Source organism: Novosphingobium sp. AP12, assembly GCF_000281975.1.
Lineage (GTDB): Bacteria > Pseudomonadota > Alphaproteobacteria > Sphingomonadales > Sphingomonadaceae > Novosphingobium.
Genome location: NZ_AKKE01000024.1, coordinates 1 through 57,671, shown reverse-complemented (window position 1 = coordinate 57,671; position 57,671 = coordinate 1). Strand labels below are relative to the sequence as shown.

42 protein-coding genes and 1 pseudogene (1 of these 43 running past the window's edge) are annotated in these 57,671 nt (G+C 67.2%); 22 read left to right on the top strand and 21 right to left on the bottom strand.

What is annotated here, in order from left to right; translation table 11 throughout:
• Window positions 1–983, bottom strand: the 5' portion of a protein-coding gene (locus PMI02_RS05125) for an amidase (protein ID WP_007679700.1). Its footprint begins 493 nt before the window's first position; only the first 983 of its 1,476 coding nucleotides appear in the window; the start codon lies at window positions 981–983; its stop codon lies beyond the left edge, outside the window.
• 500 nt (window positions 984–1,483) lie between these two features.
• Between PMI02_RS05125 and PMI02_RS05120 the strand changes: the two genes are divergently transcribed.
• Together PMI02_RS05120 and treF are read left to right on the top strand one after the other, a co-directional pair.
• Window positions 1,484–3,796, top strand: coding sequence for a TonB-dependent receptor (locus PMI02_RS05120; protein ID WP_007679698.1), 2,313 nt, complete (start codon window positions 1,484–1,486; stop codon window positions 3,794–3,796).
• Window positions 3,797–3,931: 135 nt separating this feature from the next.
• Window positions 3,932–5,506, top strand: a complete 1,575-nt coding sequence (gene treF, locus PMI02_RS05115; RefSeq protein WP_052025436.1) for an alpha,alpha-trehalase TreF — start codon at window positions 3,932–3,934, stop codon at window positions 5,504–5,506.
• 15 nt (window positions 5,507–5,521) lie between these two features.
• On the opposite strand, the gene PMI02_RS05110 is transcribed toward treF, so the two are convergent.
• The 3 genes from PMI02_RS05110 to PMI02_RS05100 all read right to left on the bottom strand — a co-directional run bounded on the left by PMI02_RS05110 (window position 5,522) and on the right by PMI02_RS05100 (window position 8,715).
• Window positions 5,522–6,175 (bottom strand): winged helix DNA-binding protein, encoded by a 654-nt coding sequence (locus PMI02_RS05110; RefSeq protein ID WP_007679693.1) that lies wholly within the window; start codon window positions 6,173–6,175, stop codon window positions 5,522–5,524.
• A gap of 348 nt (window positions 6,176–6,523) precedes the next feature.
• On the bottom strand, window positions 6,524–7,579 hold the full coding sequence (locus PMI02_RS05105; RefSeq protein WP_007679691.1) for a sugar phosphate isomerase/epimerase: 1,056 nt from the start codon (window positions 7,577–7,579) through the stop codon (window positions 6,524–6,526).
• 17 nt (window positions 7,580–7,596) lie between these two features.
• Window positions 7,597–8,715 (bottom strand): Gfo/Idh/MocA family protein, encoded by a 1,119-nt coding sequence (locus tag PMI02_RS05100; RefSeq protein WP_007679688.1) that lies wholly within the window; start codon window positions 8,713–8,715, stop codon window positions 7,597–7,599.
• A gap of 195 nt (window positions 8,716–8,910) precedes the next feature.
• Here PMI02_RS05100 and PMI02_RS05095 point away from each other — a divergent pair, with 195 nt between their 5' ends.
• The 4 genes from PMI02_RS05095 (at window position 8,911) to PMI02_RS05080 (ending at window position 13,904) form a co-directional block, all read left to right on the top strand.
• A complete protein-coding gene (locus PMI02_RS05095; RefSeq protein WP_007679685.1) occupies window positions 8,911–9,855 on the top strand; it encodes a sugar phosphate isomerase/epimerase in 945 nt (314 codons plus the stop codon).
• On the top strand, window positions 9,852–11,180 hold the full coding sequence (locus PMI02_RS05090; protein WP_007679683.1) for an MFS transporter: 1,329 nt from the start codon (window positions 9,852–9,854) through the stop codon (window positions 11,178–11,180). Before PMI02_RS05095 ends, PMI02_RS05090 begins: the two co-directional genes overlap by 4 nt.
• 1 nt (window position 11,181) lies before the next feature.
• Window positions 11,182–12,795: a GMC family oxidoreductase gene (locus PMI02_RS05085; RefSeq protein WP_007679681.1), complete on the top strand. Its 1,614-nt coding sequence runs from the start codon at window positions 11,182–11,184 to the stop codon at window positions 12,793–12,795.
• 83 nt (window positions 12,796–12,878) lie between these two features.
• Entirely contained in the window at window positions 12,879–13,904 is a 1,026-nt protein-coding gene (locus PMI02_RS05080; RefSeq protein ID WP_007679678.1) for a LacI family DNA-binding transcriptional regulator, read from the top strand.
• A gap of 6 nt (window positions 13,905–13,910) precedes the next feature.
• On the opposite strand, the gene PMI02_RS05075 is transcribed toward PMI02_RS05080, so the two are convergent.
• Window positions 13,911–15,146, bottom strand: coding sequence for an amidase (locus PMI02_RS05075; RefSeq protein WP_007679675.1), 1,236 nt, complete (start codon window positions 15,144–15,146; stop codon window positions 13,911–13,913).
• Between the two features lie 102 nt (window positions 15,147–15,248).
• Between PMI02_RS05075 and PMI02_RS05070 the strand changes: the two genes are divergently transcribed.
• Entirely contained in the window at window positions 15,249–16,460 is a 1,212-nt protein-coding gene (locus tag PMI02_RS05070; protein WP_007679672.1) for an MFS transporter, read from the top strand.
• A gap of 137 nt (window positions 16,461–16,597) precedes the next feature.
• On the opposite strand, the gene rutA is transcribed toward PMI02_RS05070, so the two are convergent.
• The 3 genes from rutA to PMI02_RS05055 form a co-directional block, all read right to left on the bottom strand.
• Complete coding sequence (gene rutA / locus PMI02_RS05065) at window positions 16,598–17,677, bottom strand: pyrimidine utilization protein A (RefSeq protein ID WP_007679669.1); 1,080 nt, start codon at window positions 17,675–17,677, stop codon at window positions 16,598–16,600.
• 23 nt (window positions 17,678–17,700) lie between these two features.
• The gene (locus PMI02_RS05060; protein ID WP_007679666.1) at window positions 17,701–19,074 is read right to left on the bottom strand and encodes an amidase; all 1,374 of its coding nucleotides are present in this window, start codon (window positions 19,072–19,074) and stop codon (window positions 17,701–17,703) included.
• A gap of 128 nt (window positions 19,075–19,202) precedes the next feature.
• The gene (locus tag PMI02_RS05055; RefSeq protein WP_007679663.1) at window positions 19,203–21,326 is read right to left on the bottom strand and encodes a TonB-dependent receptor; all 2,124 of its coding nucleotides are present in this window, start codon (window positions 21,324–21,326) and stop codon (window positions 19,203–19,205) included.
• A gap of 26 nt (window positions 21,327–21,352) precedes the next feature.
• Between PMI02_RS05055 and PMI02_RS28150 the strand changes: the two genes are divergently transcribed.
• The 3 genes from PMI02_RS28150 to PMI02_RS05045 all read left to right on the top strand — a co-directional run bounded on the left by PMI02_RS28150 (window position 21,353) and on the right by PMI02_RS05045 (window position 25,153).
• Window positions 21,353–21,475, top strand: a complete 123-nt coding sequence (locus PMI02_RS28150; protein WP_255348705.1) for a hypothetical protein — start codon at window positions 21,353–21,355, stop codon at window positions 21,473–21,475.
• Between the two features lie 349 nt (window positions 21,476–21,824).
• Window positions 21,825–23,936, top strand: coding sequence for a catalase (locus tag PMI02_RS05050; protein ID WP_007679660.1), 2,112 nt, complete (start codon window positions 21,825–21,827; stop codon window positions 23,934–23,936).
• Window positions 23,933–25,153, top strand: a complete 1,221-nt coding sequence (locus tag PMI02_RS05045) for an FAD-binding oxidoreductase (protein ID WP_007679658.1) — start codon at window positions 23,933–23,935, stop codon at window positions 25,151–25,153. Before PMI02_RS05050 ends, PMI02_RS05045 begins: the two co-directional genes overlap by 4 nt.
• A gap of 4 nt (window positions 25,154–25,157) precedes the next feature.
• Here the strand turns inward: PMI02_RS05045 and PMI02_RS05040 are convergent, their stop codons facing one another.
• Together PMI02_RS05040 and PMI02_RS05035 are read right to left on the bottom strand one after the other, a co-directional pair.
• Window positions 25,158–25,997, bottom strand: coding sequence for an SDR family oxidoreductase (locus PMI02_RS05040; protein WP_007679656.1), 840 nt, complete (start codon window positions 25,995–25,997; stop codon window positions 25,158–25,160).
• A complete protein-coding gene (locus tag PMI02_RS05035) occupies window positions 25,985–26,848 on the bottom strand; it encodes an SDR family NAD(P)-dependent oxidoreductase (protein ID WP_007679654.1) in 864 nt (287 codons plus the stop codon). The genes PMI02_RS05040 and PMI02_RS05035 overlap by 13 nt, the downstream gene beginning before the upstream one ends.
• A 98-nt stretch (window positions 26,849–26,946) precedes the next feature.
• Between PMI02_RS05035 and PMI02_RS05030 the strand changes: the two genes are divergently transcribed.
• Window positions 26,947–27,843, top strand: coding sequence for an IclR family transcriptional regulator (locus PMI02_RS05030; protein ID WP_007679652.1), 897 nt, complete (start codon window positions 26,947–26,949; stop codon window positions 27,841–27,843).
• Between the two features lie 3 nt (window positions 27,844–27,846).
• On the opposite strand, the gene PMI02_RS05025 is transcribed toward PMI02_RS05030, so the two are convergent.
• From PMI02_RS05025 to PMI02_RS05015, 3 genes are read right to left on the bottom strand one after another with little or no spacing between them, the layout of a single operon-like run.
• Window positions 27,847–29,220, bottom strand: a complete 1,374-nt coding sequence (locus PMI02_RS05025) for an FAD-containing oxidoreductase (protein WP_007679650.1) — start codon at window positions 29,218–29,220, stop codon at window positions 27,847–27,849.
• Entirely contained in the window at window positions 29,217–29,675 is a 459-nt protein-coding gene (locus PMI02_RS05020; RefSeq protein ID WP_007679647.1) for a hypothetical protein, read from the bottom strand. Before PMI02_RS05020 ends, PMI02_RS05025 begins: the two co-directional genes overlap by 4 nt.
• Window positions 29,676–29,704: 29 nt before the next feature.
• A complete protein-coding gene (locus PMI02_RS05015) occupies window positions 29,705–30,535 on the bottom strand; it encodes an alpha/beta fold hydrolase (protein WP_007679645.1) in 831 nt (276 codons plus the stop codon).
• A gap of 408 nt (window positions 30,536–30,943) precedes the next feature.
• Here PMI02_RS05015 and PMI02_RS05010 point away from each other — a divergent pair, with 408 nt between their 5' ends.
• Complete coding sequence (locus tag PMI02_RS05010) at window positions 30,944–33,904, top strand: hypothetical protein (protein ID WP_007679641.1); 2,961 nt, start codon at window positions 30,944–30,946, stop codon at window positions 33,902–33,904.
• Here PMI02_RS05010 and PMI02_RS05005 read toward each other — a convergent pair.
• Entirely contained in the window at window positions 33,901–34,509 is a 609-nt protein-coding gene (locus PMI02_RS05005; protein ID WP_007679638.1) for a DUF1989 domain-containing protein, read from the bottom strand. The two genes, PMI02_RS05010 and PMI02_RS05005, sit on opposite strands and share 4 nt — an antisense overlap.
• Window positions 34,506–35,180, bottom strand: a complete 675-nt coding sequence (gene gntA / locus PMI02_RS05000; protein ID WP_007679635.1) for a guanitoxin biosynthesis heme-dependent pre-guanitoxin N-hydroxylase GntA — start codon at window positions 35,178–35,180, stop codon at window positions 34,506–34,508. The genes PMI02_RS05005 and gntA overlap by 4 nt, the downstream gene beginning before the upstream one ends.
• An 87-nt stretch (window positions 35,181–35,267) precedes the next feature.
• On the opposite strand from gntA, the gene PMI02_RS04995 reads away from it, so the two are divergent.
• Both PMI02_RS04995 and PMI02_RS04990 read left to right on the top strand, forming a co-directional pair.
• Window positions 35,268–35,648, top strand: coding sequence for a response regulator (locus PMI02_RS04995; RefSeq protein ID WP_238538988.1), 381 nt, complete (start codon window positions 35,268–35,270; stop codon window positions 35,646–35,648).
• A gap of 468 nt (window positions 35,649–36,116) precedes the next feature.
• Window positions 36,117–38,567 (top strand): TonB-dependent receptor, encoded by a 2,451-nt coding sequence (locus PMI02_RS04990; RefSeq protein ID WP_007679631.1) that lies wholly within the window; start codon window positions 36,117–36,119, stop codon window positions 38,565–38,567.
• A 599-nt stretch (window positions 38,568–39,166) separates the two neighbouring features.
• On the opposite strand, the gene PMI02_RS04985 is transcribed toward PMI02_RS04990, so the two are convergent.
• Entirely contained in the window at window positions 39,167–41,449 is a 2,283-nt protein-coding gene (locus tag PMI02_RS04985) for a TonB-dependent receptor (RefSeq protein ID WP_193372873.1), read from the bottom strand.
• A gap of 195 nt (window positions 41,450–41,644) precedes the next feature.
• Here PMI02_RS04985 and PMI02_RS04980 point away from each other — a divergent pair, with 195 nt between their 5' ends.
• The 6 genes from PMI02_RS04980 (at window position 41,645) to PMI02_RS04955 (ending at window position 48,296) form a co-directional block, all read left to right on the top strand.
• Window positions 41,645–43,636, top strand: a complete 1,992-nt coding sequence (locus PMI02_RS04980; RefSeq protein WP_007679624.1) for an alpha-glucosidase — start codon at window positions 41,645–41,647, stop codon at window positions 43,634–43,636.
• On the top strand, window positions 43,633–44,649 hold the full coding sequence (locus tag PMI02_RS04975) for a LacI family DNA-binding transcriptional regulator (RefSeq protein ID WP_007679622.1): 1,017 nt from the start codon (window positions 43,633–43,635) through the stop codon (window positions 44,647–44,649). Before PMI02_RS04980 ends, PMI02_RS04975 begins: the two co-directional genes overlap by 4 nt.
• A 13-nt stretch (window positions 44,650–44,662) precedes the next feature.
• A complete protein-coding gene (locus PMI02_RS04970) occupies window positions 44,663–45,571 on the top strand; it encodes an aldo/keto reductase family oxidoreductase (RefSeq protein WP_007679619.1) in 909 nt (302 codons plus the stop codon).
• Entirely contained in the window at window positions 45,568–46,668 is a 1,101-nt protein-coding gene (locus PMI02_RS04965) for an LLM class flavin-dependent oxidoreductase (RefSeq protein WP_007679618.1), read from the top strand. The genes PMI02_RS04970 and PMI02_RS04965 overlap by 4 nt, the downstream gene beginning before the upstream one ends.
• Window positions 46,669–46,683: 15 nt before the next feature.
• The gene (locus PMI02_RS04960) at window positions 46,684–47,919 is read left to right on the top strand and encodes a molybdopterin-dependent oxidoreductase (RefSeq protein ID WP_007679616.1); all 1,236 of its coding nucleotides are present in this window, start codon (window positions 46,684–46,686) and stop codon (window positions 47,917–47,919) included.
• A 104-nt stretch (window positions 47,920–48,023) separates the two neighbouring features.
• Window positions 48,024–48,296 (top strand): cytochrome c, encoded by a 273-nt coding sequence (locus tag PMI02_RS04955; protein ID WP_157222385.1) that lies wholly within the window; start codon window positions 48,024–48,026, stop codon window positions 48,294–48,296.
• Window positions 48,297–48,306: 10 nt separating this feature from the next.
• On the opposite strand, the gene PMI02_RS04950 is transcribed toward PMI02_RS04955, so the two are convergent.
• Window positions 48,307–49,395: a LacI family DNA-binding transcriptional regulator gene (locus PMI02_RS04950; RefSeq protein ID WP_007679610.1), complete on the bottom strand. Its 1,089-nt coding sequence runs from the start codon at window positions 49,393–49,395 to the stop codon at window positions 48,307–48,309.
• 79 nt (window positions 49,396–49,474) lie between these two features.
• Window positions 49,475–49,858 carry a helix-turn-helix domain-containing protein gene (locus PMI02_RS04945; RefSeq protein ID WP_007679609.1) on the bottom strand — a complete coding sequence of 128 codons (384 nt, stop codon included), beginning with the start codon at window positions 49,856–49,858 and terminating at the stop codon, window positions 49,475–49,477.
• 102 nt (window positions 49,859–49,960) lie between these two features.
• Between PMI02_RS04945 and PMI02_RS04940 the strand changes: the two genes are divergently transcribed.
• Complete coding sequence (locus tag PMI02_RS04940; protein ID WP_007679607.1) at window positions 49,961–51,079, top strand: NADH:flavin oxidoreductase; 1,119 nt, start codon at window positions 49,961–49,963, stop codon at window positions 51,077–51,079.
• Window positions 51,080–51,127: 48 nt separating this feature from the next.
• Here PMI02_RS04940 and PMI02_RS04935 read toward each other — a convergent pair whose 3' ends face one another.
• Window positions 51,128–52,012 (bottom strand): exonuclease domain-containing protein, encoded by an 885-nt coding sequence (locus tag PMI02_RS04935; RefSeq protein WP_007679605.1) that lies wholly within the window; start codon window positions 52,010–52,012, stop codon window positions 51,128–51,130.
• 175 nt (window positions 52,013–52,187) lie between these two features.
• Between PMI02_RS04935 and PMI02_RS04930 the strand changes: the two genes are divergently transcribed.
• A complete protein-coding gene (locus tag PMI02_RS04930) occupies window positions 52,188–54,272 on the top strand; it encodes a TonB-dependent siderophore receptor (RefSeq protein ID WP_007679603.1) in 2,085 nt (694 codons plus the stop codon).
• Between the two features lie 39 nt (window positions 54,273–54,311).
• On the opposite strand, the gene PMI02_RS04925 is transcribed toward PMI02_RS04930, so the two are convergent.
• Both PMI02_RS04925 and PMI02_RS04920 read right to left on the bottom strand, forming a co-directional pair.
• Window positions 54,312–57,425: an efflux RND transporter permease subunit gene (locus PMI02_RS04925; protein WP_007679601.1), complete on the bottom strand. Its 3,114-nt coding sequence runs from the start codon at window positions 57,423–57,425 to the stop codon at window positions 54,312–54,314.
• Window positions 57,422–57,671 (bottom strand): annotated as a pseudogene (locus PMI02_RS04920) (efflux RND transporter periplasmic adaptor subunit); the annotation flags it as partial. The pseudogene PMI02_RS04920 and the gene PMI02_RS04925, both read right to left, overlap by 4 nt.

Here is a 57,671-nt window from a genome sequence, read left to right as displayed (position 1 = left end):
GTCAGGAAAAGGTCGAACATATCTTGGAGCGGCGGTGTATCCTCCACCACTTCGCAGCCGAGGTCGTCGGCGAAGACGCGCGCCGCTGCCGCTGTGAGAGCGCGGATCTCCGGCTCTACGGTAGAGAATCCGAAGTCCGGAGTGTAAGCGATACGCAGCCTGCCGATCGGGGCGCGCGGCGCGGCAAGCCAGTCGACATCGCCGGCGGGCAGCGAGTGCCAGTCGCGTGCATCCGGGCCCGCGATCACGGACATCAGCAGCGCAGCGTCCTCCACCGTGCGCGTCAGTGGACCGAGATGTTCGACGCTTTCCCAGCTACTTACGCCCGGATGACGCGGGTCGCGGCACCCAGGATACGCCGGCACGCGGCCGAACGAGGGCTTGAGTCCGAACAAGCCGCAGAAGCTCGCCGGGCCGCGGATCGAGCCGCCGCCGTCGCTGCCGATCGTCAGCGAGCCCATGCCGCTTGCCACCGCCGCGGCGCTTCCGGCGCTCGACCCGCCGGAAGTCATCGCCGGGTCCCAAGGGTTTGATGTAGTAGGAAAAACCTCGTTCTTGCCCGCCCCGGCATAGCCGAATTCGGGCGTATTGGTCTTGCCGATAACGATTGCACCGGCGGCCCGGACACGCTCGACGCAGACGTCATCTTGGTCCGACATGAACCCGACATAGGCGCGCGATCCACTGACCGTGGGCATGTCTGCCGTGCAGATAAGATCTTTGATCGAGATCGGCACCCCGTGCAGCGGTCCGAGAGCATCGCCGCGCATGACGGCAGCCTCCGCTTCGCGCGCGGCAGCGCGGGCCGGATCGGCGGCGAGAAAGCAGAATGCGTGCAGGACGGGCTCAAGCGCCTCGACGCGGGCGAGCACTGCGTCCATGACCTCGACGGGCGACACCTCGCCCTCGCGGATCAGTTGGGCCTGCCGCGTGGCGGGCAGCAAGGACAGGTCTGTAGAGGGATCGGTTGTCACGCCTGCCATGTCGAAGTTCCCCGGTTTTTGGTCGCGCACAACCTAGCCCGCGCATGCATTAAAACGCAATGAACTATACCGTGCTATTTATTCCCAAAGAAATTGCATCTGACGCCCGGCCCGCACCCCCGGCTTCGCGCACGGCAGGTGCCTCGCATGCCCGTTTGCCAACTTGTCGTCCCGCGCCCTGTCTTCGTTGCCTGTCGTTCGCGCATTGCCGCGGGATGCCCAGTATGGAAACATGGCTTGAGGGTCGCTCCTCGATGACGGGAAAAGAGCATGATTTGAAAACAAATTGCATTATACAATGCTATTTGCCTTGCATATCGTCTATGCCGGCTTAGTGTGCACTCACAAGCGGCGGCGAATCCACGCGGCAAGGCCGGGAATACGGCCAATCGACAGATCGGAAAGCAGACCGCAGCGTGGTGAGGTGCCACGCCCGGGATGCAACAAAAACACAAAATAATCGACGGGAGCGGATCTCAACAGGTTACAGGGAGATCCACATGCAATCCAAGATCCTCACCGGCCGCCCGGCGCGGCTCGCCATGGCGACGTCGCTTCTGGCAATCGCCGCCACGGCCATGCCTGCGTTCGCCGCCGAGGCTGAAGCGGATGCGGCCGATGCCGCCGGCAGCGCGCAGCTTGGCGACATTATCGTCACCGGCGAGAAGCGCGACACGCGCCTGCAGGACATTCCCATCGCCATCACCGCGATCGATTCCTCGGTGCTGCGCCAGCGCAATACCACCCGGATCGACGATCTCGACGGCTATGTGCCCGGCCTCAGCATCGCGCGCAACCAGGGCGCAGAGCGCGTGGTGACGATCCGCGGCATCGGCTACGAGACCAGCTCGAACCCCAATTCGCAGCCGGGTGTCGCCTTCCACATCAACGGCGTCTACGTCGCGCACACCATGTCGCTGGGGCAGGACCTCATCGACGTCGACCGCATCGAAATCCTGCGCGGCCCCCAAGGCACCGTCTTCGGCGAGACGTCGACCGGCGGCGCGATCAACGTCATCACCAGGAAGCCCGTGATCGGCGATTCCAGCGGCAATGCCTCGGCGTCCTACGGCAACTACAACTACGTCAAGGTCGATGGCGCGGTGAACGTGCCACTCGGCCCGACGCTGGCGGCGCGCTTCGCCGGACAGTACCTGCGCCATGACGGCTACGGCTACTCGGTCAGCGTCCCCAACATCGACAAGTACGATCTCGAGGACGAAGACAACCTCGCCGGCCGCGCCTCGCTGCTGTGGCAGCCGACGTCCACTTTCAGCGCCCTGCTCGAAGGTTCGGCCTTCCACGCCAAGCACGCCGGCGCGGTGCAAAAGCTCATCACCGACACCACGCCGGGCAAGCGCCACGTCGACCAGGACTTCCCGGCGATGTACGAACTCGACACGCGGATGATCTCGCTCACCCTGGCCCAGGAACTGAGCGATACGATGGTCCTGAAGTCTGTCAGCGCTTACCAGTACATGAACAAGAACCAGCAGTCGGAATCCGACCGTACATCGAACCCTGATATCTTCGACCACCTCGTTCGCTGGCACGACAAGAGCAAGACCTTCACCGAGGAACTGACGCTTAGCTCGCAGAACACCTCCAGCCTCGAATGGACCGTGGGCGGCTTCTACCTGCGCCAGCGGGCGCTGCAGGACATTCTCGAGCTGTCCGCGCCCGGCATTGCCGCCGTGGTGCTGCCCGACGGCACCGGCGTCAAGTTCCAGACCGACAGCCCCTACCAGCACACTTCGTGGGCGGCCTATGGCCAGGTGATCTTCCACGCGACCGATGCGCTCGCGATCACGGCGGGCCTGCGCTACAGCTGGGACAAGGTCTCGGCCCAGCCCTACCAGTTCTTCAACGTCGTGCCTCCGCGCTCGACGACGAGCGACGCGGTGACCGGCAAGCTGAGCGCCGAATACAAGCTGACGCCCAGCAACTCGGTCTACGTGACCGGCTCCACCGGCTACAAGCCGACCGGCGTCAGCTTCGTCTCGGCAGAGGCGTTCGTTCCCGGCAGCTTTTCGTCCGGCCCGCAGTACGTGCCGCAGAGCTTCAAGAAGGAGACGGTCAAGGCGCTGGAAATCGGCTCCAAGAACGAGTTCTTCGACAAGCGCGTGCGCCTCAACGTCGCGGGCTACTACTACTGGTACAAGAACTTCCAGTTCACCGCCGAGGACCCGGTGCCCTTCGCCGGCGGCACCGACAACATCCCCAAGGCGGAAGTCTGGGGCGCCGAGGCCGAGGGTAGCTTCGCCGTCTCGCCGTCCCTGCGTTTCGACGGCACGTTCTCATGGGGCAAGGGCAAGTTCACGTCGGACTTCCTGACGATCGACGCGCAGACTGCCGCGCAGGTCCGCGCCTCCACCTTCGCCGCGCTCGGCTATCCGGCGAGCTACTACTACGACGCGCGCATCGAGCAGGCGGTGGACGACGCGCGCGAGAACGTGAACGGCAAGCGCCTGCCCAAGATGCCCACCACGCAGGCCAGCCTCGCCGCCACCTACACCGCCTTCTTGCCAGACGCCGAACTCGCGGTGCGCGGCGAGGTCGCCTATCGCGGCAGCTACAACTACCGCGTCTTCGCCGACAGCTTCCTCGACAAGGTGCCGGAGTACACCATCTTCAACGCCTCGATCAGCTACACGCCCGAGGACAAGCCCTGGCGCCTCGCTCTGCGGGCCCAGAACATCACCAACAAGGCCGGCATCGCCTCGCGCTTCTCCGACCCCTACGGCTCGGGCACGACCAGCGTCGAATACATCCCGCCGCGGCAGGTCATGGGCTCGCTTTCGGTCGACTTCTGATGCGGATGGCGGACCCTGCATTTGCCGGGTCCGCTTTTCGTTGAAACCCTGAACTGCCTGGCCCGTTGCTCCTATCGACAGCAACGAGGGGAATCCGTGTTGGAAATCGTCGATCTGGCCGCAGCGGTCCGCCGCATGGGCGCATCACTGTGCGCGCCGTTGCTGGTCCTGGCGCTGGCCGCCAACGCGCCGCCGTCCCCGGCCGACCAGTTCGGCGCACTCTTCGCCGCCGTGCAGGAGGGCCGCGTCTTCGAGGACGGCAAGACTTTCGCCGACGCCGTCCCGAAGCGCGCGCCCGACGCCATCATGGCGGAGTACGAGGCGAAGCCACCGACCTCTCCCACCGACCTGCGCGCTTTCGTGCTCGACAATTTTACGGTGCCCGGCGTCAACGACAAGGCCCTGCCGCCGCTGCGCGAACACATCCGCGCGCTGTGGCCGCAGCTCGCGCGCGAGGGGGTCACGCCGCCGCCGGGAAGCTCGGCCATCGCGCTGGCGGCGCCCTACGTGGTCCCCGGCGGACGCTTCCGCGAAATCTACTACTGGGATTCCTACTTCACGATGCTCGGGCTCGCCGCCGATGGGCGCGACGATCTCGTCGAGGGGATGATCGACGACTTCGCCAGCCTGATCGAGCGCTACGGCCACATCCCCAACGGCACGCGCACGTATTATCTCAGCCGCTCGCAGCCACCGTTCTTCGCCCTGATGCTCAATCTGTCCAAAGAGACGGACGGTACGATCCGCGCCCGGCGCCTCGCCGCCCTGCGGCAGGAGCATGCCTACTGGATGGCGGGTCAAGCCTGCGCCGCGGCGTCGAAGCCCTGCCAGCGCGTGGCGCTCATGCCGGACGGCAGCGTGCTCAACCGCTACTGGGACGAGCGCGACACCCCGCGCGACGAATCCTACGCCGAGGACCGCGAGACGGCCGCCAAGGCCGCCACGCGCCCCGCGCCGCAGGTCTACCGCGACCTGCGCGCCGCCGCCGAAAGCGGCTGGGACTTCAGCTCCCGCTGGCTGGCAAACCCGCAGGACCTGTCCACCATACGCACGGGCGAGGTGATCCCGGTCGATCTCAACGCGCTGATGTGGGCGATGGAGAAGCGCATCGAACAGGGCTGCAAACAGGCCGGAGACCAGCCCTGCACACGTGAATTCTCGCGCCGGGCCGCATCTCGCAAGGCTGCAGTCCAGCGCTACCTGTGGCGCGGTAGCGAGCAGCGCTTCGCCGACTGGCTTCTCAGCGAAAGCAAGCCCAGCGACGTTCGTTCGAGCGCGACGCTGTTTCCGCTGTTCGTCAGCATGGCCTCCTCCGCGCAGGCCAATGCCGTCGCGCAAACAACGCGGCGTACGCTGGTCGCCGAGGGCGGGCTGCGGACGACCACTCTGCGCACCGGCCAGCAGTGGGATGCGCCCAACGGCTGGGCGCCCCTGCAATGGGTCGCGATCGACGGGCTGCGGCGGTACGGGCAGGATGGGCTGGCCAAGGACCTCGCCGCGCGCTGGCTCGGTACGGTGAACTGCACGTACCTCGAAACCGGCAAGATGCTGGAGAAATACGACGTCGAGGAGCGCCGCGCGGGCGGCGGCGGCGAGTACCCGCTGCAGGACGGCTTCGGCTGGACCAACGGCGTGGCCGCCGCCCTGCTCGATCGCTATCCCGCCCTTGTTCCGGGGCAGACCCTGCGGACCTGCTCGCCAGCACGGTGAGCCCCGCGGCCGACGTCAACCCGCCTTGCGCGCGGCGCCGGCAGCGCCCTTGGGCTTGCCCGAACTCGCGCGCTTGGCTGCAGGCTTGGCTGGTACGGCGCGCTCGCGCAGTTCGGCCTGACGGTCGCCCTGCAGCACCCGCATCACCGAAATCGAGCGGGCGCCTTGTTCATAAAGTCCGCAGATTCGCCACATCGTCTTGATCGCGGCGGACAGTTCCTGCTCGCCCTGGAACGTGGCGCCGAGCGTGCTGAGCAGCACGTCCTTGCGCACCTTGGCATAGCGGTCGGTCAGATCCATGCCGCGCGCGGTGACGCGGTAGGTGGTCTGCCGCAGCGGACCGTCGCCCTTCTCGATCAGCCCGGCCTTCTCCAGCTTGCGCAGCGCATAGAGAATGTTCGAACTGTCGTCGCGATTGAGATAGCGGCCGATGTCCGCCGCGCTCTTCGGCTCCTCGTTCATGCGGATGAGCTGGAGCACCGACACGTCCGGCTGGGCGAGGAACTCGCCGCTGACGAACTCGTGCACGGACGACGACCACCGGGCAAAGGCTTCGGAAATGTGATGGAGCGCGAATTCGAACTCATGGAACTCGGCTTCGGCCTCGTCCTGGGAAAGATGCGACTGGAGCAACAGGTTGCGCTCGTCCTCGTGGTTGCCGACGGCCATCTTGCCCCTTCCTACTGCATTGTGCATTGCAAAATCGATTGAAAAACGCTTTTTGCTTTAGTCTCATGCCGACGACAGTTCAATGACCGTTCAGAATTTTTCCGCAATACTCGGCAACGCCGAAAGCAATCGATCGGGACACAAGCGCAGAAACGGTTAACCGGCGGTACATCTTGTGCTTGGTATCGTTTACATCTAATGTGCCGTAAATGGCGTCGCTTCGATGCGGAACCAAGCACCGATTTGCCAGCCGCTACGGCGCTGAGCCCTTCTCGGGTCGCAACGCAGAAGGACGAGCCCCGGGAGTTTCGAAACTCCCGGGGTTTCAATTTTTACCGCCGGCTAAGGTCAGGCGATGCCCATGCTCCGGAAGTCGGGCAGGGCCCCGTCATCGTCGCCAGCGAAATCGTCGAAGGCATGTTCGGTTACGCGGATGATGTGCTGGTCGATGAACGGCGCGCCTTCAGCCGCGCCCTGTTCCGGATGCTTGAGCGCGCACTCCCATTCCAGCACCGCCCAGCCCGCGAAATCGTATTGCGCCATCTTCGAGAAGATGCCGGTGAAATCCACCTGCCCATCGCCGAGCGAACGGAACCGGCCCGGCCGCTCAGCCCAGCCGAGATAGCCCCCGTACACGCCCGCGCGCGGCGAAATGCGGAATTCGGCGTCCTTGACGTGGAAGCACTTCACCCGCTCATGATAGATGTCGAGAAAGCCCAGGTAGTCGAGATGCTGTAGCACGAAGTGGCTGGGATCGTAGAGAATATTGGCGCGCGCGTGGTTCCCCGTCGCCGCCAGGAAGCGTTCGAAAGTAACGCCGTCGTGAAGGTCTTCGCCGGGGTGCAGTTCAAAACCGACATCGACGCCAGCTTCGTCGAAATGGTCGAGGATCGGCTGCCAGCGGCGCGCGAGTTCGGCGAAGGCTTCCTCCACCAGCTGCGCCGGGCGCTGCGGCCAGGCATAGAAATAGGGCCATGCCAGCGCGCCGGAAAAGGTGGCGTGAGTGGTCAGCCCCAGCCGGGCGCTGGCGCGCGCCGCGAGTTCCAGCTGCCCCACAGACCACTGCTGGCGCGCCGCCGGGTTGCCGTGGACTTCGGCGGGCGCGAAGGCGTCGAAGGCGGCGTCGTAGGCGGGGTGCACGGCCACGAGCTGACCCTGCAGATGCGTCGAAAGTTCAGTCAGCGAAAGACCGTGCCGCGCCAGCGTACCCAGCACTTCCTCGCAGTAATTCTGGCTTTCGGCGGCTGTCTCCAGATCGAACAGGCGCTTGTCCCAGCTGGGGATCTGCACGCCCTTGTAACCGAGGCCGGAAACCCAGCCGGCAATCGAGTCCAGCGAATTGAAGGGCGCTTCATCGCCCACGAACTGGGCAAGGAAGATGCCCGGACCCTTGATCGTCTTCATCTGCACAACCCTTTCTCTTATAACGTAAAATCGACCCAGCCGCTCTCGCTCCGGCTGGCGGCGACGGCGGTGGCGACAAGCGCCATGCCGCGCAGGCCGTCCTCGATACCGGGCACCAGCGAGCCGTCCTCACCGCGCAGATCGCCTGCGAAATCGCGGTAGAGGTTGGCGAGCGCCTCGAGCAGGCCCTCGGGATGGCCGCCGGGGAGCCGGGTGCCGCGCATGGCTACACTCGAAAGGCCCGGATCGCCGGCGCGAATGACTTCCATGCCGCCATCGCCGCGCAGCCATTCGAGGCGGTTCGGGTTTTCCTGGCTCCAGCGCAGTCCGCCGGTCTCGCCATAGATGCGAATCGCGAGGTCGTTGCCCTCCCCGGTCATGACCTGGGACGCCGTTAACAAGCCCCTGGCCCCACCTTGGAAGCGCAGGAACATCTGGCAGTCGTCGTCGAGAGCGCGGCCCGGGACGACGGTGCCCAGATCCGCGTTGATGCGGCTGACGCGCAGGCCGGTGACGAACTCGGCAAGGTGGAAGGCGTGCACGCCAATGTCGGCGATGCAGCCGCCCTCACCCGAGCGGGCGGGGTCGAGCCGCCATTCGGCCTGCTTGCCCTCGCCTGCTCCGGCGAGCCAGCCCTGGTTGTATTCGACCACGACCTTGCGGACCGCGCCGATCGTTCCGGCGGCGATCCGCTCGCGCATTTCACGCACCAACGGGTAGCCGGAGTACGTGTAGGTCAGGCCGTAGGGCACCGGGTTCGCTTCGAGCGCGGCGGCCAGTTCCCGCGCTTCGGCGAGAGTGGCAGTCATCGGCTTGTCGCTCATCACCGCGATGCCGGCCGCGATGGCGGCGCGGGCGGCGGGGAGGTGGTGGAAGTTGGGCGTGGCGATGGTGACGAACTGGATGCCGTCCGCGCGCAGGGCCTCGGCCTCCAGCATGACCTCGATCGAAGGATAAGCGCGGGCCGGGTCGATCCCGTAGCTGCGGCCCGCTTCGGCACTGCGCCCCGCGTCGCGGCTGAAAGCGCCTGCGACAAGCGCGATCTCGCCGTCCAGCTCGGCGGCGATTCGGTGGACGGGGCCGATGAACGAGCCCGCCCCCCCGCCAACGAGGCCCATGCGGATACGGTCTGCCATGGCTTCCTTCCTCTCGTGCGTTGCTTATGAAAACGATACCACCCAATCTTTACCCGCAATCCCGTGACTTGCGCAAGCCTGCACCCAAGGCACCTTGACAAGGTGCGACGATTGAGGCTTTTTTCAAAAAGAAAAGGTTTACATTGGCGGTCTACGGTCACAACCGACCCCGTCTCCAAGCAGGAAATTCATCAAATGCTGTCGTTCGGTGTCGATCTCATCACATTCTTCCACCCCGGTTTCTGGGGGATGGCGAATGAGCAGGAGGTCGTCGACTATGGCAACGCCGAGCCGCGCGCCTTCTGGGACCGGATGCTGGACACGCTGGAACAGAGCGGCGTCACAGGCGTCGAACTGACCTTCGATCCCTTCGGCGCCGGCGGCCTGATCGCCGCTTACGGCTCGCACGAGGCGGCCGGGGCCGAACTTGAGCGGCGCGGCCTGGCCATCGCCAGCGGCTTCTTCGCGGATATCGCCATCGAAGGCGGCGTGGGCGAGCCGGAAACCGAGGCACGCTGGCTCGCCAAGGGCGAGGAATATGCCCGCGCCCTCGCCGGATGGGGCGCCGAGGTCATGGTCATCGGCCTGCCCATGCGCACCAGCTGGGACGCCGAGCCGCCGGTCTTCGTCGACCTCGACTTCACCAAGCAGGCCGCCGACTTCGCCAACCGCCTTGGCGCCGTCACACTGCGCCACGGCGTGCGCCTCGCGCTCCACACCGAGGCGCACTCGACGTTCTGCCAGCCGCGCGACATCGATCTGCTGCTGTTGCTGACCGATCCGGTCTACGTCGGCTTCTGCCCCGACAGCGCGCATATCCTGCTCTCGGGCGGCGACCCGGCCGCGATCGCGGCGCGCCATGCCGAGCGTGTGGTCATCGCCCACTGGAAGGACGCGACAGGTCCGATGCCGATCCAGATACCCATCGACGAGAGCATTCATCACGCGCATCGTGCCTACTTCTGCGCCCTCGGCGACGGCCAGGTGGACTTCGACGCCTGGGCCTCGGTGATAGCCTCAAAGACCACGCAGAAGTGGGCCATCCTGGAAATCGACGCCGTGCCCGATCCGCTCACCGAAACTCGCAAGTCGCTCGCCTTCGCCCGCGACGTTCTGGCCCGCATCGGCGTCCCTGCATGAGCGGCGGAGCGAACGGCGGCCTGCTTAGCTGGCGGGAGAAGCTCAGCTACGCGCTGGGCAACTTCGGCATCAACCTGCCGTTCGGCATGACCAATGCCTACCTGCTGTACTTCTACACCGATATCTACGGCGTCAGCGCGGGCACCGTCGCGTCGCTGTTCCTGATCGCCCGCTGCGTCGATGCGGTGTTCGACCCGATGATGGGCCTGCTGATCGACCGGACCGACACGCGCTGGGGCAAGCACCGCCCGTTCCTGCTCTGGCTGGCACTGCCTTTCGCGCTCTGCGGAGCGATCGTGTTCTGGGCGCCGCCGCTGGACGGCTGGGCGAAGATCGCCTTCATCTTCGGCAGCTATACGCTGATGGGCATCCTCTATTCGGCGGTCAGCCTGCCGCTGAACTCGATGCTGCCCACGCTCACCCGCGACCCGCGCCAGCGCAACACCGTCAACGCCCTGCGCGAAGTGATCGGCTCGTCCGCGACGGTGGGCATCGGCTACGCCGCGCTGCCGCTCATCAAGGCGTTCAGCAATGGCGACGAGGCGCACGGCTTCCTCGTGCTCGCCGCGATCACCGGCGTCATCACGCTGGTCTGCATGCTGAACGCTTTCGCCAACACGCGCGAACGTGTGGAGGTGGACGCCAGTGTAGCGAAACTGACCACCGCGCAGTCGCTCAAGGCCACCCGGGGCAACTGGCCTTGGATCGCGACGATGCTGGTCAACTTCTTCTTCTGGATCGGCTTCACCGGCCACATCCAGTCCTTCGTCTACTTCGCGGGTCAGGTGCTGGGAGACGCCGAGTTCACCTCCACGCTGATGCTGACGATGCTGGCCGTGCTGGTCGGCACCGGCTTTGCGGGCATTTGCGCGAACGCCATCGGCAAGCGCACGACCGGCGCGATCGGCGCCGCCATCGCCGCGATTTTCACCGCGATCATGCCGCTGTCGAACGACCATGCCTGGCTGATCGCCACCAATGTCGTCGCCTACATGGGACAGGGCCTGATCGGGGGCCTGCTGTTCTCGCTGATGGCGGACGCAGTGGACTACGGCGCATGGCGCTCGGGCTACCGGGCGCAGGGCTTCCTGTTCGCCGCCTCCAGCTTCGGCGTGAAGCTGGGCATGAGCGTGGGCGGCGCTGCGGGGGCCTGGTTCCTGAGCCTCGCCGCCTACGACGCCAAGGCCGCCGCCACGCCCGCCGTCGTCACCGCCGTCATGGCGGGCCACGTATGGCTCCCTGCCGCGAGCTACGCCGCGATGGGCATCGCCTTGCTGCTGTTCCGTTTCCAGCCAGCTTACCATTCCCGCGAGATCGAGACCTAGGATGCGCACCCAGTTCGACTACATCATCGTCGGCGCCGGTTCCGCCGGCTGCGTCCTCGCCGACCGGCTGAGCGCGGACGGCTCCAAGCAGGTGCTCCTGCTCGAAGCGGGCGGCCGCAACGAGGAACTGATGGTCCGCATGCCGCGCGGCATGATCAAGATCTGGACCAAGCCGACGTGGTACTGGCCCTTCCCGGCCGAGCAGCAGGGGACACGCCCCGCCGGCGAGACCTGGTACTACGGCAAGGGCCTGGGCGGATCGAGCGCGGTCAACGGCACCTGGTACTTCCGGGGCCAGCCGCGCGACTTCGACGCGTGGGAAGCGCAGGGCAACAAGGGCTGGCACTGGGCCGAGATCGAACGCTGCTACCGTGAACTCGAGGACTATCGCGGCATGGGCTACCCCCAGCGCGGCCATGGCGGACCGCTTCAGGTGACCAACGTGCCGCAGGGCGACGCGGTGATGACCGGCGCCATCCTCGATGCCGCGCGCGAGGCAGGCATTCCCGTGCTCCCCGACGTCAACACGCCCGGGACGCAGGTCGCCGGACCGACGCAGCAGACGGTGGACGAGCGCGGTGTGCGCGTCACCGCTTACACCGCCTTCCTCAAGACCGCGCGCAGCCGCGCCAACCTGACGATCCACACCGGCGCGCTGGTCCGCCGTGTCACGTTCGATGGCACGCGGGCGACCGGCGTTCTCGTCGAGATCGGCGGGCACGAGTTGGCCTTCACCGCCCCGCGCACCATCCTGACGGCAGGCGTGCTCCAGACCCCCAAGCTGCTCCAGCTATCCGGCATCGGGCCCACCGAGGTGCTGGCGGACCACGGCATCGAGGTGGTCCACGCCAACCCCCACGTCGGGCGCCACATGAACGAGCACATGATGGTGTCGCTCTCGTGGCGGCTGCGGCAGCGGCGTGGGCTCAACCACCATTTCCGGGGCTGGCGCGCCTACATGCACGGGCTGCGCTACATCCTGGGCGGCAAGGGCCTGATGGCGACGCTGCTGCCCGAAGTCTCGGTGATGGCCTCGATCGAAGCCGATCCCGACTGGCCGGACCTGCAGATCGGCATCTCCCCCTACTCGATGGGCGCGTCCGAGGACGACAAGCCCGAGGCCGGGCGCGGTCTTCCCGAAGCCGTGCCGGGCATCACCGCCACCGCATTCTGCCTGCGCCCGAAAAGCCACGGCTACGTCGAGATCGCCTCGACCGACCCGGCCGCTCCGCCGCGCCTGGTGCCGCAGTGGTTCTCCGCCCCCGAAGACCGCGTGACCATCCAGCGCGCCATCCGCAAGGTGCGCGAGGTCATGGCCCAGCCCGCGCTCGCCCCCTACCTCGGCGAGGAGACCGTCCCCGGCCCGTCGGTGCAGAGCGACGAAGAAATCCAGCAGGCCGCGAACTGGATGATCTCCACCGGGCTCCACGGCACCGGCACGTGCCGCATGGGGCCTGACGGCGAAGGCGTCGTCGATGCCGGACTGCGGGTGCATGGCGTCTCCGGCCTCTACGTCGCGGACTGCTCGGCGATGCCCACGGGCATCTCGGGCAACACCAATGGGCCGGCCATGGCCTTCGCCTGGCGCGCGGCGGAGGTGATCGCGGCGGAATAAAGCCGGCCTTGCGCCAACGAAATGCCAACCTTGCAACAGCGGCGCTTGCCGCGAGGCGCTCGCAAATGTAACGTTTACATCACATGGCGAACATCAAGGACATTGCCCGGGTTGCGGGCGTTTCGGTAGCGACGGTATCGCGCGCGCTCAGCCAGCCCTCGCTGGTCCGGCCCGCCACTATCGAGCGGATCGAGGCGGCGATCGCCGACCTCAACTACGAGCCCAACCACCTCGCCGCCGGCCTGCGCCGGCAGCGCAGCGACAACGTGATCGTCGCGGTGCCGAGCATCTACAACCCGTTCACCTCCGCCTTCGTCGAGGGGATCGAGAACGTCGCGCGCGCCAACAAGATGCGCGTCCTCCTCGGCATCACCGAGGGCGATATCGACACGCTGAACAAATACGTCGCGATGATCGCGGGCAAGCAGGCGGACGGCATGATCCTGCTCGAGAAGAACCTGCCCGACATCGTCCGCAAGCCGCCGACCAAGAGCAAGATGCCGCCCCTCGTCGCGGCCTGCGAATATCCGCCCGACATCACCCTGCCCCGCGTGCGCACCGACAACCACGAGGCGAGCGCGCTGATCGTCGGCCACCTTGCCGAACTCGGCCACCAGCGCATCGCGGCGATCACCGGGCCGCTCGACCAGTTCATGTCGAAGGACCGCCTCTCCGGCTACAAGCTGGGCCTCCTGCGCGCCCGCCTGGAATTCGACGAGGCGCTGGTGGCCAACGGCGATTTCTCGCTGCAGTCGGGCTACGACGCGATGGTGCGCCTCATCGATGATGGCGCGGACTTCACCGCGGTCGCCTGCGCGAACGACGAGATGGCCCTGGGGGCCCTTAGCGCCCTCCAGCAGCGCGGTTTCAGCGTGCCCGACGAGATGTCCGTCGCCGGCTTCGATGACCTGCGGTTCGGCGCATTCGCAAGCCCGCCGCTCACCACCGTGCACATTCCAACCGTGGAACTGGGCGAGGCGGCGATGCGGCTTATGCTGGACTCGCTGCTCCAGCCGGAGGACCTCCAGCCCTCGCGCGAGGTCATCCTGCCGCACCGGCTGATCGTGCGCCAGTCCACCGCCGCCCCGCGTAAACGCAAGCGCAAGTAGCTCCGGTCAGGCGGCCAGCCGAGCCTCAACCTCGCGCGCCACGGCCAGCAAGCGGCGATCGCCGTAGCGCGGGGCGACCAGCGAGACGCCGATGGGCATGCCGCCTTCCCCGCGTGCCAGGGGCAGGTTGACGACGGGCGCGTGGAGCAGGGTCCAGGGCTGGTTGAAGCGCGGTTCTCCGGGCGAGCGGCCCAGCGGCGCGATGCCCGGTGCGCTGGGCGCCAGCACCGCGTCGAGACCCTCGATCGCCCGCTCGAACCCGACCCTCGCGGCCGCCGCGCGGTCGTGCGCTTCGCGCAGGCGGGCGTCGGGATAAGCCGCCAGAGCATCGACGCGCAGGTGAAAATCGGGGTGCAGCAGGTCCGGCCTGGAGCGCGCGAGGCTGAGGAAAGCGGCAGCGCCTTCGCGGAACAGGATCGCGCGGTGATCGTCGTTGAGGTGCCCGAATTCCGGGAGTTCGGCGATGTCGACAGTAACGATGCCCGCGCTTGCCATGGCGGCGGCGACGCCCTCGAAGGCCGCCTGGCCGCCCGGTGTCATCTCGTCCCACCAGGGGGTGCGGAACACGCCGATGCGCCGGGGTCCGGGGCCGAGCGGCTGGGCTTCGGCGAAGCCGTAGACCTCGCAGACGCGGTCGCACAGGTCGAGGTCTCGGCTATACCAGCCTACGGTGTCGAGGCTGTTGGCGTAAGTCTTCACCCCCTCGCGGCTGACGAGGCCCCAGGTGGGCTTGAAGCCGTGAATCCCGCAGAAACTGGCGGGCCTTATGGTCGATCCGCCGGTCTGCGTCGCGAGTGCGAGGGGTACGTGGCCGTCCGCTACGGCCGCCGCCGAACCTGCCGAGGAACCGCCCGGAGTACGCGAGAAGTCGTGCGGATTCGCGGTGGCGGCATTGCGGCCGGCGGCGGCGAATTCGGTGGTGTCCGTCTTGCCGATGATCACCGCTCCGGCGGCGCGCAGGGTCGCGACGCAGGGTGCGTCCTCGGCGGGGACGTGGCCCGAGTAGAGCGGCGAGTTGTGTGTCAGGGGCATTTTCGCGACGGAAATGACGTCCTTAACCCCGACACAGACGCCACCTAGGCGCACATTGACGCTACCTAGCCGGTCCTGAGCCGCCGCAGCTTCGAGCGCCCCGGCGTCGTCGACATGGAGCCACGCCCGCACGTCCGAATCCCGCTCACCGATACGCTGCAATGCAGCATGGACATTGGCGACGGCGGAGGCGTAAGCGGTCCCGGACATGAATCGGCAGTTCCCTTATCAAGGCGCAGGCGCTGTCCCCGCGCTTCTCGGTTGTGACTCCCCGCTTGGCTTGTGTAAAGCATTACATTATGCAGTGCGGCAATGAGCCAGCCCGCCAATCCCGCTGCCGCGCCTGACGCCGCCCCCTCGATCGCCGGCGCGCTGGCGACGACGACGACGATCCAGATCCTCTCGACCGTCACCGCCCTTGCACTCACCGGCATCGCGCCGCTGGTGGCGGGCGACTTCGGGCTGGAGCCGCATTACGTCGGCTACCAGATCAGCGTCATCTATGCCGCCGGGACCGTCGCCTCGGCCGTGGCGGGCACCCTGATCCAGCACCGCGGGCCGGTGCAGGTCGAGCAACTGGCGCTCGCCTGCTTCGGCATCGCGCTGCTGCTGCTGGCGGCGGCGAACCCTTGGGTCGCGCTGCTCGCCTCGGTCATCATCGGCATCGGCTACGGCGTGCAGAACCCGGCCTCGGCGCAGATCCTGGGCGCGGTGACGCCGCCGCACCGGCGCTCGCTGATCTTCTCGATCAAGCAGGCGGGCGTTCCCATCGGCGGTGTGCTGGCGAGCCTGCTGCTGCCCGCCATGAGCCCGGCGCTCGGCTGGAAGCTGGCGCTGGCCGTAGTCGCGGTGCCCTGCTTCGCGATGATCAGCGTGCTGGCCCTCAAGGGCGGGCCGACGCGCCCCGAACGCCCGGCCACCATCGCGCTATGGCCCAATTTCCTTTATGAACAGCGCCTCGTCTGGGGCAGCGCGCCGCTGCGTGCGCTGGCGCTCATCGGTTTCCTGTATTCGTCGCTCCAGCTTTCCCTGTCCGCCTTCGCGGTCATCATGCTGGTCGACCACGGCTGGTCGCTGGTGCAGGCGGGCCTCGTCGCGGGCGCGGTGCAGGCCTGCGGCGCGCTCGGCCGTGTCTCGTGGGGAGGTCTTGGCGACCGCTTCGGCGGCTTTCAGGTCCTCGCGCTGATCGGCGCGGTGTCGATGGCCTGCATGATCGCGCTATGGCAGCTCGACGCGCTGCCGGTGGCCGTGCAGGTCGCGGTGCTCTGCGTGTTCGGCTTCTGCATGAGCGGATGGAACGGTGTCGTCATGGCCGAATGCACCCACCACTGCGCGCCCGAGGATGCTGGCCGGGTGATCGGCGGCGCGCTGGTCTACACCTTCATCGGCGTGATGATCGGCCCGGCCGCGATGGCGACGATCTACACCGCCTGCGGCGACTACGGGACGAGTTTCCTGCTGGTGAGCTGGATCGCCGGAGCCGGCGCGCTCACCGCCGCGCGCGGGGCGATGCGCCGGGACTGAGGTATCGAGGCCGGCCTGACGGTGGAACTCTCAGGACATCGCCAATGAAAAAAGCCGGCCGCGCGGGGGGAGCGCGGCCGGCCCAGTGTCATGACGGCCCGGAGGAGAGAGAGACTTGGGCCGTCAGGGTAGAGGGTTCAGGCGGTCGCCATGCGGTCCGCGCGGCAGGCCATGAGCGGCTGGACCTTCTGGCCGAAGTCCTCGAGACCCTGCTCGAAGTCGTCGAAGGTCAGCATGATGCCCTTGGTGCCCGGGATCGCGGCGGCTTCGTCGAGCAGCTTCGCGACGGTCTCGAACGAGCCGACGAAAGTGCCGATGTTGAGGTTCACGGCGCCTTCGGGAAGGTTGATGTGGCGCGCGGTCGAGTCCGCTCCGGCGCTGGTGTCGGCGCTGCCCTGGTCGCTCATCCACGCCAGCGCGTCGACGTCGGCACCCTCGCGGTAGCTTTCCCACTTGGCCGTGGCGGCCTCATCCGTTTCGGCGGCGATCACCATGCACAGGATGTAGGCGCCTACGTCGCGCCCGGTCTTTTCGGCCGCTTCGACCAGGGCTTCCACCTGCGAGCGGTGCTGGGTCGGCTTGTTGATGCCGCCCGCGGTGATGAAGTTGTAGTCGCCGTAGTTCGAGACGAACTCCATCCCGCGCGCGGACTGGCCGGCGCCGACGATCTCGATCCTGCCCTCGGGCCTGGGGAGGAGCTGGCAGTCCTCCATTTCGAAGTGCTTGCCCTTGAAGTCGGAGCGGCCCTCGCCCCACAGGTCCTTCATGACCTGCACGTATTCGCTGGCGTAGTCGTAGCGGTAGCCAAAGTAGGCGTCGCCCGGCCACATGCCCATCTGGTCGTACTCGCCCTTGGCCCAGCCGGTGACGATGTTGACGCCGAAGCGGCCCGGCGCGACGGAATCGATGGTGACCGCCATGCGCGCCACCATCGCGGGCGGCAGCGTCAGGATCGCGGTGGACGCGAACAGCTTGATCTTGCTGGTGACGGCGGCAAGCGCGCTCATCAGCGTGAAGCTTTCCAGGTTGTAGTCCCAGAACTCGGTCTTGCCTCCGAAACCGCGCAGCTTGATCATCGACAGGGCGAAATCGAAGCCATAGCCTTCGGCGGCCTGGACCAGCTTCTTGTTCATGGCGAAGCTGGGCTTGTACTGCGGCGCATTGGCGGAAATCAGCCAGCCGTTGTTGCCGATGGGAATGAACAGACCGATATCCATGGGCTTACTCCTGGGTGTTGGGATCAGGGGAGAGTCGAAGAACGGAAGGGTATGCGCGACAGCCACGGCGCCGCCTGTTCGTAGGCGAAGCCTGCCCGCAACAGGGATGGCTCGGCATTCGGCGGGCCGATCAGCTGGAGCGCGAGGGGCAGTCCGCGCGTGTCGAATCCCATCGGGGTGACGAGCGCGGGGAAGCCCAGCATCGAGATCGTGCGTGTCAGCGCGGAAAGCTCGGCCACCATCGCCTGCATCGCCGCGCCGCCGGTGGCACCGACTTCATCGGCCAGCGGCACCGGCATCCGCGCGGCGGGGGTTAGCAACAGGTCGACTTCGGCGAACGGCCCGGTGAGCATGTCGGACTGCGCCGACTTGCGGGCGCCGAGCGCGGCCAGGTACTGCGCGGGGGAGATGGCGGCGCCGGCCTTCAGGCGGTTGCGGACCTGCTCGCCGAAATCCTGCGGCCGCTCGGCAAGGTGGCGGGCGTGGAAGGCGGCGGCCTCGGGCGCCCAGATGCGGGCGGCAATCTCCGGGTAAGTGGAGTGGTCGGGGATGGCCACCTCGATTACCCGCGCGCCAATCTCGACGAAGACCTGCCGCGCGGCGGCGAAGGCGGCGGCGACTTCGCTATGGAGGTCCGCGGTGAAGTAGCTGGTGGGCACGCCGATGGTGAGCCCGGCGCAGTCCGGCGCGAGGTCGACCTCGTAGTCGCGGCCCGATGCGGTGAGCACGCTCATCAGCCGGGCGAGCGAGCGGCTCGACGTCGCCAGCGGCCCGGCGGTGTCGAGCGTGCCCGACAGCGGCATCATCGCTTCGTCGGGGAGCAGGCCGTTGGTCGGCTTGAGGCCCGCTACTCCGCAGAACGCGGCGGGCAGGCGCACCGATCCGCCGGTGTCCGACCCCAGCGCGCCCATCACGATCCGCGCACCGACTGCAGCGCCCGAGCCGGACGATGACCCGCCCGATATCGCCGCCTCGTCCCACGGATTGGCGCAGCGGCCGAGGTGCGCATTGTGCCCGGTCGGCCCCATCGCGAACTCGGCCATGTGGAGCCGCCCGATGGTGATCGCGCCCGCCGCCTCCAGCCGCGCGATGAGCGGCGAGGTCTCGGCCGGAACATGACCGCGCCAGATCAGCGATCCGGCTTCGGTCGGAATTCCGGCGCGGAAGAACATGTCCTTGTGGGCCAGCGGCACGCCGTGGAGCGGCCCGCGCAGGCGGCCCCGCGCGCGCTCCTGATCGCAGGCGCGGGCCTGGTCAAGCGCGGTATCGGGTTCAAGCGCGACGAAGGCGTTCAGGCCGCTCCATTCCCGCGCGCGGTCGAGGGCGGCAGTGACGGCGGCCTCGGCGCTCAGGGTGCCATCGGCGATAGCGTCGGCGAGTTCGACAAGGTCGTTCACGGCAGTCGGCCTCGCGTTCGGCATTGCCGGGGAAACGATGCCCCCGCCCCTCGCGCTTGCGCTCGCGGGGGGCGGGGTAACGGGCGGCGTGGCATCGGGAGGAGAGATCGATGCCACGCCGCCAGTCCTCAGAACGAGTAGGAGAGCCGCGCGCCGTAGGTCCGCGGCGCCGCGAACTGGACGAGGTAGCCGCCTGCGTAACCGGCCTCGGCATTGGCGGTCAGGATCGTGTTGTCCTCGATGTTGCGCACGTAGGCGGTGATCGAGAACGGCCCGTCGTCCGGCGTGTAGGTGATCTGCGCGTCGCTCTTCCAGTAGGCGCCCTGCTGCTCGGCGTCGGTGTTGAAGAACGTGAAGTAGGTCTTGGTCTGGTAGCGCGTCTGGACGCGCGGGGTCAGAGTGCCGCCCAGCAGGTGGAAATCGTGCTGGATGCCGCCCGAAAGCGTCCATTCCGGAGCCTGTGTCAGGCGATTGCCCGAAAGGTCCGAAGCGGCCGGGCAGGTTTCGGCGGTGATGGTGCAGAACTCGGAATACTTCGCGTCGAGCCACGCCACGTTGGCGTCGATGCGGGTATCGGGCGTGACCAGCCAAACGGTCTCAAGCTCCGCGCCCCAGACGCGTGCCTTGCCCGCGTTGAGCGTGTAGACGAGCGCGGTGGCCGGGTCTTCCTGCTGGGTCTGCAGGTCGGAGTAGTCGTAGTAGAAGCCGCTCAGGTTGACCTGCAGCGCGTTGTTCAGGAAGCGGTTCTTGGTGCCCACTTCGTAGGAGACGATGGTCTCCGGACCGAACGAGGAATTGGTGGTGTAGCCGCCCGCCTTGTAGCCTTTGTCGACCTTGGCATAGATCAGGCTGTCGGCGGTGGCCTGGTAGTTCAGCCCCGCATGCCAGGTGATCTGGTCGCCCGAGTAGTGGTTGTCGAGATCGGAATAGGTTCCGGCAATGATGTTGTAGCCGACCTGGTACTTGTTGTCCTTGGTGTAGCGCACGCCCGCTTCGACCTTGAGCTGATCGGTCAGGTCGTAGCCGACCTGCGCGAAGACGGCCTTGGACTTGCTACCCACGTCGTAGTCGAAGGTGTAGAAGTTGAACGGCACCGTCCCGGCATCGCCATGCACCTGGAAGAAGGTGTCGAGCGCGTCGGTTTCCTTGAAGAAGTAACCGCCGAGCTGCCAGGTGAAGCCGGTCTTGTTGTTCGAGCTGAGGCGCAGTTCGTAGTTCTGGTCCTTGACGTCCTCGTTCTGCTGGAAGCCGTAGTTGTAGGCGAGGCCGCCGTCCTGATCGTTGTCGCGGTTCAGCGTGGACTTCTGGAAGCCGCCGAAGAAGCTCAGCGTCGCGAAGTCCATATCGTAGGAGATCGCGCTGCGTACCGCCTTGGTGCGGATGCGGGTGTAGCCCTGGTTGTTGAGCGCGAAGGTCTTTTCCGAACCGATGTCGAGCGAACCGTCCGCCCGCACGTCCGAGTAGGGGATGCCCTTGATGACCGAGCCGACGCCGTCGACGCGCGTCATCTCGCCGGTCACGAGGATCGAGAGGCGGTCGGTGGGCGTCCACAGCGCATGAACGCGGCCGCCGGTCACGTTGCCGTCGTCGCCGTCCTTGAGGCCGGGGTTGTTGCGGTAGCCTTCGTGGGTCTTGCGGGTGCCGGCGACGCGGAAGCTGAGGGTGTCGCTGACGGGGATGGTCGCGCCCACATCGAGGTTGAGCGTGCCGTAGTTGCCGATCTCGGCGGCGGCATCGAGCTTCCAGTCGTCGGTCGGCTTGACCGAGGCGATGTTGACCGCGCCGGCGGTGGCGTTGCGGCCGTAAAGCGTGCCCTGCGGCCCGCGCAGCACTTCGATGCGGTCGATGTCGAACAGCGCCGCGTTGAGCGCGAAGGCGCGCTGCAGGTAGAAGTTGTCGACGCTGACGGCGACGGCCGGATCACCCGTTTCGGAGTAGTCCCGGCTGGACACGCCGCGGATGGTGATGAGGGTGTTGGCGTTGTTCTGCGCGATGTTGACGGTGGGCGCGATGTTGGCCAGCGCGTTGACGTCGGTCACGCCGCTCTTGGCCAGTTCCTCGCCGCTGGCGACCGTCATGGCGATGGGGGTGCTCTGGGCGTTGGACGTGCGCTTCTGCGCGGTCACGACGATATCGCCTAGGCCCTCTACCGGGCTTTCAGCGGCGGGGGCGTCCTGCGCAAGCGCGGGGTGGGCCAGAATGGCTGCTAGCGCGAAGGCGCTGGCGGTAAGGGAAAGGCGCTTGATCGTCATGAGAACCCCCTGTGGAAACGCTCTGAATGAGTGACGTTTTCATTACAATGATCGATTCACGGACAATTGCAAGCGGGTCATCGCGCGTGGCGCATACCGATTTTGCCATCACATTGATTACAGATGATATTTTCGCGGCCGAAATTTGAATATCGTTTTCATTCACAGCATTTCCGGGGCCGTTGGCGGTCTCATGAGTTAGGCGCGATGGCTCAGTCGATAGCCCAATCCAGCGCACGGCAATGTCCTGGTCCGATTCCCTTCAGGCAAGGCAGGGCATCCGCCAAACAAGCCTCTCGCGGCAGGCTACAAGTCTCAGCGTACCAGGACTACCGGACGCAACCGGCTATCGCCGCCCGCTTATGTAATCGTTACCAAACACCGGACTTTCGTTCGGAAGTCACTCTCCCGCCCTCGGCCCAAATTTTTCGCTGGCGCCGGGAGCAGGCGTCCTCGGAGGCCGTTCTAAAAGAAAATCAGAAGCGCGAGGACATACCCATGGCCAAGAACTCCACCCCGAAGTCCGGGGCAAATTCCGGCATCGCAACCCAGGCCGGAAACGGCGGCGAGACGCACCAGCAGGCGGGTGCCGGCGACACTGCGGTGCTCACCACCAACCAGGGCATGCCGATCTCCGACAACCAGAACCAGCTCAAGTCGGGCGCGCGGGGGCCGGTGCTGCTCGAGGACTTCGTCCTGCGCGAGAAGATCTTCCACTTCGACCACGAGCGCATTCCCGAACGCATCGTCCATGCGCGTGGATCGGCCGCGCACGGCTACTTCGAGGCCTACGAGGACCTCAGCGAAATCACCCGCGCCGACCTGTTCAGCGAAAAGGGCAAGCGCACACCGGTCTTCACCCGCTTCTCCACCGTGGCGGGCGGCGCGGGCTCGGTCGACACCCCGCGCGACGTGCGCGGCTTCGCGGTCAAGTTCTACACCCAAGAAGGCAACTGGGACCTCGTGGGTAACAACATCCCGGTGTTCTTCATCCAGGACGCGATCAAGTTCCCCGACCTCATCCACGCGGTGAAGATGGAGGCCGATCGCGGCTATCCGCAAGCCGCGTCGGCGCACGACACCTTCTGGGACTTCGTCGGCCTGATGCCCGAGACCACGCACATGATCATGTGGGCCATGTCCGACCGCACGATCCCGCGCACCCTGCGCCACATCCAGGGGTTCGGCATCCACACCTTCCGCCTCGTCAACGCCGAGGGCAAGTCCACCTTCGTCAAGTTCCACTGGAAGCCCAAGCAGGGCCTCGGCTCGACGCTGTGGGACGAGGCGGTGAAGATCGCCGGCGCCGACCCCGATTTCCAGCGCCGCGACCTGTTCGAGGCGATCGCCAGCGGAGACTTCCCCGAGTGGGAACTGGGCATCCAGGCCTTCGACGAGGAATTCGCCGACAGCCTGCCCTACGACGTGCTCGATTCCACCAAGATCATCCCGGAGGAGCTCCTGCCCGTCCGTCCGATCGGTCGCATGGTCCTCGACCGCAACCCCGACAACTTCTTCGCCGAGACCGAGCAGGTCGCCTATTGCCCCTCCAACATCGTGCCGGGCGTGGACTTCTCGAACGACCCGCTGCTGCAGGGACGGCTGTTCAGCTACCTCGACACGCAGCTCAAGCGCCTGGGCTCGACCAACTTCCACCAGATCCCGGTCAACGCGCCCAAGTGCCCCTTCGGCAACTTCCAGCGCGACGGGCACATGCAGATGCAGGTCCCGCAGGGCCGCGCCAACTACGAACCCAACAGCCTTGCCCAGGCCGGCGAGGAAGGTGGCCCCCGCGAATCGCCGAGCGCCGGCTTCACCAGCTTCGCCGGACGCGCGGAGCAGGAGGAACAGGGCGGCAAGCTGCGCATCCGCCCCGAGAGCTTCGCCGACCACTACAGCCAGGCGCGGATGTTCTTCCGCTCGCTCGACCCGGCCGAGCAGTCGCACCTGGCCTCTGCGGTGGTGTTCGAACTGTCGAAGGTCAGCCTCGAGCATGTCCGCACCCGCGTGCTGGCCAATCTCGTAAACGTCGACCCGGAGCTTGCCGCCCGCGTGGCGGACGGGCTCGCCATGCCGCTGCCCAAGGCGTCGGCAACGGCGGCGCCGGTGCAGGACTTCGACGTCTCCCCCGCGCTGCGCATCGTGCGCGGGCCGCTGGAACTGGACACGCTGGAGGGCAAGAAGTTCGGCATCCTCATCGCCGACGGCTCGGACGCCGCCGAGGTCAAGGCGGTCGTCGCGGCGGTGTCGAAGGGCGGCGGCACGCCGTTCATCGTCGCACCCAAGGTCGGCGGCGCGAAGCTGTCGGACGGGAAGGTCATGGCGGCGGACGGGCAGCTCGCCGGTTCACCCTCGGTGCTGTTCGATGCAGTAGCCGTGCTGCTGTCCGAGGACGGCTGCAACACGCTGCTCAAGGAAGGCGCGGCGGTGCAGTTCGTGATGGACGCCTTCGGCCACCTCAAGGCGATCGGTCATAGCGAGGCGGCTCAGCCACTGCTCGACAAGGCTGGGGTCGAGGCCGACGAAGGCGTCGTCGATGCGGCCAAGTTCGCGGATGCCGCGGTCAAGCGCTACTGGGACCGCGAGCCGAAGGTGCGCATCCTGGCATGACGCTCAGCGAACACCGCGACCTGCGCGGTGGCCGGCCGGTGTGGACGGGGGACCGAAAGGACATTCCCCCGTCCGATCCCCTGCCCGCGCGCTGCGACATTGCCGTCATCGGCGCGGGTATCATGGGCGCCACAATTGCCGAGCGGCTGAGCGCGGACGGCCATCAGGTCCTCCTCGTCGACCGCCGCCCGCCTGCGCACGGCAGCACGGCTGCATCCACGGCCGAGGTCATGTGGGCAATGGACGTGCCGCTGCAGGAACTCGCCCGGAGCATCGGCGAGGATGAGGCGATCCGCCGCTGGCGCCGCGTCCACCGCGCCGTGCAGACCTATGCCGAGAGGATCGACGCACTCGGCATCGACTGCGGGCGGATCGACCGGCCAACCGTCTACCTTGCGGGCAAGACACTGGACGCGGACGGTCTGCGGGAGGAGGCGGCGCTGCATCGCAAGGCGCAGCTGCCCACCGATTTCCTCGACGCCCCGGCCACCGCCGAGCGCTTCGGCATAGCCCCGCGCGCGGCGCTGGTGTCGACCGGCGGGTTCGAGGTCGACCCGGTTCGGCTTACCCTCGGGCTGCTGGAGAAGGCCCGCAGCCGGAGCGCTAAAGCGGCATTTCCGCGCGATGTCGTGGGCCTCTCGCCGGGCGATGAAGGCGTGGTCCTGACGTTCGACGACGGGGCGACGGTGGCGGCGGGCAAGGTGGTATTCGCGGGCGGCTATGAACGCGCGCCGCTGCTGCTGCCGCCGCAGTTCAGCCTGCTCTCGACTTTCTTGATGGCCACCGTCCCCGGCGCCGCGCCGCTCTGGAAGGAGGGCGCGATGATCTGGGAAGCGTCCGACCCGTACCTCTACCTCCGCGCCTGTTCCGAAGGCCGCGTGATCGCGGGCGGCGAGGACGAGGACGTGATCGACAGCCTTAGCCGCGACGGCATGCTGCCCGCAAAGGCCGCTGCGGTCGCGGCAAAGTCGGCAGCGGTGCTCGGCCTCGACGCGCCGCTGGAGGAAGACCGCCGTTGGTCGGCCACCTTCGGCAGCTCACCCGATGGCCTGCCCGCGATCGGCCTGGCGGCGAACATGGATCACGTCTGGCTCACCGCAGGTTTCGGCGGCAACGGCATCGCCTTCGCCGCGCTGGCGTCCGAGATCGTCTCGGCTGCCCTGCAGGGAGAGCGCGACCCCGACGCCGCCTGCTTCGATCCTTATCGCTTCTCCTGACGGGTCAGGAGCCCGCCAGCTTCTGGTGCTCCTTCGCCGCCTGCGCGGTCCTGTCGCGCGGGGCTATGGCGTGGGCGCGCACGGTCTCGGCGCGGTTGTCGACGCCGCCGATGAGCCGGGCGCGCTCGACGTTGCCGGGGGTGCTGACGATCCAGACCGGGCCGTTCGCGATATTCTCCAGCCCCTCGCGCGCGACCGTCTCGGGCGGCTCGGCAAGCTTGACCGGCATGCCGAGGCGCGCCATGGCTGGGGTTGCGGTGAAGCCGATGTTGAGGTGCAGCACGTCGACGCCCAGCGGCGCACATTCCGCCCAGAGGGCCTCGGAGAAGATGCGGCTGAACGCCTTGGCGCCTGTGTAAGCCGCCAGCGTAGGCGAGCCGAGGTAGCTGCTCAGCGATCCGCCCAGAATGATCCCGCCGCGCCCGCGCCCGGCCATCAGCGCGCCGTAGTGGCGGGTGAAGTTAGCCTGCCCCAGCACGGTGATGGCAATGACCGCCCCGGTCACTTCCTCGGGCAGTTCCACGAACAGGCCGCGCGTGTTGTTGGCCCCGGCATTGTAGATGAGCAGGCCCACTTCGATGTCGTCGGTGACCTTGCGGACCTGCGCCAGCGCGTCGCCTTGCGCAAGATCGACCGAGGCGGTGCGTACTTCGGCGCCTTGCCCGCGCAGTTCCTCCGCCAGCTCCTCCAGCGGCCCCGCCTTGCGCGCGACGAGCACGAGGTTGAACTTGTCCGCCGCCAGCAGCCGCGCGAACTCCGCGCCGACGCCCTCCGACCCGCCGATGACGAGCGCCCAAGGGCCATACTTTGTCAGGTCCATGCCGACGGGTTTCAGGATGGGCATACCGCGCCCTCCTCGTCCAGTTCGATGCCCATGTCGGCCATCTCGCGCTCAGCCCAGAACAGGCGGCCGGTGTATTCGGCCGGGTTCTCGCAGGCGGAGAAGTAGACGATCATGCGCGCAGGGATCGTCATCGGCACCGCCACGCTGTCGTCGAGCCCTCGCTCCTTGACGCGGATCTGGACGAGTTCGGTGGCGACCAGCCCCGGGTGCATGCCGATGACGGCGATGTTCTTCGCGTGGAGTTCGGGCGCCATGCAGTTGCCGAAGCGATCGAGCGCGCGCTTGCTGGAATAGTACCCCGGCACCGCGAGGCTGAAGCCGCCCTGGGCATTCAGCTTAGGCGGCTCCTCGGCCTTGCGGAATACCTCGCCGCTGCCGGTCGACAGGTTGATGATCCGCCCGCCGCCGCGCTTCTCCATGATCGGCACGACCAGCTGGGTCAGCGTGAACGGCGCGTGGACGTTGACGTCGAACTGGTAGAGCCATTCCTCGCGCGTGAGGTCGAGGAAGGGCTTGCCCCAGATGTCGCCGGTGGTGGCCGCCGCATTATTGACGAGCACGTCGACGCCGCCGAAACGCTCGACCGCAGCATCGATGAGGCGGCGCAGGTCCTCCTCCTTGGCGAGATCGGTGGCGACGGCGATAGCCTCGCCGCCCATGTCCTCGATCTGCCGCAGCGTCTCGCCGATGGTGCCGGGCAGCGCGCTGTCAACCTTGACCGTCCGCGCCGCCAGCACCACCTTCGCGCCGCGCTTCGCGAAGTCGAGCGCGGCCTGCTTGCCGACCCCTCGGCTGGCGCCGGTGATGACCACCACCTTGCCCGAAAGGTCGAGTTCCCTCTGTCGCTCCATCATCCCATCCTTCCATTATTGGAATAGTTATTGCTATTACTGGAATGATGTTGTTGGTGGAGAGTCGAGTCAATCGCTTTCCAAAGGAGCCGCCTCGCTTGCCCGACCCCTCGAACCCGACCGGCCGCGTGATCGACGTACTGAATTTCCTCGCCGCGCGGCCGACGGAAAGCTTCTCGCTCGCGGAAATCGCGCGGCACCTGGGGCTCAGTAATGGCTCGGCGCACCGCATTCTGACGACGTTGGCCGCCGCCCAGTTTCTTTCGCGCAACGAGAAGCAGCGCACTTATTCGCTCGGGGTGGCGATGGTGGCGATCGGGCAGGCGGCGGTGGAGAAGCATCGCGGAGTCAATGCCGCGCGGCGCGAGATCGCCCGGCTTGCGGTGGAGCTGAACGTCCAGTGCAGCGCCAATACCGTGACCGGCGACGAAATCCTCGTGCTGGTGAAGGAAGGCGCGCCGCAGTCTCATCGCGGGCTCACGCGGGTGGGGGAGCGGCGTCCGCTGGTCCCGCCGCTGGGGCTGTGCCACGTCGCCTGGGCCGGGGAGGCGGCGATCGCCGCCTACGTCGAGCGCGCCGCGCCCTACATCAGCACGCAGATGCGCGCGCACCTGCTCGCCGCCTTCTCGCTGATCCGCCGGCGCGGCTACGCCATCGCCGCCAACGGGCCGAGCACCGGCCACACCCGCGAGGCCACCGCGCTGCAGACGGACCAGCCGCGCGATGATGCGTACTGGTCATCGGTGTTCGCGCTCGTGTCGCACCTGACGCCGAACGAGGTGCAGTTGTTCGACCTCGCCGATGCCGCCGCCGAGGGCGTGAGCTACATCACCGCGCCGGTGTTCTCGCCCGCCGGCACCGTCTCGATGCAGCTCGTCATCAGCGGCATCGGGCGGGACCTGCCGCCCGCCGAGATCGAACGCTACGTCGAACGGCTCTGCGCGGCGGCGGCGCTCATCACCAGCGAGACGCACGGGCAACGGCCGCAGGGCTGAACGTCACTCCGGCCTGAGGTCCAGCAGCACCGTGGGGATCAGCTCGGAAACCGTCGGGTGGATCGGCACGGCCCAGCGCAGCTCGTCGAGGTTCGCCCCGGCGCTCATGATGTCGAGGATGCCGTGGATCGCCTCGTCGCCGCCGGTGCCGAGGATCGCGGCGCCGAGGATCTTTCGTGTTTCCGCATCTGCGACCACCTTCATCAACCCTTGCGTCTCGCCCTTCTCGATCGCGCGCGCGACGCGGGACATCGGGCGCGTGGAGACCAGCAGCGGCCGCCCACTCGCCCGTGCCTGCGCGAAAGTCATGCCGACGCGGCCGAGCGGCGGGTCGATGTAGAGCGCGTAGCCCGGCAGACGCTGGCTGACACGCCGGTCCTCCCCGTCGAGCAGATTGGCGGCGACGATCTCGAAATCGTTCCAGGCGGTGTGCGTGAACGCGCCGCGCCCGTTGCAGTCGCCCATCGCCCAGATGCCGGGCGCGCTTGTCCGCAGCCGCTCGTCGACCTTGATGTAGCCGCGCTCGTCCACCTCGACGCCCGCGAGGTCGAGCCCGAGGTCGTCGGTGTTGGGCCGGCGCCCCACCGCAAGCAGCACGTGGCTGCCCACGACCTCCGGCTCGCCCGACGAACAGTCCACGCCCACGGTCACGCCATCCGCATGGGGGGCGAAGCTGATGCAGGTGGCGCTGGTGCGCACGGTGATCCCCTCGGCCTCGAGGATGTCGCGGATCGCTTCGCTGACGTCCTCGTCCTCGCGACCGACGAGGCGGGGGCCCATCTCGACGACGGTGACCTCGGCGCCGAAGCGGCGGAACATCTGCGCGAACTCGAGCCCGATGTAGCTGCCGCCGACGACAACGAGGTGCCGGGGCAGCTCCTCCAGCACCAGCAGCCCAGCATTGTCGAGCGTGGTGACGTCGTCGATGCCCTTCATCGCCGGGCGCGAAGGCCGTCCGCCGACGTTGAGGAAGATGCGCGGCGCGGTGATGGCGCGGCCATCCACCGTAATCTCGCTCGGCCCGGTGAAGCGCGCGTGGCCATGGATGAGGGTCAGGCCCTCCATCCCCGCCAGCCACTTCTCGTTGCGCCCGCGCGAGCCGCCGGCGATGTCCTGTGCGCGGCGCACCACCGCCGGAAGGTCTACCGTGACCGGCCCGGTGGAGAAACCGTACTCTCCTCCGCGCAGGGCGAGGTGCGCGGCATAGGCGCTCGCCACCATGGCCTTGGTGGGGGTGCAGCCGGTGTTGACGCAGGTGCCGCCGATCCGGTCGCGCTCGACCAAGGCGACGCGCTGGCCAGCTGCGGTGAGCCGGCCGGCGAGCGCGGGACCAGCTTGCCCGGCGCCGACGATGATCGCGTCGAAAGTTTCACTCACAAGGCATGCACGATCAGGAATGCGCCGCCGACCGCTACGATGTCCTCGATCAGCGCGGCGGGAAGGTCTCGTCCGAATGAGCGGGCCAGAGCAGCACGCGCCGCTGCGCCGCCGTAAGTCCCGATCACCGCGCCGACGATCCCGGCCACCAGTCCCGCGATCAGCATGCCGCCCGAAACGCCGATGGCGCCGCCGCTCAGGCCGCCCATGACGAGGCGCGTGATGAACTGCATCGGCACCTTGCGGCTCGGTGTGCTGGGAAGCTGGTCGCCGATCAGTTCCAGCACGGCCACCACGGTGAAAATCCAGGGCGTGAAGCGATAGCCGAGGAATTCGAGCCAGCTGCCCTCCAAACCAAGAAGGCCGAGAGCCGCCGCCCAGCTTACCGCAGCGGGGGCCGTGAAGGCGCGAAGGCCGGCGACGACGCCGATCAGCAGTGCCAGTACCAGGATCATGCAAGGTGTCCTTTCAGCGAGGAAACGGTTCAGCTCTTGAAGAAGGCGAGAAGGTCGGGATTCACGATATCCGGGTGCGTGGTGCACAGCCCATGGGGCAGGCCGAGGTAGGTCTTGAGCTTGCCCTGCTTCAGCAGCTTGGACGAAAGCGGCGCGGAATCCGCATAGGGCACTATCTGGTCGTCGTCGCCGTGCATGACGAGGACGGGGACCTCTATCGCTTTGAGGTCCTCGGTGAAGTCGGTCTCGCTGAACGCCTTGATGCAGTCGTAGTGCGCCTTGGCCCCGCCCATCATCCCCTGCCGCCACCAGTTCTCGATCACGCCCCGGCTGACCTTCGCGCCGCCCCGGTTATAGCCGTAGAACGGTCCCGAGGGGATATCGAGATAGAACTGCGCGCGGTTGGCGAGCAGTTCGCCGCGGAAGTGGTCGAAGACCGTGATCGGCAGTCCGCCGGGGTTGCTCGCGGACCTGACCATCACCGGCGGCACCGCGCCGATCAGCACGGCCTTGGACACCCTGCCCGGCTTGGCGCGCGCCACGTAGCGCGTCACCTCGCCGCCGCCGGTGGAGTGCCCGACGTGGATCGCGCTTTCGAGGCCGAGATGGTCGGTCAGTTCCGCCATGTCGGCGGCGTAAGTATCCATCTCGTTGCCGGTCCAGGTCTGGGTCGAGCGGCCATGGCCCCGGCGGTCGTGCGCGATGACGCGAAAGCCCTGCATCAGGAAATACATCATTTGGCTGTCCCAGTCGTCGGCGCTCAGCGGCCAGCCGTGGTGGAACACGATCGGCTGGGCCTCCTTGGGTCCCCAGTCCTTGTAGAAGATCTCGGTACCGTCCTTCATCGTGATGGCAGGCATGTGCGATGCTCCTTCAGGTGGTCTAGCGGCGAGAAGTTCGGGACGGGCGCGCGGTCATGACGAGCGCCGCCAAAAACCTGTCCATGATGGTCGACCGGATCGTCAGGCGGAACTGCGGATGCTCGGCCATCTTCGATTGCTCCAGTGGACGGTTCGTGAAGGCTTTGATCGAATGACGTGGGAGTAACGGGAACTCCGGCCGGGCACAATCGGATCGGGACCCATCCCGCAAATACTTTCGTATACCATTGTTATGACCCCGCAAATACAGATTTGCCGAGGTCTTCCGCATTAGCCGCAATAACTGACAAATCGTGTCATCATGCCGGCATGCCGAAATACGATTCGACACCCCAAAGCATTGATCTCATGATCCGGGACTGAGAACTTTCTCGCTGGGAGAAGAGAATGCCTCAGCCCGCACTTCCTTCGTGGATCAACCTGAACGGCGCGGTCGGCGATTTGTCCGCGGTGCTCCCCGAACTCGATGCCTGGGCGGGACTCGCGCTGCACTGGCGCGAGGTGGGCTCGGCCTTGTGGAAGCTGGGGGTCGAGGCTCCGGTCGACAGCCCGGCACGACTGGCGGGCTTTCTCGCCACTCACCTCGCGGACGATGCGGTGATCGAGGTTTTCGCGACGCTTGGCCTCACGGACCTCCATGGCAAGCTGTCCGCGCATGTCCAGAAACTGCAGGACACCGGCTGGGCCAAGCTGCTGAGGCCGATGAGTGACTTCGGCCCGGGTTCCACCGGCGCGCCATCGGGCGACGGCTTCGGTTTCGACGCGCCCGGCGACGAGGGGCAGTTCGCGCTGTCGATCCCGGCGCTGGCGGCCTCCGCCTCGCCGACGGTGGGGTCGGTGGCGCTTACCTTCGATGTCGGCGTGCAGGGCGGGCTGGACTGCGAGGCCGGATCGCCCTGGCCTTTTTCGGGAGACGGGGTCGCCGGCGGACTGCTGAGGGTCGGCGGACGCGGCAAGGTCACGACCAGTGCGGGCGTGTCGCTGCCCTTCGGCCAGATCGGCCAGGGCACCGCCAATGCCGGGGCGAGTGCCGAGGCCGCGATGAGCTTCTTCTTCCGCCCGGACGACCCGGCGGAACCGTTCGCCAAGGTCCTGTTCCAGTCGGTGACGGCGATACCCAGCCCGCTCGACCTCGACGCGATCAGCCATGCCGCCGCTCTCGCCGGCCTCGAAGGCATCGCCTTCGGCTGCGACGGCGCCGTGACCGCCGGCCTCGGGCTGGTGCTCGGCAAGGCGGTCGACATCCCCAAGGCGGTGTCAGGAACGATCGGCGTGACCGCCAACCTCGCGTTCAGGCGCAATGCGCGGTGGATCCTGTCCATCCGCAAGACCGGCGAAGGCATGCGCTTCGTCCTCAGCCGGGACGAACTGCGCGAGCGCAACTGGTCGGCGGGCATCGACCTCAAGCTCGACGCGGCGCCGTTGACCCGGCGCGTCCATGACCTGCTGACCGAGGCGCAGAACTTCGCGGGACCGGCGCTGAACCAGATCAAGCCGTTCCTCAGTCCCGGCACGTACATAGCCAGCAAAGCCGCGTCGCTGCTGGGAATAACCGCCAGGTCGCTGGTCGAACAGCCGCAGCTGCGCGAGGCGCTGCTCAAGGATCTCGCCCTGGTGCTGGGCACTGCGGATGCGAGCGAGGAGACGCGGACCAGCGCGCTCGCCGATTTCGTTGCCGGCCGGATCGCCGACCTTGCCGCGACCCGCGCCGAAGGCATCCTCGGCGATGTCGATGCCTGGGCCGCGACGGTGGTCGAGGGGCTCGCCAGCCGAATTCCAGGGCTTTCGATCGTCCCCCAGGCGGAACTCGCAACGCGCATCCGGCCCCTGCTCAGCGACATCAAGGGGCAGTTCGATGGCCTCGTCGGCGGCCTTGCCGGCGACGACCAGTGGTCGAAGCTCCTGGCACAGGAACTCTCGTCCATAGGTGCGCAGGTCCAGGGAACGGAAGCCGAAGCAAACAAGCTGCTGGGCGGCGTGCACGAGGTGTTCGGCAAGTTCTACGGCTTCGCGGCGAAGGTCACCGAGGCGACGAAGGAAGGCACCAGCAAGAAGCTCGAGGCCCGCTTCGGCTGGTCGGGCGCCGCCGCCTCCGGCCTCAAATACGAACTGGCGGGCACGTTCACGGCGGTCAACGCCGAGACGGCGGACCTGTGGCATTCGCTGGTCACCGGACAGCTCGAACCGTTCCAGAAGCTCCTGGGTGATCCTTCGCTCGCGCCCCCGGGGGTCCGGCTCGATCCGGAATCGAGCCTGTCGCGCTTCGCCTCCAAGGAACATGGCTTCGCCGTCGAAGTCTCCGTGCTCGGCATCGACGTGTCGATCGCCTCGATCGTCAAGGGCGAGGCGACGATCACCACCAACGCTGCCGGCGACATTGCCGTCACGGCCCAGGGCAGCGCGCTGCGCAAGGTCGAGGGCTTCAACGAAGGCCGCTCGGCGACGTTCATGAGCAGCTGGGACCTCCTGATGATGAAGGCCGACGCGGCAGCGGGCAATCGCCGCTCAATGACCGTCGACATCGGCTTCGATCACAACGACGACAATCTCAAGGCGAAGGAAGTGCAGGCGCTGCTGTCCGGCCTCGCGGACCAGCGCCTGATCGACCAGACACGGGTGACGACCGCGCTCGGTATCTACCAGGACTGGCGGGTCAAGGCCGCTCCCGAAGGCAAGGTGCGCGGACGGATCGGGCTGCGGCTGCGGCTACCGGACGTCGCCGTGCAGCGGATGGTGGCGATCGGCCGGGAGCTGAACCGCAGCGACGATCCCACGCTCCTGGGACTGTTCGACCTTTCCGTCCAGACCCAGATCGCCACCGGCGTCACCTCGCGCAAGCAGTACGAGCGCGATATAGAGGAGACGTCGGACCATCGCCCCGCCGAGGACCCGGTCGCCCGCATCGTGGCGATGTGGCGGTCGAACAAACCGCTCCGTTCCCCCGGTGCCGACGGCGACCGCCTGTCCGCGCTGGCACAGCTGATACCCCGGTCCGGTGCCCTGCACACGCTGCTGTCGACCATGGCGGCGATCTACGACGCCGTTCCGGCCAGCGCGGGCCAGCCCGGCGGGTGGACCGAGGCGCAGTACGCCGAGGCGGAAAAACGCATGGTCTCGGCCTCGCGCAGCTGGCTCCGCCTGAACCAGGACTTCATCGTGTGGTTCAAATCGGAACTGCATCCGGCGATGCTCGCGTTCCTGCGGCTCATGGTGGCGATGAACCAGCAGTCCGTGCCCTGCGCGCCCGTGGTGCCCGGGCCCGGCCAGGACATCGACCTTCAGGCGAGCAACGCGCTGTTCCTGATCTCGATGAGCGAGGGCGAAACCGGCCCGGGCGTACCGATCTAGAGCGCCTCCACCTGCACTGGTTCGATCGCGTAGTGGATCGGCTTGAAGGACCCTCCGTTCGACGCATAGGCCGAGCAGGCGGTGAGGCCGATCACGCAGTCCTCGACGGCGCGCAGCCGGATCAGGTCGCCCGCCACGCTGAGGGGTGGGATCACCGAGATGCGGCCGGTCTCCTGCTCCACCGGCACGTTCATGAACAGGTTGAACGCGGTCGGGATGGCGTCTTCCTCGATGCCATAGGGTGCCAGCGCTTCCGCGAGATTGCCGAAGCATCCACGGTGGACCGGCTTGTCGGGATAGAAGTGGCGGAACGTAGCCTCGCTGCAAGGCGTGAGCAGGAAGTCGTGGCGGCCGACGGTGTCCTCGACGATCTCCAGCAACACGCGCGAGCGATTGGACCACAGGCGGTTGCCGGTGGTCAGATTGATCGTCTCCTCATAGTCGAACGTCCGACCGTTGGAGATCACCTCCCGGACGTCGTGTGCCGAGAAAGCGAGGAAGTCGGCGACCTGACAGCCCATCGGGTCCGTGACGGTCAGCACCTCGCCCGCCTGCAGCACGAAAGCGGCGCCGCTGCGCGGTTCGATCACGCGGGGTTCGTTCATCCGCGCGAATCCCGGAACGGACAGCCCCAGCCCGGCTCGACCGCGCGACCGCTGTACTGGCGCGCCTCGCTGGCCTCGCCGTGGCGCTCCAGCATCGGGTTGAGCGAACCCGCCATGGCAAAGTCGCGGTGCAGGATGCGTTCGCGCATGCGTTCGTAGCGGCCCTCGGCGCGCAATTTCTCGAACTGTTCGTGCAGGTTGAACACCATCACCGGACGCGGGAAGCGCCGGGCCGGACGCGATGCATTGGGAGGCAGGCCGACGACGAAGAACGCGCTGCCGCCGAAGCTCAACGAGAAATGCGGGTCCTCCGGGTCGGCGCTCACTGCACCATCGTAAGGCAGGCCCAGCCAGGCGTCCTTGTCCGAAAAGGACTGGATGCGCTCCCACATCGCGTGTTCGAACTGGCGCTCGGTCAGGTCCTGGGGGCCTTCGAAGACCACCGCCAGGCTGCGCAGGCCCTTTGGGTCGTCCTGATAGTCCTGGCTCCATCGCAGCAGTTCGCGGTGGATCACCACGTCGTTCCAGGCGCTCGTCAGGTCGCGCGCGGCGACTACCTTGAGAGAGCCTGTAGCAAGCGCGGATTTCGCGCCCAGGCAAGGGAACTCGGGGTCGCGAACGAACTTGCTGAATTCTTCTTCCAGTGTCGGGGGTAACGTTTCGGCGTCCATGCTTTTCCTCTCCATCGCGGACCAAACGATCGAAACGCGAAAGGTATCCAAAGCTTTGTGACGGGATCGAAAAGGCCATGTCGCTCGTTGCGTGAAAAAGAACAACGAAAAGGCGATGCCGTGCACGTATTGATTATCGAGGACGAGCCGCTGATCGCCATGTCCATTCAGGACGCTCTGGAAGATGCGGGCGCGACCAGCTTTCACATCGTGGAAAACGAAGCCGACGCCGTAATGTCCGCGCGCGATCACAGGCCGGGGTTCATCACGTCGGACGTCCAGTTGAAGCAGGGGACCGGACCCGCCGCGGTGCGGACGATCCGGCACGAACTCGGAGAAATCCCGGTAATTTTCGTCACCGCGACGCCCGAGCGTTGCATCCCCTGCGACCCGCCCGGCTCGGTGCTTGCGAAGCCTTTCGCCAACGATGACCTCGGGCGCGCGTTCCGGGAGGCGCTGGCGGCCTAGCGGCGCGCTATATCTGCGCCAAGTGCGCGAAGTCCTTCGCACTCTGCTGGGCGATAGTGCCGACGGGCTAACCCGGCCGGCCTGCATGGCGCAGTAGCGGTCGGCAAAGCGCCAGGCGAAGTCCAGGTATTGCTCCGCCACCAGCACCGTCATGAGAGTGATTTCGCAATGGATGTCGATGCGAAAGCGCGTCGCTAGTCGGGCAACGGCGCGCGGCCCGATGGGCATTTGACGAAGGGACCTGGCGCAGATCGGCGAGCGGCAACCTACGTCAAATGCCCCATTACCGCGCCAAGGTCCGCTCCCTAAGGCTCGGCGTACTTATAAAAGAACAAGGAAAAGGGACGGCGCCTGCCGATACCCCAGGCGCTGATCTGCAGCCCGGGGACGGCGCGGTGAACGTCGACAGGGAAGCTCGGGGGGGCTGGCTGGACAGGGAGGACAGACCAAACACATAGGGGGTACTACATGTCGAACAGCGCTACACTGAAGATGGGGCTTCTTTGCGCAACGATGATGACGGGCATGCTGGCCGCTCCGGCCTATGCCCAGGGCGCGCCGGATGCGGCCGCCGAAGACGCCGCCGATGACGGTGTCATCATCGTCTCGGCCACGCGCCGCGCCACCACCATCATGGACACGCCGATCAACATCAGCGCCATCGGCAGCGAGACGCTGCAGAGCGAGCGGATCGACGACATCAAGGATCTCGGCGCCTTCACGCCGGGCGTGACGATCGTCGACAATGGTCCGCGCGGCGCCGCCACCATCGTCATGCGCGGCCTCTCGGCAGACGGCAACAGCCCCACCGGCTCCAACTACGACAGCGCCGTCGGGACCTATCTGGGCGAAGTGCCGCTCTATCTCGACTTCAAGCTGATCGACATCGACCGCGTCGAGACGCTGCTTGGTCCCCAGGGCACCCTCTACGGCCTCGGCACCCTGGCGGGCGCCATCCGCTACATTCCGAAGCGTCCCGACGCCAGCGGCTTCTCCGCCGATGTCCATGGCCGCGCCTATGACGTCGCGCACTCCAGCGGCGTGGGCTACGTCGGCGACGTCGCGATCAACGTGCCGATCATCAGCGACGTGCTCGCCTTCCGCACCGCCACCGGTTACTACTACGACCCTGGCTTCATCGACTATCCGTTCATCGTCACCGAGCCCGGCGTGTCGCTGCCCCAGCCCGGCACCGCCGCCAATCCGCTCGGAACGCAGGCGCAGCAGGACGCCAACTTCAGCCCGAAGAAGGACCTGAACTGGGAAAAGACGATCAGCACGCGCAACCAGCTCGGACTGACGCTACCCACCTTCAAGGCCTACCTGACCTACGCCTACCAGCAGACCAAGACGGGCGGCGACCAGGCCAACACCTTCGGCGTGCTCGGCGAAGGCAAGTACGAGAACGCGGGCCGCTTCGGTGAACCCTCGAACCGTAAGTCGCACCTCATCAGCCTCGAGATGGAAGCCCAGCTCGGCGACATCATGCAGGCGGTCTGGACCTCGGCCTGGACCAAGACCAAGAACCACACGGTTTCGGACGTCACCGACCTGCTGCTCGACCTCGACTACGACTACGAGCTGTTCCCGGCCTTCGCGGGCTACACCACGGGCGACAACACCCGTAAGCAGTTCAACCAGGAAATCCGCCTCGTCTCCACCCACGGCGGCCCGTTCAGCTGGGTCCTCGGCGGCTTCTACAACAACATGAAGTACGACGCCTCGGGCATCGAACGCCTGCCCGGCTTCGCGGAGTTCGCCTCCTCGCCTGCTGGCAGCGCGATCTACGGCGGCTACTACGACGGCCTCGTGCGTCCGGACGGCGCCGAATACGTCTCGTTCACGCGCTCGAAGACCGACGAAATGGCCGCCTTCGGCGAACTCACCTTTAAGCCGACCGAGGCTTGGCAGATCACGGCCGGTGGTCGTTACTTTAAGTACGACACCTCGATCACCGGCGGCTCGGATACCCCGCTGACGCGCGCCGGGCGGCGCCGCATGCCCTACCCCAGCCTCGATATCGATCCGAGCCGCGTCCGCAGCGGCAAGGCCAGCGACGACGGCTTCGTGTGGAAGCTCAACACCTCGTACAACTTCACGTCCGACCTCATGGCCTACGTGACCTACAGCAAGGGCTACCGCATCGGCGGCGTGAACCGCGTGGTGCCCTGCATCCTGCCGATCAACCCGAACGAGCAGAACCTCTGCGCCCTGCCCGACGAACTGGCCTATGGCCCGGACAAGGTCAGGAACCTTGAACTGGGCGTGCGCGCCACGCTGTTCGGCGGCCGGCTCAACACCTCGATCTCCGCCTTCAAGGTCTGGTGGGACGGCATCCAGCTCTCCAGCTCGACGACCTACGGCAACATCGGCATCATCGCCAATGGCGGCAAGGCGGAATCGAAGGGCATCGACTTCAGCTTCAATGCCCGCATCACGCCCGAGTTCACGCTGCGCGGCAACTACTCCTACCTCGATGCCAAGCTGACCGAGGACGTCCCCGGACTGCTCAGCCCCAAGACGGGCTCGGGCGACGTGTTCGCCGGGGACCGCCTGCCGGGCTCGACCAAGAACTCCGGCGCGTTGGCGGCCACCTACACGATGCCGGTGGGAGAGAACGACCTCGCCCTGAACTGGACCGCCACTTACACCGGCGGCATCCTGACCTCGCCCGGCGCGCGCGGCGGCGGCGAGCGGCTGCCCTCGTTCGTCATGCACCGCGCCTCGGTGACCTACCGCACGTCCGGCTGGGAACTCTCGGTGTTCGCGAACAACATCTTCGACAAGTACGCCATCACCGGCGTCAGCCAGGATCTGACGCGCTACGACCAGGTCAACGACGGCGTCATCGGCCGCTACTACGCCCGGGGTGTCGCCCAGCCGCGCACCATGGGCCTGGAAGGCCGCGTGAAGTTCTGACGATCTCCTGATCGCCGACGCAGGAAAGCGGGGCCGCCATGCGGTCCCGCTTTTTGCGTTCCGAACCGGACACGCCAAAACGCCGGCTGGCGAGCGCGGGCATTACGCCGGGAACTGCGCGAAAAAACATCGGGTCGGCGTCACAGGCGCCCATGCTTGAGGGCGCGGGTACTTGTAGTGGGTTATGCCTTGCGAGCGGGTGCCAGGTAGAGGCATGGTTCAGCCCGGCTTGACCTGTAGTTCCATAGATCGGCGCTTCACTGCGATGGGGTCCGCGTCTAGCACAGGCGAGGGGACTTCCGGGAGAGCGTTCCAACCAGGGGAACGCCGGGCCAGAGCCACGATGACCGATCCGTATCAGCGCATGGGAACGCGCAAGGTTTGCGACTTGAACTCGCGACCCTCCGCCTATGACGTCGACCCGAAACACCGCCAGGCCTTGTACTTCGGCTGGCGGATGCTGCGTCATATAACCTAAATGGTTACACATGTCAAGTTGGCAAACGAAAACCCCCGGCGGGGAGGAGGTCCGCCGGGGGTCCGCTTACGTTCGCGCTTCAGCGGCGAAGGGGCGTTTGCGCCCGCCCCCTCGCGCAGGATCAGTTGAAGCGCGCCCGCAGGTTCAGCCCCGCATAGCGATCGGCGTCGCGCGGGATCATCAGGCGCTGGCCGGCGGTGGTGTTGAGCAGCACGTAGCTGTCGTCCAGGATGTTCTTGACCATGAAGGTCAGGCGGTACTGGTCGTCCGGGTCCGACACGCCCACGCTGGCGTTCCACAGGCCGTACGGGTCGATCGGGCCACTCTCGCCGAGGTCGGAGAACTGCTTGCTGACGTGGTGCCAGTCGCTCGACAGGTAGAGCTTCACCGGGCCGGCATCGACGTCGTAGTCGGCGCCGAGAGTGTAGCTGAACTTCGGCGCCAGCGGCAGGCGGGTGCCGTCGCGGGCGTCGGGCGCGTTGGTGAGCGGGTTCGGGTTGAACTTGCGCACCGTGGCGTCTGCGTATGCTGCATTGGCGCGGAAGGTCAGGCCCGAGGTCGGCGCGAAGGTCGCGTCGACCTCGAAGCCCTTAGAACGAACGGTGCCTGCATTGGTCAGGTTGGTGACCACGGCGCCGTTGAGCAGGACGAAGTTGTTGGCCTGGAAGCCCTTGTAATCGACCAGGAACACGCTGGCATTTACCTGCAGCATGCGGTCGAAGAACTGGCTCTTGAGGCCGACTTCGTAGCTGTTCGACTTCTCGGGATCGATCGGCGCCGAGTTGGTCGGTGCGGTATGATTGAAGAAGACGTTGAACGCCGGGCCCTTGTAGCCGCGCGTGAAGCTGCCGTAGACCATCACGTCGTCGGCGACGTCGTACTGCAGCACGGCCTTGCCCGAGAAGTTGTCGGCGCTGGTGCTGCCGCGCGAGGTGTTGGTGCCGTTGCCGCCGGTGGCAATGGTGCCGCCCGCGCCGACGCCCGAAAGACCGGCGCCGGTCGCCGGAAGCCCCGTGGTGGCGTTGACCGCAGGGGCGCGGGTGTGGACGTAGCTCACGCTGTCATGCGTGAAGCGGCCGCCCAGCGTGAAGCGCAGAGCCGGGGTGATCTCGTAAGTGGACTGACCGAAGAGCGCCCAGTTGCGGAACGAGACGTCGCTGCGCGAAGTCGCGGTGGGGAACAGCGTGTTGACGGTATCGGCCAGGTTGCACGGACGCGCGCCCGTCGCCGGATCGATCGGCGAGGTCGAGGTGGCACAGGTCACGTCGCTGCGGGTGAAGTCCTGCGTGTTCTTCGAATACCACAAGAAACCGCCGACCTGGTACGTCAGCGCCTGGTTCTGCGGCGAGGCCAGGCGCACTTCGGCGGAGACCTGGTCGGTCTCGACCGTACCGCGGTCGTGCAGCTGCGGAGTGCCGACGAGCGCCCGGGGCAGGAAATCACCGTCGCGGATCTCGGTGTTCTTCCAGTTGCGGTAGCCGGTGACGATGCTGAAGGTGTGGTCCGCGAAAGTGTCGATGTCGGCATTCAGCGTGAAGCTGTACTGCCGGTCGAGCGAGCGGGTGATGAGGTTCTGGTTGACCTTGCGGGTGTCCTCGCCCTGCGGCGCGATGCCGAGTTCGGCGTCGAGGACGGCGCCGCGCGACACGCCGGTCACTTCGGCGCAGCAATCGTCGTCAGCCTTGAAGTAATCGGCGATCAGGCGCACGCGGCCGCCTTCTCCGTCATAGTCAAGCAGGCCGCGGGCGCCGTAGTGCTCGTAGCCGTTGACGGTCTTGTCGTAATACGTGTTCTTGATATTGCCGTCGTAGGTGCCGTAGAAGCCCGTCACACGGCCGCTCAGGTCCTGACCGATCGGGCCGGAGAGGCTCATCTTCGCGCGGTATTCCTCGTCGGTCGTGCCCGATACGTTGGCTTCGGCCTCGAGATGATCGGTACCGCCCTTCGACACGATGTTGACGAGGCCCGCCGAGGCATTCTTGCCGAACAGCGTGCCCTGCGGACCGCGCAGCACTTCGAGGCGGTCGAAGTCGACGAGGTCGAGGAACGACTGGCCCGAACGGCTCAGCACCACGCCGTCGACAACGGTGGACACACTGGGCTCGGCCGCGACCGAGAAGCTGATGGTGCCGACGCCGCGCATCACGATCGCGCTGTTGGCGTTGGTGGTGCCCTTACGGAACGTCACCGAGGGAACGATCGAGGTGATGTCCTCCAGGCTCTTGGCGCCGGCGCGGGCCATGGCATCGCCGGTGACCGCGCTGATGGCGATCGGCACGTCCTGGATGTTCTGCCTAACCTTCTGGGCGGTAACGATAATCTCGTCCACCTGAGCATGCGCGGGCACCGCCGCCGCAAGCGCTGCCGCAGACACGGAAAATACGAGCGCGACGCGCTTGGCCATACCGCTGGTGTTTGCCGGAATCATAGCTCTCCCCTTACGTTAAACTGGATCGGCCCTAAGTTCACCTCAGGTCGTCCTGTTGGTTGTTGCCCTCTTGATCGGGTCCGGCATTTCTGTCAAGCGGTGTCATATCGACAGGGCGAATGCTGCGCCGGGCGCTGCACCACGAGCACACTGTTAGGGAGTTAGGATCTGGTGCTGACCTTCACCATTCGGGAAGACGGCTTCGCATGCCATCTGGCGGGGCGTGAAGTCTTGCGCAGCACGGCTGAACGCCCGGCTTTCGCGGTCGCCAGCGGGCAGCCCGACGTGCGCATGGTGCGCGGAAACTTCGCCATCGACGACGCTCCGACAGGGTACCTGGCGCTTGGTTTCGACCGGATGGAAGGAGGCTCGCTGCTGCTCTCCGCCACGCGCGGCGGGGCGCCTTTGCTGCGGCTGACGGCGCATGGCGATGCGCTGGAAGTCACCGCGCTGGACCCCGCCCTCGACCGCGTCTGGGTCGATCTTGTGGCAGAACCCGGCGAGCACGTCTGGGGCGGCGGGGAGCAGATGAGCTACCTCGATCTTTCCGGCCGCCGCTTCCCGATCTGGACCAGCGAGCCCGGCGTGGGGCGCGACAAGTCGACCGAGCTGACCCGCCTGATGGACGAGCAGGGCATGGCCGGCGGCGACTACTGGTGGACCAACTACCCGCAGCCGACCTTTCTGTCCTCACGCATCTACGCCTGCCACCTCTCCAGCAGCGCCTATTCCGTGCTCGATTTCACCGATGCAGCGCGCCACCGGATCGAGGTATGGGAAGGCGCGTTCACTCTCGAATTCTTCGCCGCCGACGACATGCCTGCCTTGGTGGGCGCGCTCTCGACGCGCTTCGGGCGCCAGCCGGCGCTCCCCGACTGGGCGATCGGCGGCGCCATCGTCGGGCTCAAGGAAGGCGACGCCAGTTTCGCCCGGCTCGAGCGGATCATGGCGGCTGGCGCGGAAGTCTCGGGCCTGTGGTGCGAGGACTGGATCGGCATCCGCCAGACTAGCTTCGGGCGCCGCCTGTTCTGGGACTGGTCGTGGAACGAGGCTCGCTACCCCGACCTTCCCGGCCGCATCGCCGCACTGGCGGAGCGCGGCGTCCGGTTCCTTGGCTACGTGAACCCTTACCTCGCCAACGACGGCGTGCAGTACCAGGAGGCGCTCGCGGGCGGCCATCTCGCGCTGCGGCAGAACAGCGACGAGCCCTACCTCGTCGACTTCGGTGAGTTCGACTGCGGCGTGGTGGACTTCACCAACCCCGCCAGCCTCGACTGGTTCGCCGAGCGGGTGATCGGGCGCGAAATGCTCGACTTCGGCCTGTCAGGCTGGATGGCGGACTTCGGCGAGTACCTGCCGGTGGACCTGCGCCTCCACGACGGCAGCGACCCGATGCTGATGCACAACCGCTGGCCGGTGCTCTGGGCCGAGGCGAACGCCCGCGCGATCGCATCACGCGAGAAGACGGGCGAGGCAGTGTTCTTCATGCGCGCGGGGTTCTCCGGCGTGCAGGCGTTCTGCCCGCTGCTCTGGGCGGGCGACCAGTCGGTCGACTTCACGCGGCACGACGGGATCAATACCGTGCTGACCGCCGCGCTGTCGGCGGGGCTGGTCGGCAATGCCTATTCGCATAGCGACGTGGGCGGCTACACCAGCCTCCACGGCAACGTGCGGACCGCCGACCTGATGATGCGCTGGTTCGAACTCGGCGCGTTCTCGCCGGTCATGCGCAGCCACGAGGGCAACCGCCCGGACGACAACCTCCAGATCGATTCCAGCGACGAACTGCTCGCCCAGTTCGCGGCCATGTCGCGCGTCCACAAGGCCCTCGCGCCTTATGTGCGCCACCTCAGCGACCAGGCGGTCGCGACCGGACTGCCGGTGCAGCGCCCGCTGTTCCTGCATTACTTCGAGGACGCGCTGTTCGCCGTGCAGGATCAGTACCTCTACGGCGCCGACATGCTGGTCGCCCCGGTGGTCGAGGCCCAGGTCGCCGCTCGCGATGTCATCCTCCCTGGCGACGAGCCCTGGCGCCACCTGTGGTCGGGCGAGGACTTCGCGCCCGGCACGCACACGGTTCCCGCGCCCTACGGCCAGCCGCCGGTGTTCTACCGCCCCTCGAGCGCCTTCGCCCCCCTCTTCGCATCGCTTGCCCAGGGATGAGCGAGCGCTCCAACATCAAGGACGTCTCGGCGCTCGCCGGGGTCTCGGTGAAGACCGTCAGCCGGGTGCTGAACGGCCACCGCTACGTCAGCGCGGACACCAAGGAGCGTGTCGAGAAGGCGATGCGCGACCTGGAGTTCAAGCCCAGCATCGCCGCTCGCATCCTGGCGGGCACCAAGTCGGGCCAGATCGCGCTGATCTACGACAACCACAGCCCCTACTACATGAACCAGATCCAGATGGGCTGCTGGGAGGGCTGCCAACAGGCCGGAATGCGGCTGCTGGCCCAGCCGGTCGACGTGACCGACCCCACCGTGGGCGACCAGGTGCGCGGGCTCGTGACCGAGACGCATGTCGACGGCGTGATCCTCTCCTCCCCGGTCACGGACTGCGTGGCGGTGCTGAAAGCACTGGACGGCATGGACATTCCTTTCGTGCGGATCTCGCCCGGCACCAACCATGCGATGACCTCGTCGGTGTTCATGGACGACGCGCAGGCCGCCGACGACATGACCACCTACCTCATCAACAAGGGCCACCGGGTGATCGGCTTCGTCCGAGGCCACCCCAATCACATGGCGTCCGAAGAGCGCCTGTTCGGTTACCGCCGCGCGCTCGACCGCGCCGGGATCGCCTATGAGCCCGCCCTTGTCGCCCCCGGCGAGTTCGACTTCGACAGCGGCGTGGCGGCGGCGCGGCGGTTCCTGAAGCGTGCGCGCCGACCCACCGCCATCTTCGCCAGCAACGACGACATGGCCGCCGGTGTCCTCTCCGTCGCGCACGACATGGGGCTCGACGTGCCGCGCGATCTTTCGGTCGCGGGCTTCGACGACACCACGCTGGCGCGCATGGTCTGGCCGCAGCTCACCACCATCCGCCAGCCCACCCGCGAACTGGCGCTGGCCGCCACGCAGCTGCTGCTCGAAGGCGTGCAGCTGACCCACCGCCGCCTTCCCCACGACCTCGTCGAGCGCGCTTCGGTCGCGACCATCAACCCCGATATCCTCCCCTGACAGGACATTTTTCATGGACCTCCTCCCCCTCCCCGAAAGTCGCCGCCCGCTGGGCAAGAGCGGCATCACCGTATCGGCCCTCGCCTGGGGCAACTGGCGCCTGTGCGGCGATGACGTCGGTGCGGTGGTCAGGCTGCTGCACGCCGCGCTCGACGCCGGGATCGACCTGATCGACACCGCCGACATCTACGGCCCCGACAACGACGAGCCTTTCGGCGCATCGGAAGCGCTGCTGGGCCGCGCCCTCGCCGCCGAGCCGGGTTTGCGGGACAAGCTGGTGATCGCCACCAAGGGCGGCATCTCGATGGGCGTGCCCTACGATTCGGGCGCGGCCTACCTCGCCTCCGCCATCGACGCCTCGCTGAAGCGCCTCGGCACCGACCACGTCGAGCTGTGGCAGATCCACCGTCCCGACATCCTCACGCACCCTTCCGAAATCGCCAAGGCCATCGACGAAGCCCACAAGGCGGGCAAGATCCGCAGCTTCGGCGTCTCCAACTTCACCGCCGCGCAGATCGCCACGCTGCAGCAGTTCCTGACGCTGCCGATCGTCTCGACCCAGCCGGAACTGTCGCCGCTCAAGCTCGCCCCGATCGAGAACGGAGAGCTGGACCAGGCGATCGCGATGGACATGGCGGTGCTCGCATGGTCGCCGCTGGGCGGCGGGCGCATCGCCGCGCCCAAGGACAAGCGCGCACTGGAAGTCGCCGCTGAACTTGACGCGGTGGCCGGGGAATTCGGCGTGTCGCGCACCGCGGCCGCCTATAGCTGGATCATGGCGCACCCCGCGCGCCCGATCCCCATCATCGGTTCACAGAAGGCAGAGCGGATCGCGGAAGGCGCCGACGCACTCAAGGTCCGCTGGACCCGGGCGCGTTGGTACGCGGTACTGGTCGCCGCAAAAGGAGAGCCCCTGCCATGACGGCAAACACCATGATCGACGGCCTGAAGGACCTGCCCAAAACGTGTGAAGTCAGCTGGTTCTCGGCGCTCTGCGACGACGACTACGAGTTCCTCGGCCAGCCCGATCCCATGCTGGCGTCGAGTTGGGAGCATTGCCGCAACATCGTGATGCAGGCGGAAAAGGGCGGGTTCGACAACATCCTGCTCCCCTCCGGCTATGCGCTGGGGATCGACACCACCATGTTCGCGGGCGCCATCGCCCCGATGACGGAAACGATCCGCCTGCTCTGGGCGCTGCGCATGGGCGAGGACTGGCCGCCGCAGCTGGCGCGCCGCATCGCCACGCTCGACCGCATCCTGGGCGGACGGCTGACCGTCAACATCATCTCGTCCGACCTTCCGGGCGAGAAGCTGGACAGCCGCGCCCGCTACCAGCGCACGCTCGAGGTCATGCAGATCCTCAAGATCATGCTGAACGGCGAGCACCTCAAGTACGAGGGCGAGTTCTACAACCTCGACCTGCCCCCGGCGCGCATCTCGACCGTCTCGGGCAAGTGCCCGCCGCTCTACTTCGGTGGCCTCTCCGAAGACGCGCGCGAAGCGGCGGCCAAGGCCTGCGACGTCTACCTCATGTGGCCCGACACCATGGACAACGTCCGCGAGATCATCGCCGACATGACCGCCCGCGCGAACAAGTACGGCCGCACTCTCAAGTTCGGCTACCGCGCCCACGTCATCGTCCGCGAGACCGAGGACGAGGCCCGCACCTACGCCGACCGCCTGCTGTCCAAGCTGGACGACGAGGCCGGCGAGGCGATCCGCAAGAAGTCGCTCGACAGTGCCAGCGTCGGCGTGACGCGGCAGGCGGAACTGCGCTCGGCAGCGGGCGGAGACGGCTTCGTCGAGGACAACCTGTGGACCGGCATCGGCCGTGCCCGCTCGGGCTGCGGCGCGGCGATCGTCGGCGATCCCGACCAGGTCCTCGCCAAGCTGCAGGCCTACCAGGCCGAGGGCATCGATGCCTTCATCCTCTCAGGCTACCCCCACGCGGCGGAAGCGGACCTGTTCTCGCGCCATGTGCTGCCCCGCATCCACCATGCACCGCTGACCCTGTAAGACCGGCAAGAACGCATGGACCGCTTCGATTCCCTGCTGGCCGGAACGATCGCCCGCAGGCGTCTCCTCGCCGGCGGCGCCCTCGGCATCGCGGCGAGCACGGCCGCGCTGGCGCAGGGCAGCGGGCGGTTCATGCGGCTGGCGATGGCGGGCGGCATGGAAAGCCGCCCCCTCGCCTCCGACTTACCCGGCAAGGGCGAGATGATCGTCCTGCGAAACCGGCCGCCGCTGCTGGAGACGCCGATGAGCGTGTTCGACGAAAGCGTCTTCACGCCCAACGACCGCTTCTTCGTGCGTTGGCACTGGGCGGACATTCCACTCAGCGTCGATGCCGAGGCGTTCCGCCTGACGATCACCGGCGGTAAGCGCCCCGTCTCGCTCTCGCTGGCCGACCTGCTGAAGCTGCCGCGCATTTCCTACGCGGCGGTCAACCAGTGCTCGGGCAACAGCCGCGGCCTGTTCGACCCGCGCGTGCCCGGCGCGCAGTGGGGGCACGGGGCGATGGGCAATGCCCGCTGGGAAGGCGTGGCGCTCAGGGCCCTGCTGGACGCGGCGGGCGTAGGCCCCGGGGCGAAGTCCGTCGGTTTTGGTGGGCTAGACCGGCCGCTGACCGAGGTCGATCCGTTCGAGAAATCGCTCGCCCTCGATCACGCGATGGACGGCGAGGTCATGGTCGCCTTCGCGATGAACGGCGAGCAGTTGCCGCTTCTCAACGGCTTCCCGTTGCGGCTGATCGTGCCGGGCTGGTATTCGACTTACTGGGTCAAGGCGCTCAATCACATCGACCTGATGAGCGGGCCGGACGAGAACTACTGGATGGCCAAGGCCTACCAGATCCCCGACGCGCCCGGCGCGGACGTGCCGCCCGGCACCTCGACTTTCCCCAAGACGCCGATCTCTGCGATGAACCCGCGCTCGTGGATCACCAATATCGAGGAAGGCTCCCGCCTGCCGCACCGCCGCCACCTGCCCGTGGGCGGCATCGCCATGGGCGGCGACCGGAGCGTCAGCCGCGTCGAGGTCTCGGGCGACGGCGGCCGGACCTGGCGCGACGCACGGCTGGGCCCTGACGAGGGGCGCTACAGCTTCCGCCGCTTCGACGCCCGGATGCCGCTCGACGCGACGGGTCGGCATGTGCTGATGAGCCGCTGCACCAGCTCGGACGGCGTCGTCCAGCCGATGAAGGCGAACTGGAATCCTGGCGGCTACATGCGCGGCTGCGTCGAAGCCCTGCGGATCGAGACGGCCTGATGCGGCGGCGCGCCTCTCTCGCCGCGCTCGGCCTAGCCCTTCTGGCCGCCTGCGGTCCCCAGCCGGACAAGTCCGCGAAGTCAGTGGGCGAGGAGAGGGAGCCCATGCCCGCCCCGCTCACGGCCATTCAATCGTCCAGCATCACGCTGCCAACGGACGAGCAGACTTTCGGCGCGGGGCAGGACGCGGCCTTGCTCGACCGCTCGTGCCTCGCCTGCCATTCGGCCTCGATGATCCTCTACCAGCCGCCGCTCACCCGCAAGCAGTGGACCGCCACCGTCGACAAGATGCGCGAGGCCTACCGCGCTCCGATCGAGGCTCGTGACACCGAGGCCATCGTCGATGCCCTCATGGCGAAGGCGCCCTCCAGCAGATGATCCGGCGAAGCTAGTCCGCCGGCGCGGCGTCGGACTCGCGGGAGATGAGCTCGAAGGCCATCTGAGTGTGCCGGGGCGCGAACTGCCGGCCATCGCGGCGTGTGCGGATGTCCTCGACCAGTTGCATCACCGCCGCGCGCGACATGTCGGCGATGGGCTGGCGGATCGTCGTCAGTTCGGGCCAGGTCGTCGTGGCCTGCGGGGCGTCGTCGAAACCCACCACGGTGAGATCACGCGGCACGTCGAGCCCCATGCGATGCGCCACCGAAACGACCGCCGCCGCCATGTCGTCGTTGCTGGCGAAGATCGCTGTCGGGCGCTCGGCCTGCTCCAGCAGGAGATGCGCCGCGTCCAGGCCGGAGCGATAGGTGAAAAGCCCATGCGCCATCAGCGCCGGGTCCGAAACCAGCCCGGCCTCGCGCAAGGCATCGAGATAGCCGTAGAGGCGTAGCGAGGAGGCGGTCTGGTCCGGGTTGCCGGAGATAAAGCCGATCCGCCGGTGGCCCAGCGCGATCAGATGGCGCGTCATCGCCGCCGCCGCCGCGCGGTCGTCGATGTTGACGGATGACAGGAAGATCGCCGGTCGCCCCGACGCCACCGCAACGCCCGGCACTTCGGCCTCCTGCAGCAGGGCGTGGATGTCCTCTGCATCGCAGAGCGGCGGCGGCAGGATCACGCCATCGATGCCGCTGTCGATCAGGCGCTCGACGGTGTCGCGCCGCTCGTCTTCCTTCTCGCAGAGCTGGACCACGAGCTGCACGTTCGAGCGCGCCGCCTGGTCGAGGCTGCCGACGAGGAACTCGTTGAGGTAACCCGCGCTGGGGTTGCTGTAGAGCAGGCCGATGCGGATTTCGCTCGCGGCGGCAAGATTGCGGGCCGCCGCGCTGGGCGAGTAGTTGAGCGCCTTGATCGCCACGTTGACGCGCTCGCGCGTTTCGTCGCGGACGTTGGCCTTGCCGTTCATCACCCGCGAAACCGTCATCAGCGACACGCCCGCCTCGCGCGCGACGTCGGAGATGGTCGCCCCTGCGCGCGATCGGCGCGAGGACCGGGGCGACGTCCGCGGCGGCTTCGGCGATCCGTCGATGTCGTCAGCCACTCTTGTTCTCCTGCCCTGCGACCCCGCTGCTACCTCGCCCGCAAGGCGCTTGCAATGTGACCTGGCGAAGATGGTGCGATCAGGCGGCCTGCTGCATCGCGCTTCCTGCCCGCTCGTCGAACGCATGGCGCGCTTGTTCCACGTCGCCCAGGTTGGCCATGGTCCATTCGTAGAGCGCCTTGAACGGCACCTGCAGGGAGCGGCCGAGCGGCGAAATCTCGTATTCCACGCCCACCGGCGACACCGGGATGATCCGCCGCGTGAGCAGCCCGTTGCGCTCCAGCCGGCGCAGGCATTGCGTCAGCGCCTTCTGGGTCACGCCTTCCAGGTGCCGCTTGATCGCGTTGAACCGCATCGGCCCCGCATCGAGCACGGTCAGGACCATCATCGACCACTTGTCGGCGATCTGGTCGAACAGCACACGGCTGGGGCAATCGACGTGGAAATGCTGGCACTCTGTCATGAAGGTTTCCCCGGGTATACCTAGGCGACTGAAGGTGCGTCATTGACGCTAGGTTTACAGAGTATACCTAAGGCGTACTCATTTCAATGGAGTTCCCCCCGCGTGACAGCCTCTTCCGTCGATACCTTGTTCCGTCCCTTCGCCATCGGCTCGCTCGAACTGCCCAACCGCATCGTCATGGCCCCCATGACGCGCGGCTTCGCGCCCGAGGGCGTGCCCGGCGAAGCGCAGGCCGCCTATTACCGCAGGCGGGCGGAGGGCGGCGTCGGCCTGATCCTGTCCGAAGGCACCGTCATCGACCGTCCGGCCTCGCGCAACCTCCCGGGCATTCCGCTGTTCCACGGCGAACCGGCTCTGGCGGGCTGGAAGCAGGTCATCGACGCGGTTCACGGCGCGGGCGGCAAGATGGGACCACAGATCTGGCACACCGCCTCGACCGTCGGCTCGCCGGACTGGTCCCCCGAAGCGCCGGTCGAGAGCCCGTCCGGCCTGCTCGCCCCCGGCACCCCGCGCGGCAAGGCGATGAGCGAGGAAGACATCGCCGACACCGTCGCAGCCTTCGCCAGCGCGGCGGCAGATGCGAAGCGCCTCGGCTTCGACACGGTCGAGCTGCACGGCGCCCACGGCTACCTGATCGACCAGTTCTTCTGGACCGGCACCAACGAGCGCACCGACCGTTACGGCGGCGCCACCATCCGTGAGCGTTCGCGCTTCGCCGCCGAAGTCGTCGCGGCAGTGCGCGCGGCGGTCGGGCCGGACTATCCGCTCATCCTGCGCCTCAGCCAGTGGAAGCAGCAGGACTACGCCGCCCGCCTTGCCGAGACGCCCGACCTCATGGCCGACTGGCTGCAACCGCTCGTCGATGCCGGCGCCAACGTGCTCCACTGTTCGCAGCGCCGTTTCTGGGAGCCGGAGTTCGCCGAGATCGACGGCGAGGATGGCCTGAACTTCGCGGGCTGGGCCAAGAAGCTGACCGGCGCCACCACCATCAGCGTAGGCTCGGTCGGCCTCTCGGGCGAATTCCTGGCGGCCTTCAGCGGCGAAAGCTCGGGCTCGACGAGCCTTCGCGGCCTGGTCGAGCGCATGGAGCGCGACGAGTTCGACCTCGTCGCCGTCGGCCGGGCGCTGATCAGCGACCCGCAGTGGGTCGCCAAGGTCCGCGCCGGCGACGTCGATGGCCTGCGCGGCTTCGACGCGGCCTCGCTGGGCGAACTGGTCTGAGTGCAATCCCTGCCCGGGGCGTCCACAGGCGCTCCGGGACTGGAATAGCTACGTTTCCATCGCGAGCCGCGCGCGCAGTGCCTCCTCGGTGAGGATGACGATCGCCGCTCCCAGACCCTGCAGTTCCCGCGCCTTGCGATGCGGCGGGCTCGACTCGAACCAGCGGCCATAAGGCTGCCTGGTGGCGATCACCAGCATCGTCGTGGTTGCCCCCACCGAGGCCGCGACGCGCGCGCCCGCACCCGCCAGCAGATGCGCCAGCGGACCGTCCCGCGCCTCGCCGAGAATGGCTATGCGTTCGCCCTTGAGCGGTCCTTCCGGCGCGGCGGGCGGCACCTTGGGCTTTGCGGCCGACGGCTTGGCCATCCAACCCTGCAGGTCGATTCCGGTGTGTTCCATGGCCCGGACGATCACCATCCCGGCGGCGCGGGCATCGCTCAGCGCATCGTGATGGCGGTGCTCGATGCCCAGGAAACGTGACAGCACGTTGAGACGGTGGCTGCTCAGCTGCGGCCACGCGCGCTTGGCGACGCCGACGCTGTCGAGCCACCTGGTTTCTATCGCGGGGCGCTCGCCGATCCGGCATGCGGCTGCAAGCGCGCCTTTGTCGAACCACGAGTGCGCCACGGTGATGCGCCCGCTCAGGTGGCTGTCGACGGTGGCATGGATGTCGGCGAACGTCGGCTGGCCGGCGCAGTGCCGCGCGGTGATCCCGTGGATGCCGATGTTGAACGAGGAGAACTCGTCGCACGGATCGACCAGCGTCTCGTAGGCGAAGACCTCCTGCCCGCCCCGAAATCCGACGATGCCGATCTGGCAGATGCTGCTGACCCGCGAGCAGGCGGTCTCCACGTCGACGACTACGAAATCGGGTGCGTCAGGGTCTGCCGGCTGGTGATCTGCAAGCGTCGGCGCGGGATTCGAGGCGATCATTCCCGCCACATAGCAAGCCAGCCTGTCGGGCGCGAGCCCCGAGCGCCGCGGAACCGGCGCGTCGGGTGTGGCCTCATGGCCACTCTCAGCCAAAATTGTCGATCGTCACTTGCGATTGCCTCGCAATATCTTCTAGGCGCTCGACCAAGAGGACGACGTTCTAAGGGGAACCGAGATGAGCCATATTCGCAAGATCGCACTGTGCAGCGCCGCCTGGGTCATGCCCGCGCTGGTGCTTGCAAGCGGCCATGCCCGCGCCGCCGAGGCCGACGCCGCAGCCGACGCCCCGGCGGAACACGACGCCGACCGTATCGTCGTCACCGGCACGCGCGAGGAGAAGTTCGCGGGTCTCAAGACCGAAACGCCGCTCATCGAGACCCCGCAGCCACTGACCGTCATTACCTCGGAGCAGTACCTGTCGCAGGGCGCGATCAGCATCAGCGACACGGTGAAGTACGCCGCCGGCGTCACTGCCAACGCCTACGGCCGCGACACGCGCGTCGACGGCTTCGTGATCCGCGGCATCGATGCCCTCCAGTTCCGCGACGGCATGCGCGACATCTTTAGCTATTACGCCAGCATCACCTCGGACCCGTACAACTTCTCGCGCGTCGAGATCGTGCGCGGGCCGGCCTCGGTGCTGTTCGGCCAGGGCTCGATCGGCGGCCTCGTCAACCTCGTGTCCAAGACCCCGACTTTCGAGACGCGCGGCGAGATCAGCGCGACCTACGGCAGCTACGACCGCAAGGAAGTCATGGGTGACGTCAATGTCGCGCTCACCGACACGCTGGCGATCCGCGCCGTAGGCCGCGCCCGCGATGCGGACACTTACGTCGACCACGTCCCCGACGACCGCGTGTTCTTCGCGCCGTCCATCCGCTGGCAGCCGACGCCGGACACCGACGTCACCCTGACCGGCCTCTACCAGGAAGACGACAGCGGCTCGACCTCGCAGTTCCTGCCGATCGTCGGCACGTTCCTGCCCAACCCCAACAATGCGCAGCAGCTCGACCGCTTCGCCTTCGTCGGCAAGCCCGGCTGGGACCGCTACGACGGCCGCTCGCTGCAGGGCGGCGGCAGCATCACCCATAGCTTCGGCGACAACGTGAAGCTGAGCCTCAAGGCGCGCTACATCGACAGCGACCTCAGCTATTTCACCCACTACGCCGACAGCTACAGCAACCCGACCAACCCCTACCTCGACCCGGCGGGCCGCCTGATCGGCCTTTACAGCGACGCCAGCATCGCGCGGATGAACGTCTTCTCGACCGACAACAACCTGCAGTTCAAGTTCGGCACCGGCGCCAACATCGAGCATACCCTGCTCGTCGGCGTCGACTACAGCTGGAACAAGGTGCGCAAGCGCGGCGGCTTCGGCTACGAAGTGGTGGACCTCTACGACATCGACTACGACGCGCTCACCACGCCGGACATCGCGCCCGACTTCACGGCGGAATCGCAGAAGCAGCTCGGCGTCTACGTGCAGGACCAGATCCGCTTCTACGACCGCGTCTCGATCGTGCTGGGCGCGCGCCGCGACCGGGTCGAGACAAGGGGCGGCGGCGTCGACAAGGCGACCACCTTCCGCGCCGGCATCATCGGCGAGATCGGCGCCAACATCTCGCCCTTCTTCAGCTACACCGAAAGCTTCCTGCCGATCGCCGGCACGACCGGCGACGGCGAATTCTTCAAGCCGCAGACCGGCCGCCAGTTCGAGGCGGGCGTGAAGTGGCAGCCGGACCTCAACACGCTGGTCACCGTCACCGCGTTCCACATCAAGGAATCGGGCCGCCCCATCTCCGGGCCGGGCACGGGTGTGACCCAGGCGGGCCAGCTGACCACCAAGGGCATCGAATTCGAGGCCAGCCGGACGCTTCCGGGCGACTTCGAACTGCTGCTGAACTACGGCTACAACAAGCTCGTCTCGAACGACACGCCGTTCTTCGACTATCTCCCGCGCGAGACCGCATCGGCCTGGACGACCAAGACCATCGGCCTGGGTGAAGGGCCGAAGCTGCGCCTCGGCGGCGGCGTGGTCTATACCGGAAAGCGCCGCTCGGTGGGCTCCACCTGGACGATCGTGACGCCGTCGAACACCACAGTCGACGCGCTGGCCGAGGTGACCTGGGAGAACTGGCGCTTCACCGTCAATGCCACCAACCTGCTGAACGAGAAGTTCTACGCCTCGTGCCTCAGCCGCGGCGACTGCTTCATGGGCGCCCCGCGCAACGTCATGGGCACGGTCGGCTTCCGGTTCTGACGATCAGGGCGGCCCCTCGCAGGCGGAGGGGCCGTTCCGTCAGGCCGGGACCGGCACCACATCGGCCGGCGCGAGGTCATGCCTGCGAGCCTTCTCGCCCTCGCCGTCCGGCCTGATGCGGAACCAGATGGCGTAGAGCGCGGGCAGGAAGATCAGCGTCAGCACGGTGCCGCCCAGCGTCCCGCCGATCAACGTATAGGCGAGCGAGCCCCAGAACACCGAGGTCGTCAGCGGGATGAACGCCAGTATCGCCGCCAACGCCGTCAGGATCACCGGCCGCGCGCGCTGCACGGTCGCCTCCACCACGGCGTGATAGGGATCGAGCCCGTCCGCCTCGTTGCTGTGGATCTGCCCGATCAGGATCAGCGTGTTGCGCATCAGGATGCCCGCCAGCCCGATCAACCCGAGGATCGAGTTGAACCCGAACGGCTGCCCGAACGCCAGCAGCGTCGGCACCACGCCCACGAGCCCCAGCGGCGCCGTTGCCACCACCATCGCCATCGCCGAGAAGCTGCGGACCTGGAAGATGATGACCGTCAGCATCAGCGCGATCATGATCGGGAACACCGCCGCCAGCGCCGCATTGGCCTTGCCCGCCTCCTCGATCGCGCCCGCCGTGTCGATGTGATAGCCGGCGGGTAGCTTCGCCCGCAGCGGCTCGAGCGCCTTTTCCATCGCCATCGACACCTCAGGCGGTTGCAGGCCTTCGGCGATATCGCCGCGCACGGTGATCGTCGGCACGCGGTCGCGGCGGCGCATGATCGGGTCCTCCATGCGCACTTCCATCCGGCCCAGCTGCGCCACGGGAACGTGCTGCCCCTGCTCGCCGATCAGCGTGAAGCCGCCGATCTTCGCGGGATCGAGCCGCTCCGCCCCGCTGCTGCGGGCCACCACGTCGACAGTGCGGATATCCTCGCGCACCTGGCTAACGGTCGTGCCGGTCAGCCGGAACTGCAACTGTTCGCTCGCACCTTGCGAGGTCAGGCCGATTGCGCGCAGCCGGTCCTGGTCGAGCACGAAATGCATCGTCGGCACCCGCTCGCCCCAGTCGGTGTTGACCTGCCGCATCTCAGGGCTTGCCAGCATGACCCGGCGCACATCCTCGGCGATCGCCTGGACCTTGGCCTGGTCCGGCCCGGCGACGCGGAAGGCCACCGGGAACGGCGAATAGGGCCCGAACACCAGCTGCGTCGCCCGCACCCGCGCCTCGGGAGCGAGCCCGTCGGCCACCACCCGCCGCACCCGCAGCTTCAGCGCCTCTCGCGAGGCCTCGTCGGGCGTGCGGATGACGATCTTGGCGAAAGACGGATCGGGAAGCTCGGGCGCCATGGCGAGGAAGAAGCGCGGCGCGCCCTGACCGACGTAGGCCGTGACGATCTGCGCCTCGGGCTGCTTCTTGAGCCACGCCTCGACCTTGGCGGTGGCGGCGCTGGTCTGCTCGATGCTGGTACCCTCGGGCATCTGCACTTCGACCAGCACTTCGGGCCGGTCGGAAGTCGGGAAGAACTGCTGCTTCACCGCGCCCATGCCCAGCACGGCGATGACGAAGGCCCCGACCACCGCGCCCGCGACCGTCCACTTGCGCCGGATCACGCCCGACAGGATGCGGCGCAGGCGATTGTAGCGCGGCGTGTCGTAGATCGCCGCATGGCCGCCCTCCACCCGCTTGATGTCGGGCAGCAGCTTGACACCAAGGTAGGGCGTGAAGGCCACCGCGACGATCCACGAGGTGATCAGCGCGAAGCCGACGATCCAGAAGATGTTGCCCGCATATTCGCCCGCGCTCGACTTCGCGAACCCCACCGGCATGAGCCCGATCACCGTCACCAGCGTTCCGGCCAGCATCGGCGCGGCGGTATGGCTCCAGGCGTAGGTCGCGGCGGTCAGGCGGTCGATGCCTTCCTCCATCTTCACGACCATCATCTCGATGGCGATGATGGCGTCGTCCACCAGCAGGCCGAGCGCGAGGATCAGCGCGCCGAGCGTGATGCGGTCGAACTCGCGCCCCGTCGCCATCATGATGACGAATACCGTCGCCAGCGTCAGCGGCACGGCGGCGGCCACCACGATCCCCACGCGCCAGCCCATCGAGATCAGGCACACCGCCATGACGACCGCCAGCGCGACGAAGAACTTGAGCATGAACTCGCCCACCGCCTCCTGGATGTTGACGGATTGGTCGGTAACCTTGGTGAGCGAGAGGCCGAGAGGCAGTTCGCCGCCGATCTTGCCGACCTCCGCGTCGAGCGCCTTGCCGAGGTCCAGCCCGTTCCAGCGGTCGCGCTTGACGACGCCGAGCAGCAGCGCAGGCTCGCCTTCATGGCGCACGATGAACGTCGCCGGGTCCTCGTAGCCGCGCCTGACCTCGGCGATATCGGACAGCCGCAAGGTGCGGCCCTGCGCGACGATCGGGATGGCGCGAATGGCGTCCAGCCCGTCGAACGCGCCGTCGAGCCGCACGACGACCTGCGGTCCCTTCGCCTCGATCGAACCCGCCGGCGTCACCAGGTTCTGCGCCGCCAGCGCCGAGAGTATGTCGCGCGGATTGACGCCCAGCGTGGCGAGCCGCGCCTGCGAGAACTCGACGAAGATGCGTTCCGGCTGTTCGCCGATGATGTTGACCTTGCGCACGCCGGGAACGTGCAGCAGCCGCTGCCGCAGGGTCTCCGCCTCCCGCGCGAGGACGCTCAGCGGCTCGCCCTTGGCCTTCAGCGCATAGAGCGCGAACGTGACGTCGGAATACTCGTCGTTGACGAAGGGCCCGGCCACGCCGCGCGGCAGCTTCGATGCCTCGTCCGCCAGCTTCTTGCGCGCTTCGTAGAATTCGTTCGGCACCGCTTCGGGCGGCGTCATGTCCTTCAAGGTCAGGGTGGTGAAGGCGAGGCCGGGCCGCGTGAAGGTTTCCGAGCGGTCGTACCAGGCCAGCTCCTGAAGCCGCTTTTCCAGCGGCTCGGCCACCTGGTCCTGCATTTCCTGCGCGGTGGCGCCGGGCCATGCGGTGACGACCGTCAGCACCTTGACCGTGAAGGCCGGGTCCTCGGCGCGGCCAAGGCTGAGGAAGGCGAACAGCCCCGCCAGCGACATCGCAATGATGAGGAACAGCGTGATCGCCCGCTGGCGCACGGCCAGCGCGGACAAGTTGAAGCCGCTCATCGCGCGGCGACCGGGGCGGCGGTGCGCACCTGCTCACCTTCGCGCAGCAGATGCGCGCCGAGCGAAACGAAGCGCTCGCCGCTCCTCAGGCCGCCGGAAAGGCGGGCCGTCTCGGTGCCAAGGCCGGCAACCTTCACCTTGCGCCAATGGACGCGGTCCTTGGTATCCAGCACCCAGACGCCGGGTCCGCTCCCCGGGTCGTGCAGTGCGCCGAGCGGCACTTCGAGGCTGGCGGGAGCCGCGCCT

Bases quoted from the DNA above. Each gene is read 5' to 3' on its own strand.
- PMI02_RS05120 (WP_007679698.1), top strand. From the start codon at position 1,484: ATGCAATCCAAGATCCTCACCGGCCGCCCGGCGCGGCTCGCCATGGCG.
- treF (WP_052025436.1), top strand. From the start codon at position 3,932: ATGGGCGCATCACTGTGCGCGCCGTTGCTGGTCCTGGCGCTGGCCGCC.
- PMI02_RS05110 (WP_007679693.1), bottom strand. From the start codon at position 6,175: ATGGCCGTCGGCAACCACGAGGACGAGCGCAACCTGTTGCTCCAGTCG.
- PMI02_RS05105 (WP_007679691.1), bottom strand. From the start codon at position 7,579: ATGAAGACGATCAAGGGTCCGGGCATCTTCCTTGCCCAGTTCGTGGGC.
- PMI02_RS05100 (WP_007679688.1), bottom strand. From the start codon at position 8,715: ATGGCAGACCGTATCCGCATGGGCCTCGTTGGCGGGGGGGCGGGCTCG.
- PMI02_RS05095 (WP_007679685.1), top strand. From the start codon at position 8,911: ATGCTGTCGTTCGGTGTCGATCTCATCACATTCTTCCACCCCGGTTTC.
- PMI02_RS05090 (WP_007679683.1), top strand. From the start codon at position 9,852: ATGAGCGGCGGAGCGAACGGCGGCCTGCTTAGCTGGCGGGAGAAGCTC.
- PMI02_RS05085 (WP_007679681.1), top strand. From the start codon at position 11,182: ATGCGCACCCAGTTCGACTACATCATCGTCGGCGCCGGTTCCGCCGGC.
- PMI02_RS05080 (WP_007679678.1), top strand. From the start codon at position 12,879: ATGGCGAACATCAAGGACATTGCCCGGGTTGCGGGCGTTTCGGTAGCG.
- PMI02_RS05075 (WP_007679675.1), bottom strand. From the start codon at position 15,146: ATGTCCGGGACCGCTTACGCCTCCGCCGTCGCCAATGTCCATGCTGCA.
- PMI02_RS05070 (WP_007679672.1), top strand. From the start codon at position 15,249: ATGAGCCAGCCCGCCAATCCCGCTGCCGCGCCTGACGCCGCCCCCTCG.
- rutA (WP_007679669.1), bottom strand. From the start codon at position 17,677: ATGGATATCGGTCTGTTCATTCCCATCGGCAACAACGGCTGGCTGATT.
- PMI02_RS05055 (WP_007679663.1), bottom strand. From the start codon at position 21,326: ATGACGATCAAGCGCCTTTCCCTTACCGCCAGCGCCTTCGCGCTAGCA.
- PMI02_RS28150 (WP_255348705.1), top strand. From the start codon at position 21,353: ATGAGTGACGTTTTCATTACAATGATCGATTCACGGACAATTGCAAGC.
- PMI02_RS05050 (WP_007679660.1), top strand. From the start codon at position 21,825: ATGGCCAAGAACTCCACCCCGAAGTCCGGGGCAAATTCCGGCATCGCA.
- PMI02_RS05045 (WP_007679658.1), top strand. From the start codon at position 23,933: ATGACGCTCAGCGAACACCGCGACCTGCGCGGTGGCCGGCCGGTGTGG.
- PMI02_RS05040 (WP_007679656.1), bottom strand. From the start codon at position 25,997: ATGCCCATCCTGAAACCCGTCGGCATGGACCTGACAAAGTATGGCCCT.
- PMI02_RS05035 (WP_007679654.1), bottom strand. From the start codon at position 26,848: ATGGAGCGACAGAGGGAACTCGACCTTTCGGGCAAGGTGGTGGTCATC.
- PMI02_RS05020 (WP_007679647.1), bottom strand. From the start codon at position 29,675: ATGATCCTGGTACTGGCACTGCTGATCGGCGTCGTCGCCGGCCTTCGC.
- PMI02_RS05015 (WP_007679645.1), bottom strand. From the start codon at position 30,535: ATGCCTGCCATCACGATGAAGGACGGTACCGAGATCTTCTACAAGGAC.
- PMI02_RS05010 (WP_007679641.1), top strand. From the start codon at position 30,944: ATGCCTCAGCCCGCACTTCCTTCGTGGATCAACCTGAACGGCGCGGTC.
- PMI02_RS05005 (WP_007679638.1), bottom strand. From the start codon at position 34,509: ATGAACGAACCCCGCGTGATCGAACCGCGCAGCGGCGCCGCTTTCGTG.
- gntA (WP_007679635.1), bottom strand. From the start codon at position 35,180: ATGGACGCCGAAACGTTACCCCCGACACTGGAAGAAGAATTCAGCAAG.
- PMI02_RS04990 (WP_007679631.1), top strand. From the start codon at position 36,117: ATGTCGAACAGCGCTACACTGAAGATGGGGCTTCTTTGCGCAACGATG.
- PMI02_RS04985 (WP_193372873.1), bottom strand. From the start codon at position 41,449: ATGGCCAAGCGCGTCGCGCTCGTATTTTCCGTGTCTGCGGCAGCGCTT.
- PMI02_RS04975 (WP_007679622.1), top strand. From the start codon at position 43,633: ATGAGCGAGCGCTCCAACATCAAGGACGTCTCGGCGCTCGCCGGGGTC.
- PMI02_RS04970 (WP_007679619.1), top strand. From the start codon at position 44,663: ATGGACCTCCTCCCCCTCCCCGAAAGTCGCCGCCCGCTGGGCAAGAGC.
- PMI02_RS04965 (WP_007679618.1), top strand. From the start codon at position 45,568: ATGACGGCAAACACCATGATCGACGGCCTGAAGGACCTGCCCAAAACG.
- PMI02_RS04960 (WP_007679616.1), top strand. From the start codon at position 46,684: ATGGACCGCTTCGATTCCCTGCTGGCCGGAACGATCGCCCGCAGGCGT.
- PMI02_RS04955 (WP_157222385.1), top strand. From the start codon at position 48,024: ATGCCCGCCCCGCTCACGGCCATTCAATCGTCCAGCATCACGCTGCCA.
- PMI02_RS04945 (WP_007679609.1), bottom strand. From the start codon at position 49,858: ATGACAGAGTGCCAGCATTTCCACGTCGATTGCCCCAGCCGTGTGCTG.
- PMI02_RS04935 (WP_007679605.1), bottom strand. From the start codon at position 52,012: ATGATCGCCTCGAATCCCGCGCCGACGCTTGCAGATCACCAGCCGGCA.
- PMI02_RS04930 (WP_007679603.1), top strand. From the start codon at position 52,188: ATGAGCCATATTCGCAAGATCGCACTGTGCAGCGCCGCCTGGGTCATG.
- PMI02_RS04925 (WP_007679601.1), bottom strand. From the start codon at position 57,425: ATGAGCGGCTTCAACTTGTCCGCGCTGGCCGTGCGCCAGCGGGCGATC.